General features: G+C 68.9%; 54 protein-coding genes and 1 tRNA gene (1 of these 55 only partly in view). 23 read left to right on the forward strand and 32 right to left on the reverse strand.

The genetic code is table 11. The features are described 5' to 3' along the window. Window positions 1-232: 232 nt before the first annotated feature. From CFN78_RS18690 to CFN78_RS18705, 4 genes are all read right to left on the reverse strand, one after another. Window positions 233-1,516 (reverse strand): ArsB/NhaD family transporter, encoded by a 1,284-nt coding sequence (locus tag CFN78_RS18690; RefSeq protein WP_094864142.1) that lies wholly within the window; start codon window positions 1,514-1,516, stop codon window positions 233-235. After that, window positions 1,513-1,896: a TrkA C-terminal domain-containing protein gene (locus CFN78_RS18695; protein WP_094864143.1), complete on the reverse strand. Its 384-nt coding sequence runs from the start codon at window positions 1,894-1,896 to the stop codon at window positions 1,513-1,515. The genes CFN78_RS18690 and CFN78_RS18695 overlap by 4 nt, the downstream gene beginning before the upstream one ends. Window positions 1,897-2,119: 223 nt before the next feature. Next, a complete protein-coding gene (locus CFN78_RS18700; RefSeq protein WP_133116382.1) occupies window positions 2,120-2,629 on the reverse strand; it encodes a hypothetical protein in 510 nt (169 codons plus the stop codon). 123 nt (window positions 2,630-2,752) lie between these two features. After that, window positions 2,753-3,667, reverse strand: coding sequence for a proteasome assembly chaperone family protein (locus tag CFN78_RS18705; protein WP_094864145.1), 915 nt, complete (start codon window positions 3,665-3,667; stop codon window positions 2,753-2,755). 116 nt (window positions 3,668-3,783) lie between these two features. Between CFN78_RS18705 and CFN78_RS18710 the strand changes: the two genes are divergently transcribed. The 5 genes from CFN78_RS18710 (at window position 3,784) to CFN78_RS18730 (ending at window position 8,259) form a co-directional block, all read left to right on the forward strand. Continuing rightward, window positions 3,784-5,028, forward strand: a complete 1,245-nt coding sequence (locus tag CFN78_RS18710) for an NAD(P)/FAD-dependent oxidoreductase (RefSeq protein ID WP_094864146.1) — start codon at window positions 3,784-3,786, stop codon at window positions 5,026-5,028. 55 nt (window positions 5,029-5,083) lie between these two features. After that, window positions 5,084-5,821: a class I SAM-dependent DNA methyltransferase gene (locus tag CFN78_RS18715; protein ID WP_094864147.1), complete on the forward strand. Its 738-nt coding sequence runs from the start codon at window positions 5,084-5,086 to the stop codon at window positions 5,819-5,821. Between the two features lie 55 nt (window positions 5,822-5,876). Continuing rightward, on the forward strand, window positions 5,877-6,101 hold the full coding sequence (locus CFN78_RS18720) for a class I SAM-dependent methyltransferase (RefSeq protein WP_094864148.1): 225 nt from the start codon (window positions 5,877-5,879) through the stop codon (window positions 6,099-6,101). A 499-nt stretch (window positions 6,102-6,600) separates the two neighbouring features. Beyond that, window positions 6,601-7,380, forward strand: coding sequence for a C40 family peptidase (locus tag CFN78_RS30220; RefSeq protein ID WP_338065540.1), 780 nt, complete (start codon window positions 6,601-6,603; stop codon window positions 7,378-7,380). 111 nt (window positions 7,381-7,491) lie between these two features. Further along, the gene (locus tag CFN78_RS18730; RefSeq protein ID WP_094864150.1) at window positions 7,492-8,259 is read left to right on the forward strand and encodes a hypothetical protein; all 768 of its coding nucleotides are present in this window, start codon (window positions 7,492-7,494) and stop codon (window positions 8,257-8,259) included. Between the two features lie 7 nt (window positions 8,260-8,266). On the opposite strand, the gene CFN78_RS18735 is transcribed toward CFN78_RS18730, so the two are convergent. Genes CFN78_RS18735 through CFN78_RS18745 form a run of 3 tightly spaced genes read right to left on the reverse strand, consistent with a single transcriptional unit; the run spans window position 8,267 to window position 9,901 of the window. Further along, window positions 8,267-9,076: an Fpg/Nei family DNA glycosylase gene (locus tag CFN78_RS18735; protein WP_094864151.1), complete on the reverse strand. Its 810-nt coding sequence runs from the start codon at window positions 9,074-9,076 to the stop codon at window positions 8,267-8,269. A gap of 4 nt (window positions 9,077-9,080) precedes the next feature. Further along, on the reverse strand, window positions 9,081-9,434 hold the full coding sequence (locus CFN78_RS18740; protein ID WP_094864152.1) for a hypothetical protein: 354 nt from the start codon (window positions 9,432-9,434) through the stop codon (window positions 9,081-9,083). Then, window positions 9,431-9,901 carry a ribose-5-phosphate isomerase gene (locus tag CFN78_RS18745; protein ID WP_205660576.1) on the reverse strand — a complete coding sequence of 157 codons (471 nt, stop codon included), beginning with the start codon at window positions 9,899-9,901 and terminating at the stop codon, window positions 9,431-9,433. Before CFN78_RS18745 ends, CFN78_RS18740 begins: the two co-directional genes overlap by 4 nt. Before the next feature lie 60 nt (window positions 9,902-9,961). Between CFN78_RS18745 and CFN78_RS18750 the strand changes: the two genes are divergently transcribed. Beyond that, complete coding sequence (locus CFN78_RS18750) at window positions 9,962-10,747, forward strand: 2-phosphosulfolactate phosphatase (RefSeq protein ID WP_240519538.1); 786 nt, start codon at window positions 9,962-9,964, stop codon at window positions 10,745-10,747. A gap of 55 nt (window positions 10,748-10,802) precedes the next feature. Continuing rightward, the gene (locus CFN78_RS18755; protein WP_094864154.1) at window positions 10,803-11,627 is read left to right on the forward strand and encodes an MBL fold metallo-hydrolase; all 825 of its coding nucleotides are present in this window, start codon (window positions 10,803-10,805) and stop codon (window positions 11,625-11,627) included. Here the strand turns inward: CFN78_RS18755 and CFN78_RS18760 are convergent. Both CFN78_RS18760 and CFN78_RS18765 read right to left on the reverse strand, forming a co-directional pair. Beyond that, window positions 11,590-12,567: a CPBP family intramembrane glutamic endopeptidase gene (locus CFN78_RS18760; protein ID WP_094864155.1), complete on the reverse strand. Its 978-nt coding sequence runs from the start codon at window positions 12,565-12,567 to the stop codon at window positions 11,590-11,592. The two genes, CFN78_RS18755 and CFN78_RS18760, sit on opposite strands and share 38 nt — an antisense overlap. Window positions 12,568-12,660: 93 nt before the next feature. Then, window positions 12,661-13,272, reverse strand: a complete 612-nt coding sequence (locus CFN78_RS18765) for a mycothiol-dependent nitroreductase Rv2466c family protein (RefSeq protein ID WP_094864156.1) — start codon at window positions 13,270-13,272, stop codon at window positions 12,661-12,663. 200 nt (window positions 13,273-13,472) lie between these two features. On the opposite strand from CFN78_RS18765, the gene pepN reads away from it, so the two are divergent. Further along, complete coding sequence (pepN, locus tag CFN78_RS18770; RefSeq protein WP_094864157.1) at window positions 13,473-16,040, forward strand: aminopeptidase N; 2,568 nt, start codon at window positions 13,473-13,475, stop codon at window positions 16,038-16,040. A gap of 105 nt (window positions 16,041-16,145) precedes the next feature. Here pepN and CFN78_RS18775 read toward each other — a convergent pair whose 3' ends face one another. Beyond that, window positions 16,146-16,643 (reverse strand): DUF5130 family protein, encoded by a 498-nt coding sequence (locus CFN78_RS18775; RefSeq protein WP_094864158.1) that lies wholly within the window; start codon window positions 16,641-16,643, stop codon window positions 16,146-16,148. Then, window positions 16,630-16,878 carry an aa3-type cytochrome oxidase subunit CtaJ gene (ctaJ, locus tag CFN78_RS18780; protein ID WP_094864159.1) on the reverse strand — a complete coding sequence of 83 codons (249 nt, stop codon included), beginning with the start codon at window positions 16,876-16,878 and terminating at the stop codon, window positions 16,630-16,632. Before ctaJ ends, CFN78_RS18775 begins: the two co-directional genes overlap by 14 nt. Before the next feature lie 386 nt (window positions 16,879-17,264). On the opposite strand from ctaJ, the gene CFN78_RS18785 reads away from it, so the two are divergent. Continuing rightward, the gene (locus tag CFN78_RS18785; protein ID WP_094864160.1) at window positions 17,265-17,576 is read left to right on the forward strand and encodes a hypothetical protein; all 312 of its coding nucleotides are present in this window, start codon (window positions 17,265-17,267) and stop codon (window positions 17,574-17,576) included. Window positions 17,577-17,674: 98 nt separating this feature from the next. On the opposite strand, the gene CFN78_RS18790 is transcribed toward CFN78_RS18785, so the two are convergent. Next, the gene (locus CFN78_RS18790) at window positions 17,675-18,175 is read right to left on the reverse strand and encodes an HNH endonuclease (protein WP_094864283.1); all 501 of its coding nucleotides are present in this window, start codon (window positions 18,173-18,175) and stop codon (window positions 17,675-17,677) included. Between the two features lie 388 nt (window positions 18,176-18,563). Here CFN78_RS18790 and CFN78_RS18795 point away from each other — a divergent pair, with 388 nt between their 5' ends. From CFN78_RS18795 to CFN78_RS18805, 3 genes are all read left to right on the forward strand, one after another. After that, a complete protein-coding gene (locus tag CFN78_RS18795; RefSeq protein WP_094864161.1) occupies window positions 18,564-19,544 on the forward strand; it encodes a mechanosensitive ion channel family protein in 981 nt (326 codons plus the stop codon). A 75-nt stretch (window positions 19,545-19,619) separates the two neighbouring features. Then, window positions 19,620-20,024, forward strand: a complete 405-nt coding sequence (locus CFN78_RS18800) for a globin (protein WP_240519553.1) — start codon at window positions 19,620-19,622, stop codon at window positions 20,022-20,024. A 99-nt stretch (window positions 20,025-20,123) separates the two neighbouring features. Continuing rightward, window positions 20,124-21,710 (forward strand): alpha-amylase family glycosyl hydrolase, encoded by a 1,587-nt coding sequence (locus CFN78_RS18805; RefSeq protein WP_094864163.1) that lies wholly within the window; start codon window positions 20,124-20,126, stop codon window positions 21,708-21,710. A gap of 132 nt (window positions 21,711-21,842) precedes the next feature. On the opposite strand, the gene CFN78_RS18810 is transcribed toward CFN78_RS18805, so the two are convergent. Then, a complete protein-coding gene (locus CFN78_RS18810; RefSeq protein ID WP_094864164.1) occupies window positions 21,843-23,291 on the reverse strand; it encodes an LVIVD repeat-containing protein in 1,449 nt (482 codons plus the stop codon). Between the two features lie 176 nt (window positions 23,292-23,467). Between CFN78_RS18810 and CFN78_RS18815 the strand changes: the two genes are divergently transcribed. The 3 genes from CFN78_RS18815 (at window position 23,468) to CFN78_RS18825 (ending at window position 25,972) form a co-directional block, all read left to right on the forward strand. After that, on the forward strand, window positions 23,468-24,121 hold the full coding sequence (locus CFN78_RS18815; RefSeq protein ID WP_240519554.1) for a DUF305 domain-containing protein: 654 nt from the start codon (window positions 23,468-23,470) through the stop codon (window positions 24,119-24,121). Window positions 24,122-24,240: 119 nt separating this feature from the next. Further along, on the forward strand, window positions 24,241-25,446 hold the full coding sequence (locus CFN78_RS18820; RefSeq protein ID WP_240519541.1) for a S1 family peptidase: 1,206 nt from the start codon (window positions 24,241-24,243) through the stop codon (window positions 25,444-25,446). A gap of 73 nt (window positions 25,447-25,519) precedes the next feature. After that, a complete protein-coding gene (locus tag CFN78_RS18825; protein WP_094864165.1) occupies window positions 25,520-25,972 on the forward strand; it encodes a hypothetical protein in 453 nt (150 codons plus the stop codon). On the opposite strand, the gene CFN78_RS18830 is transcribed toward CFN78_RS18825, so the two are convergent. The 9 genes from CFN78_RS18830 to CFN78_RS18870 all read right to left on the reverse strand — a co-directional run bounded on the left by CFN78_RS18830 (window position 25,959) and on the right by CFN78_RS18870 (window position 40,566). Next, entirely contained in the window at window positions 25,959-26,927 is a 969-nt protein-coding gene (locus CFN78_RS18830) for a helix-turn-helix domain-containing protein (RefSeq protein WP_094864166.1), read from the reverse strand. The genes CFN78_RS18825 and CFN78_RS18830 overlap by 14 nt on opposite strands. Before the next feature lie 142 nt (window positions 26,928-27,069). Next, on the reverse strand, window positions 27,070-27,411 hold the full coding sequence (locus CFN78_RS18835) for a hypothetical protein (RefSeq protein WP_338065541.1): 342 nt from the start codon (window positions 27,409-27,411) through the stop codon (window positions 27,070-27,072). 71 nt (window positions 27,412-27,482) lie between these two features. Then, on the reverse strand, window positions 27,483-28,118 hold the full coding sequence (locus tag CFN78_RS18840) for a DUF8185 domain-containing protein (RefSeq protein WP_094864167.1): 636 nt from the start codon (window positions 28,116-28,118) through the stop codon (window positions 27,483-27,485). After that, on the reverse strand, window positions 28,111-28,551 hold the full coding sequence (locus CFN78_RS18845; protein WP_420807903.1) for an acyl-CoA thioesterase: 441 nt from the start codon (window positions 28,549-28,551) through the stop codon (window positions 28,111-28,113). Before CFN78_RS18845 ends, CFN78_RS18840 begins: the two co-directional genes overlap by 8 nt. A gap of 4 nt (window positions 28,552-28,555) precedes the next feature. After that, entirely contained in the window at window positions 28,556-33,529 is a 4,974-nt protein-coding gene (locus CFN78_RS18850; RefSeq protein WP_094864168.1) for an NAD-glutamate dehydrogenase, read from the reverse strand. Window positions 33,530-33,833: 304 nt separating this feature from the next. After that, complete coding sequence (locus tag CFN78_RS18855; RefSeq protein ID WP_094864169.1) at window positions 33,834-36,014, reverse strand: ATP-binding protein; 2,181 nt, start codon at window positions 36,012-36,014, stop codon at window positions 33,834-33,836. Window positions 36,015-36,132: 118 nt separating this feature from the next. Further along, window positions 36,133-37,809 carry an energy-dependent translational throttle protein EttA gene (gene ettA, locus CFN78_RS18860; protein ID WP_094864170.1) on the reverse strand — a complete coding sequence of 559 codons (1,677 nt, stop codon included), beginning with the start codon at window positions 37,807-37,809 and terminating at the stop codon, window positions 36,133-36,135. 116 nt (window positions 37,810-37,925) lie between these two features. Continuing rightward, complete coding sequence (locus CFN78_RS18865; RefSeq protein WP_094864171.1) at window positions 37,926-38,366, reverse strand: single-stranded DNA-binding protein; 441 nt, start codon at window positions 38,364-38,366, stop codon at window positions 37,926-37,928. Window positions 38,367-38,547: 181 nt separating this feature from the next. Next, window positions 38,548-40,566, reverse strand: coding sequence for a bifunctional copper resistance protein CopD/cytochrome c oxidase assembly protein (locus CFN78_RS18870; protein ID WP_094864172.1), 2,019 nt, complete (start codon window positions 40,564-40,566; stop codon window positions 38,548-38,550). A gap of 51 nt (window positions 40,567-40,617) precedes the next feature. On the opposite strand from CFN78_RS18870, the gene CFN78_RS18875 reads away from it, so the two are divergent. Continuing rightward, window positions 40,618-41,247 carry a histidine phosphatase family protein gene (locus tag CFN78_RS18875; RefSeq protein WP_094864173.1) on the forward strand — a complete coding sequence of 210 codons (630 nt, stop codon included), beginning with the start codon at window positions 40,618-40,620 and terminating at the stop codon, window positions 41,245-41,247. Here CFN78_RS18875 and CFN78_RS18880 read toward each other — a convergent pair. Next, window positions 41,221-42,420: an MFS transporter gene (locus tag CFN78_RS18880; protein WP_094864288.1), complete on the reverse strand. Its 1,200-nt coding sequence runs from the start codon at window positions 42,418-42,420 to the stop codon at window positions 41,221-41,223. The genes CFN78_RS18875 and CFN78_RS18880 overlap by 27 nt on opposite strands. Window positions 42,421-42,785: 365 nt before the next feature. Between CFN78_RS18880 and CFN78_RS18885 the strand changes: the two genes are divergently transcribed. The 3 genes from CFN78_RS18885 to CFN78_RS18895 all read left to right on the forward strand — a co-directional run bounded on the left by CFN78_RS18885 (window position 42,786) and on the right by CFN78_RS18895 (window position 45,375). After that, window positions 42,786-43,190 (forward strand): peptidase inhibitor family I36 protein, encoded by a 405-nt coding sequence (locus tag CFN78_RS18885; protein WP_094864174.1) that lies wholly within the window; start codon window positions 42,786-42,788, stop codon window positions 43,188-43,190. 251 nt (window positions 43,191-43,441) lie between these two features. Beyond that, window positions 43,442-43,515 (forward strand) — tRNA-Arg (locus CFN78_RS18890). 93 nt (window positions 43,516-43,608) lie between these two features. Beyond that, window positions 43,609-45,375 carry a tyrosine-type recombinase/integrase gene (locus CFN78_RS18895; protein WP_094864175.1) on the forward strand — a complete coding sequence of 589 codons (1,767 nt, stop codon included), beginning with the start codon at window positions 43,609-43,611 and terminating at the stop codon, window positions 45,373-45,375. Window positions 45,376-45,461: 86 nt separating this feature from the next. Here CFN78_RS18895 and CFN78_RS18900 read toward each other — a convergent pair whose 3' ends face one another. Then, a complete protein-coding gene (locus CFN78_RS18900) occupies window positions 45,462-46,562 on the reverse strand; it encodes an AlbA family DNA-binding domain-containing protein (protein WP_240519555.1) in 1,101 nt (366 codons plus the stop codon). A 187-nt stretch (window positions 46,563-46,749) separates the two neighbouring features. After that, complete coding sequence (locus tag CFN78_RS18905) at window positions 46,750-47,868, reverse strand: NsdA family TPR-like regulatory protein (RefSeq protein WP_240519542.1); 1,119 nt, start codon at window positions 47,866-47,868, stop codon at window positions 46,750-46,752. Window positions 47,869-48,692: 824 nt separating this feature from the next. Between CFN78_RS18905 and CFN78_RS18915 the strand changes: the two genes are divergently transcribed. Continuing rightward, window positions 48,693-49,115, forward strand: coding sequence for a hypothetical protein (locus CFN78_RS18915; RefSeq protein WP_094864178.1), 423 nt, complete (start codon window positions 48,693-48,695; stop codon window positions 49,113-49,115). 105 nt (window positions 49,116-49,220) lie between these two features. Further along, window positions 49,221-49,433: a hypothetical protein gene (locus CFN78_RS18920; RefSeq protein WP_133116383.1), complete on the forward strand. Its 213-nt coding sequence runs from the start codon at window positions 49,221-49,223 to the stop codon at window positions 49,431-49,433. 57 nt (window positions 49,434-49,490) lie between these two features. On the opposite strand, the gene CFN78_RS18925 is transcribed toward CFN78_RS18920, so the two are convergent. From CFN78_RS18925 to CFN78_RS30120, 5 genes are all read right to left on the reverse strand, one after another. Further along, window positions 49,491-51,611 carry an FtsK/SpoIIIE domain-containing protein gene (locus CFN78_RS18925; protein ID WP_094864290.1) on the reverse strand — a complete coding sequence of 707 codons (2,121 nt, stop codon included), beginning with the start codon at window positions 51,609-51,611 and terminating at the stop codon, window positions 49,491-49,493. 44 nt (window positions 51,612-51,655) lie between these two features. Beyond that, window positions 51,656-52,390 carry a hypothetical protein gene (locus tag CFN78_RS18930; RefSeq protein ID WP_205660578.1) on the reverse strand — a complete coding sequence of 245 codons (735 nt, stop codon included), beginning with the start codon at window positions 52,388-52,390 and terminating at the stop codon, window positions 51,656-51,658. A 68-nt stretch (window positions 52,391-52,458) separates the two neighbouring features. Continuing rightward, a complete protein-coding gene (locus CFN78_RS18935) occupies window positions 52,459-52,785 on the reverse strand; it encodes a hypothetical protein (RefSeq protein ID WP_094864181.1) in 327 nt (108 codons plus the stop codon). Further along, window positions 52,782-53,135, reverse strand: a complete 354-nt coding sequence (locus CFN78_RS18940; protein ID WP_420807904.1) for a WhiB family transcriptional regulator — start codon at window positions 53,133-53,135, stop codon at window positions 52,782-52,784. The genes CFN78_RS18935 and CFN78_RS18940 overlap by 4 nt, the downstream gene beginning before the upstream one ends. Then, window positions 53,129-53,410 carry a helix-turn-helix domain-containing protein gene (locus CFN78_RS30120; protein WP_338065542.1) on the reverse strand — a complete coding sequence of 94 codons (282 nt, stop codon included), beginning with the start codon at window positions 53,408-53,410 and terminating at the stop codon, window positions 53,129-53,131. Before CFN78_RS30120 ends, CFN78_RS18940 begins: the two co-directional genes overlap by 7 nt. A gap of 147 nt (window positions 53,411-53,557) precedes the next feature. Between CFN78_RS30120 and CFN78_RS18950 the strand changes: the two genes are divergently transcribed. Continuing rightward, window positions 53,558-53,947: a transcriptional regulator gene (locus CFN78_RS18950; protein ID WP_094864183.1), complete on the forward strand. Its 390-nt coding sequence runs from the start codon at window positions 53,558-53,560 to the stop codon at window positions 53,945-53,947. Window positions 53,948-54,103: 156 nt separating this feature from the next. Continuing rightward, a complete protein-coding gene (locus tag CFN78_RS18955; RefSeq protein WP_094864184.1) occupies window positions 54,104-55,237 on the forward strand; it encodes an NsdA family TPR-like regulatory protein in 1,134 nt (377 codons plus the stop codon). Here the strand turns inward: CFN78_RS18955 and CFN78_RS18960 are convergent. Beyond that, window positions 55,223-55,771: an NUDIX domain-containing protein gene (locus tag CFN78_RS18960; protein WP_094864292.1), complete on the reverse strand. Its 549-nt coding sequence runs from the start codon at window positions 55,769-55,771 to the stop codon at window positions 55,223-55,225. The two genes, CFN78_RS18955 and CFN78_RS18960, sit on opposite strands and share 15 nt — an antisense overlap. Window positions 55,772-55,840: 69 nt before the next feature. Beyond that, a protein-coding gene (locus tag CFN78_RS28765) for a hypothetical protein (RefSeq protein ID WP_133116384.1) crosses the window boundary here: on the reverse strand, window positions 55,841-57,228 show its 3' portion. The gene runs 1,015 nt beyond the window's last position; only the last 1,388 of its 2,403 coding nucleotides appear in the window; the start codon falls outside the window, past its right edge; it ends in the stop codon at window positions 55,841-55,843.

A 57,228-nucleotide genomic window follows, 5' to 3' on the forward strand; every position in this document is an offset into this window, starting at 1 on the left:
GGTGATAACCAGACGAGCCTTCGACATGCCCGAGCATCCAGCCCACCCAGCCAGTCGCCGATGACCCGCGACTCGTGTCGCCTATGACCTGAGACACCTGTCGCCTATCTCCTGAGCCAGGACACTGTCATCCCGACCGACGGCGGCGGTTCCCCTCGGGGAGCCGCCGCCGTTCTCGTCCGCTGGTACCGGCTCTCCTGCGCGGGCGGTCGCTCCGGTCAGGCGTGCCGGGTCAGGAGAAGTAGCGCAGCCAGACGTAGGGCACGCAGGACGCGATCATCACGGCCGTCACCAGGCTGCCGTACTTGGTGAACTCCCAGAAGCTGATCCGCACGCCCCGGCGGGCGGCGAACCCGATCGCCACGACGTTCGCGCTGGCGGCGATCGCGGTGGTGTTGCCGCCGAGGTCCGCGCCGAGCGCGAGCGACCACCACAGCGCCTCGCCGGTCGCCGGATCGGGCACCGAGGCGACGAGTTCCTCGACGATCGGCAGTACGGTCGCCACGTACGGGATCGTGTCGATCATCCCGCCGACGATGGCGGAGCCGACCAGCAGCACCACGGCGGCCAGGAAGTAGTTGTCGCCGACGAGGTCGATGGCCCAGCGGCCGACATCGTCGATGACGCCGACGCTGACCAGGCCGCCGACCATCACGAACAGGCCCATGAAGAACACCAGCGTGGACCAGTCGACCTCGGCCAGGTACTCCTTCGCCTGCGTTCCGGAGACGAGCACCATCATCCCGGCGCCGAGCAGCCCGACGAAGGCCGGATCGATGCCGAGCGGTCCGTGCAGGATGAACGCGACCATCACACCGCCGGTCACCACCAGGCAGCGCACCAGCAGCTTGCGGTCGTGGATGGTGCCGTTCTCGTCCAGCGCCATCACCTCGGCCATGTGCTCGCGGGCGTCGATGAACGCGCGGCGGAACAGCACCCGGCACAGGCCGATGAAGATCACCAGCAGCACCACGGTGATGGGTGCGAGGTTGATCAGGAAGTCGCCGAAGCTCAGGCCCGCGCGGCTGCCGATCATGATGTTCGGCGGGTCGCCGACGAGCGTGGCCGTGCCGCCGATGTTCGCCGCCATCACCTCGGCGATCAGGAAGGGCACGACCGGCAGCCGCAGGCGGCCGCAGACGGCGAAGGTGACCGGGGCGACGAGCAGCATGACGGTCACGCTGTCCAGGAAGGCACCGACGAAGGCGGTGACCAGTACCAGGATGACCATCAGCCGGAACGGCCTGCCGCGGCTCTTCTTCGCCGCCCAGATGGCCATGTACTCGAAGATCCCGGTGTGCTTGAGCACGCTGACGGTGATCATCATGCCGAGCAGCAGGAAGATCACGTTCCAGTCGACCCCGGTCTCCTCGGCGAAGAACGCGGAGTGCGAGTCGACGATCCCGAGCACCACCAGGACGGCCACACCACCCAGCGCGGCCGCGACCCGGTGGACCCGTTCGGTGGCTATCAGGACGAAGGCGACGACGAAGACGGTGATGGCGGCGGCGGTCATGGCGGTGGGTCTCCTCCTGCGGCGATCGAGGCGAGCAGGACCGCCTCCTGCCTGCCGCCGGGACCGGCGAGCACGAGGAGCAGGTCCCCCGGCGCGATCGGGGTGTCCGGTGCTGGAACGAAGCTGCGGCCGGAACGACGGACCAGGGCGACCGAGACGGCGGGATGCGACACCACCTCCCCGATGGACCTGTCCACCAGCGGCGAACCCTCCGGCACGGCGATCCGGAACAGTTCGACGCCGGCGTCGGCGAGCAGCGGGAGTTCCGTGCGGGCACGCCGCAGCGCCGCGCGCGGGCGCGGTGCGTGCAACACGAACGCGGTCGCCACGAGGAGCGCCAGCAGGGCCGACGCGACGACCAGCACGAGACCACTGGTCATGACGGGGCTTTCGGTGGTGCCGCGACCGGACTCGGCCGCGGACGTCGTGAAACCGGCTGTACCAGGCCGTGTCCGGCGTTGCCGCTCGATCGGATTCGTGATCGGGGCGGTTGCCCGGAGCGGCGGCGGGAAGTCCTCGTACCGGTGTCGTACCGGGCCTTCCGCCGACGTAGCCGGACACCGCCTCCGCGAACACCGCGACCGCGGAACCGCCGGGCAGGACCTAGCCGTTGTGCGGCGGTCCTCGCTGTGGGGAGATCCGCGCGGGCTCTCCCGCGGGGACGCGTACGGCGGCCGAGGAGGGTGGCTGCGCCGCGGGTCCTCGCGGGCAGGGCGCTGCGGCGAAGACGGGCAGCGCGGCGTGCTGCTGGGCGCTGAAGGAGCCGGCGACGCCGTGGTGGATGGCGGTGCCGAGGTACAGCGGTGAGGAACCACGGTGGACGGGGGCGTGCCCGGCTTCACCTGCCCGCCTGGCCGGCGCGGTGTCGGTGCCGGACTCGGCTCCGGTCCAGCGGCCGGCCCGGAAACCTGAGCCGGAGTCGTCGAGGGTGTCCGCGGGGGCCGATTCGAGTGCCTGGCGCTGTGGGGAGGCGATCGAAGGGCCGGCGTCGTAGGCAGGCCAGTAGGCCGCGGAGATTCCGGTGAGGGCGACGACCAGGGTGACCAGCGTCAGCAGGACCCTGCTGTAGCGCACGCGGCCCATGGCCGGTGCTGCGGCTGGCCCGGCACGCATCGGTGCCCCCCTCGTCGCGTTACCAAAGCCAGACGCTAGCGCGATATGGGTGAATTGTCACGAACGCGCGATTCGCCGGGTGTCACCGGAGGGGCAAGGGGACGTCGCCCTCGGGACCACTCCTCAGCGGTCACCCTGCCCCGGGTACTCGGCCAGGAACTGCTCCAGTTCGGAGGCGAGTTCGTCACCGGAGGGAATGCGCTCGCCGACCTCGGCGAGCAGGCTGCCGCGCTCCTCGGCGGACTTGAAGGCGTCGTACTGGCGTTCCAGCGCGTGCACCACCTCGGCGACCTCGTCGGACTCGGCGACCTGACGGGCGATCTCGGCGTCGGCCGTACGCGCGGAATCCCGCAACGCCTCGTCCGGGACGACCAGGCCCGCCGTGCGCGCGACCGATTCCAGCAGGGTCAGTGCCGCCGAGGGGTAGCTCGACTTGCCCAGGTAGTGCGGGACCTGCGCGGCGAAACCCGCCGCGTCCGCACCCGCCTCACCGAGCCGGTACTCCAGCAGCGAGGACGCACTGCCCGGCACCTGGATCCTGCTGTGCATCGGCTCGTGGCCGTCGATCAGTCCGGACCGGGTGGCGTGCGCGGAGACCAGCAGCGGACGGGTGTGCGGGACGCCCATCGGGATGCCATGGAAACCGATGCTCATCCGCACCTCCCAGCGCTCCATCAGCGAGCGCACGGCGGCCACGAACCGCTCCCACTGGGAGTCCGGCTCCGGGCCGGTGAGCAGCAGGAACGGCGTGTGCTCGGCGTCGTGCAGGAGGTACACCACCAGTTCCGGCACCTCGTAGCTCACCCAGCGGTCCGTCTCGAAGCCCATCGCGGGCCTGCGTGCGCGGTAGTCGACGAGCTGGTCGGTGTCGAAGCGCGCGACCACGCGGTGCTCGAAGGTCGCGAGCAGGTGCTCGGTCAGCAGCGAGCCGGCGGCACCGGCGTCCACGAAACCGCTCAGGTGCTCGAGGAGCACCGCACCCGTCACATCGGGAACATCGGAATCCACTTCGTACAGACCCGTCGGATCCTGCACCACACTTACCTCCTGTCGGCAAACGCCGTCCTGCTCGGGTCCAACGTTTCACAGGCCCCTTTCGATTCCCACCCCGCGGTGTTCGGCGGCCCGGGACGCATCGGCCTAGCGTCTCCGGTATGGGAAACGCCTATTCTCCCGACGCCGACGTGGTGATCGCCGGGGCCGGGCTCGCCGGCCTCGCGGCCGCGGTGACCCTGCACGAAGCGGGCCTGCGCGTGCTGGTGCTGGAGGCGGGGCCGGAGCCCGGCGGCCGGGTGCGCACCGACGTGGTGGCCGGCTTCCGCCTCGACCACGGCTTCCAGGTGCTCAATCCGGCCTACCCGGCGGTGCGGGACCTGGTGGACGTCGACGCGCTGCGGCCCGGCCGGTTCTGGCGGGCGCTGCGGATCGTCGACGGGGACCGCTCCCGGCTGCTGGGCAACCCACTGGACAGTGCCCGAGCCCTGCGCGACCTCTGGCCACCCGGCGCGATCCGGGCACGCGACCTGCCCGCGCTCGCGGCTCTGTCCGCGCGGGATCTCGCGGTCGCGGGCGGCACCCTGACCGGGGCCACCGACCGGCCCACGCACGCGGAGCTGCGCCGCCGCGGCCTGTCCGAGGAGATCGTCGACGGGGTGCTGCGGCCCTTCCTCGCGGGCGTGTTCCTGGAGGCCGAGCTGGAGACCTCCGCCCGCTTCTTCCATCTGGTGTGGCGCACCTTCCTGCGCGGCACCCCGGTGCTGCCCGCGGCCGGCATGGGAGCGCTGCCCGCTCAGCTCGCGTCCCGGCTGCCCGCCGGGTCCGTCCGGTGCGACACCCCGGTCCGCGAGGTCACCGCCGGCGCGACGCCGCGCGTGCGCACCGACGACGGGCCGGTGCGTGCCGGGGCCGTCGTGGTGGCCACCGACGGGACGGTCGCGGCACGACTGCTCCCCGGGATCGCCGAACCGGCGTGGAAGCAGGTGACCACCCGGTACTTCGGTACGGGCCAGGCGCCGCTGGACGAGCCGGTGATCGTGGTCGATGCCCGCGGCGGTCCGGTGGTGAACACCTCCGTGCTCAGTGCGGTGGCGCCCTCGTACGCGCCCGCGGACGCGGCCCTGGTCTCGGCGTCGACGCTGGATCCGGACGCGGACGAACGGTCGATCCGCGAGCACCTCGCCGCGCTGTACCGCACCTCGGCCCGGGACTGGGAGCTGCTCGGCACCTATCGCGTACCGCGGGCGCTGCCCGCGATGCCGGCGCCGCACCCGGTACGCAAACCGGTGCGGCACTCCCCCGGCGTCTACGTATGCGGGGACCATCGCGACACCTCGTCGATCCAGGGCGCGCTGGTCTCCGGCCGCCGCGCCGCGAGCGCCGCCATCGCGGGCCTGCACTGAACCGTCCGCGCCGAAATCGTTTGGGGCGCGGGCAAATCCGGGCCATACTCGGCCCATGCGGTTCGACGACTTCGACACCCGCGGCTACCGGACCCTCGACGTGCGAACCGGATACGGGCAGTGGGCGGACACCTACGAGGACACCGTCCAGGACACCATGGACCTGGCCCTGCTCGACCGGCTGACCGAAGCGGACTGGGGTGCGGCGCGCCGTGCCGCCGACCTCGGCTGCGGCACCGGCCGCACCGGGGCCTGGCTGCGCGCGCACGGCGTCGGCGCGATCGACGGGGTGGACCTGACCCCGCAGATGCTCGACGTGGCAAGGAAACGGGGGGCGCACGACCGGCTGTTCGAGGCGGACGTGACGGCGACCGGGCTCGCGGAACGAACCTACGATCTGCTCGCCGCCTCGCTGATCGACGAGCACCTGGACGATCTCGGCGCGCTGTACCGCGAGGCGTGGCGGATCGCGGCCGGCACCGCGACCTTCGTGCTCGTCGCGTTCCACCCGCACTTCATCATGCACACCGGGATGCCGACACATTTCACCGCCGCGGACGGTGAGGACGTGGCGATAACGACGAACGTGCACCTGGTCAGCGAGCACGTGAGCGCGGCGCTGGCGGCCCGATGGCGGCTGGCCGAGCTGCGGGAGCGGGTCGTCGACGACGAGTGGGTGACGGTCAAGCCGAAGTGGGCCGGGTTCCGCGGGCATCCGGTGTCGGTGGCCTACGTGTGGCACAAGGAATCCCGACCGGCTCCGTCAGTCCACTGTGGAGGAACAGTGAGCTGACCACCCTGAGCGGAACCAGTTGTCCCCGCCGTCCCCCGGCGTGCGGGATCGTGGCATGGCGAGCATCGAGCGTTTCGGCGGCGCGGACTCCGGCGTGCCCGCACTGCGCGACCTGTTCGGCGAGGGAAGCCTCGGGCTGGTCACCATCGGCACGGCGCCGCACCGGGTGAGCCCGGAGGTGCTGCTGCCGGAGCCGGCACGTGTGCTCCGGCCCGGCGGGGGCGTGGCCGTGCTCGCCGACAGTCCGCCGGTCTGGCCGCACGACACGGCCTCCGGGTGAGGTGCTGCGGGATCTGGCCGCGTCCCGGTTCGGGGCCACCCCAGCTGCCCTCCCGCGGCACCAGCGAGGCCGATCGGGACCGGTACCGCGCGGGGCTCACCGCGGCCGGGTTCGGTTGCGTGGCCGGGCACCGCTTCGACCACGTCGACGTGCGGACTCTCGACGAGTTCGCCGGGCAGGTACCCGTCCGGTTGCTCTCGGCCCGCAGGCCGGGAACCGGCCTGTGCGCCACCTCACCCGGCACCGGTGACCTATGCCACCGGCAGGCAACCCCATCGGCGGTGGCAAGTTGGGGGTTCAGTCGTCCAGCGCTGGGAAACCCTTGCAGCGTAACGAGAATCCGTGTCGGGTGCGTCACCGCGACGCCGTCCGCGACGGTCGCGTCGACCCCCATTCGTGTGGTTACCGTTCCGTTATCGCCAGGCCGTCCGGCCCACGTGGCCTGCCGGAGGCGAGTCGGGGAACGACATCGACCACAGCAACGCATGGAGGTTCCATCGTGCCCACGTCCACGCGGACCGGCTCCCGCCGGCTGCGCCGCATCGGCTCCGCGACCCTGGTCGGCGCGGCCGGTGCCGGGGCGCTCCTCGGCTTCTCCGGGACGGCCTCCGCGACCGTGCCGACCGAGCAGACCATCGACGGTGCGCAGACACCCGTCACCGCGGGCACCCCGCTGACGTTCACCGGAAGGCTGACCGGCCTCGGCGACTCCCCCGTCGCCGAGCAACAGGTCGACCTCGAGTGGCGTGGCGGCCCGGACCAGCCCTGGGCGGTGTCCAACGCCGGCACCACCGACGCCGACGGGGTGGCTGCCATCCCGGCCACCGTCAGACAGAGCGCCGAGTGGCGGATCAGCTACCACGGCGACCGGGTCAACGATCCGAGTGCGTCACCGATCGTCGGCGTGCAGTCCGAGCAACCGGAACCACCGGCGGGACAGCGGATTGTCGACGCGGCGGCCTCGCAGGCGGGCAAGGCCTACTCCTACGGGGCCTCCGGACCGGACAGCTACGACTGTTCCGGGCTGACCCAGTTCGCGCACCGGGAGGCCGGTGTCGAGCTGCCGCGCACCTCGGGCGAGCAGCGCGCCGCGGTGCCGGAGATCGCCAGGGCCGAGATGGCACCGGGCGACCTGGTCTTCTTCCACGACGGCGGAAGCGTCTACCACACCGGCGTTTTCGCCGGGGACAACAAGATCTGGGCGGCACCGGAGTCCGGTGACGTCGTACGCCTCCAGGAGATCTGGACCGACTCGTACACGGTCGGCCGCGCCTGGTGACGTTTTCGCGGCCCGGTCCGGCAGTACTCCGGGCCGGGCCGCCCCCTCCCGGGAACTCCGTGAGCCGTGTCCTCGTTGTCCGGTTCACAACACCCACCCCAGGAGTGACCCATGGGAACCGCGATCACGCTGATCGTGCTCGTCCTGCTCGTGGTCGGCGGAGCCGTGTACTACGCGAAGGCGCGGGCCGCCGCCAACCAGCGACGGCTCGACGACGCGAAGGCCGACGCCCGCCGCTGGGTGGAGCGCCTCGGCGGCCAGGTACTCAACCTCAGTGGCAACGACACCCCCTCCCAGCAGGCCATGGCCGACGCCGCCGAGCGCTACAACGCGGCGGGCTCGCAGATGGAACAGGCACAAACCGAGGAACAGGCGAAACTGGTGACCGCCACGGCACTGGAGGGCCTCTACTACGTCCGCGCCGCCCGGACCGCGATGGGTATGGATCCCGGACCGGAACTGCCCGCGGACGCCGAGCGTGACCGGGCGGGCGCCGTCACCGAGCACCGCACCGTGGACGTCGAGGGCCGGACCTACGAGGCATCCCCCGAGCCCGGCTCGAACACGCCGCACTACTACCCCGGCGGCCGGGTCGCCGGACGCCCGGTCCCGCAGGGCTGGTACAGCGAGCCGTGGTGGAAGCCTGCCCTCGTGGCTGGCGCGTGGGGTCTCGGCTCCATGTTCCTGTTCGGCGCCATGTTCTCCGGCATGGCGGGTATCCCGGACGCCCAGGCCTGGGAATCCGGCTACGACGCCGGGCAGCAGGACGCCGTCGAGGGCGGCGGCGACGCCGGGGACGGCGGCGGCGACATGGGCGGTGACATGGGCGGCGGCGACATGGGAGACATGGGCGGCGGCATGGACTTCGGCGGCTTCTGACCGGCGGTCAGGACGGCTGGCAGACCGGGCACCAGTAGAGGTTGCGGCCCGCCAGTTCCCGGTGCAGGACGGCCGTGCCGCAACGCAGGCAGGGTTGCCCGGTGCGGCGGTAGACGTACACCTCGCCGCCGTGCCGGTCCTCGCGCGGCGCCCGCCCGGTGACCTCCGGCAGATCCGCGTGGTCGACGGTGTCGATCCGCCCGCTCCGCGCGCCGATCCGCATCAACGCCACCAGGTCGGCCCAGATCTCCTTCCACTGCAACGGATCCAGCCGCCGGCCGGGCAGATCGGGTGCGATTCCGTGCCGGAACAGGATCTCGGCGCGGTACACGTTTCCGACGCCCGCGAGCACCGACTGGTCCATCAGCAACGCGGCCAGGCTGGTCCGGGAACGGCTGATCCGCTCGAAGGCCGCCTCCGGTTTCGCGTCCCGGCGCAGCGGATCCGGGCCGAGCCGGGACCGGATGACGTCCACCTGCTCCGGGCCGAGCAGCTCACACCGGTTCGGCCCGCGCAGGTCCGTCCAATGTGTACTGCCCACCATCCGCATCCGCACCTGGCCGACCGGTTCGGCTGGCGGCAGCGCAGCCTCACCGAAGGTGCCGTAGAGGCCGAGGTGGACGTGCACGATCCCGTGTGGACCGTAGTCGTGGAAGAGATGCTTTCCGTGCGCCTCGGCCGATCGCAGCACCTGTCCGTCCACAGTGGACGCCTCGGCGGCGAAGCGGCCCTGCGGGCTGGAGACGGCGACGGGCCTGCCCGCGTACCGCCGGCGGTGCAGCCGGGCGAGGCGGTGGAGTGTGTGTCCCTCGGGCATCGGCTCAGACCAGCAGGAGTGCGGCGAGCAGGGTGGCCAGGACGTCGAGCACCAGGCAGGCGACGGCGATCAGCAGGCCGCGCAGGGTGGCCGTACCCGCACGCACCAGCGGGCGCGACCGCGCCCCGGCGACCAGGCTGACGAGAATGGACAGCAGGATCACCAACCCGGCGAGCACCACGGCCACCAGAGTGCAACCGAGGAAACCGGTGCCGGCGCAGGAACCGAGTCCGATGCCTGCCCGGCTCTGCAGGCCGACGACCGCGGCGGTACCGAGCGTGGTGAGCAGTACCGCGGTCAGCGGTGTCAGCAGCCACGCGTGGCCGGGCACCTGCCCGGCACCGCCGCCGTCGGTCATGCCGGCAGTGCGGGCGGGGTACCGGTGCGCTCGTAGTCGGTGAGCTGACGTACCCGCCTGCCGTGCCGCTCGTCCGGGGACACCGGGGTGGCCAGGAACGCCTCGACGATCGCGGTGGCCTCCTCCGCCGAGTGCATCCGCGCGCCGAGGCCGATGATCTGCGCGTGGTTGTGCTCGCGGGTCAGCGTCGCCGTCTCGACGCTCCAGGCGAGGCCGGCCCTGGCGCCCTCGACCTTGTTGGCGGCGATCTGCTCGCCGTTGCCGGAGCCGCCGACCACGATGCCGAGGCTGCCCTCGTCGGCGACCACGCGGCGCGCGGTCTCGATGCAGAAGGCGGGGTAGTCGTCGGCGGCGTCGTAGACGGCCGGGCCGATGTCGGTGACCTGGTGGCCCTGGTCGGTGAGGTGGGCGACGAGGAGGTTCTTCAGCTCGAAGCCGGCATGGTCGGATCCCAAGTAGACACGCACGGCGCCGAAGTCTGCCATCCCCTCGGCGCGCCACGGCACGCCGCCCGGCATGCTGGGAACATGCGACTGGACGCGATGGCCGGGATGGACGTGTTCGGCCAGGCAGGACACGACATCCGGATGGAATGGAGTATGGAGGGCATCTCCGCGCTCGCGGCGGACTGCGTGGTGCTGGTGGTGGTCGACGTGCTGGCGTTCTCCACCACCGTCGACCTGGCCCTGCACCGCGGCAGCCGGGTCAGGCCGGTGCGCTGGGACGATCCCGCCGACGTCGCCGCGGCCAAGGCCGAGGGCGCCACCGTCCCGGACGAGCGCGGCTGGAAGCTGCGGCCGAGCACGGTGCACACCACCGCACCCGGCACCTACCTGGCGCTGCCCTCCCCCAACGGGGCGGCCCTGAGCAAGGCCGCCGCCGACACCGGCAGGCATGTGCTGACCGGTTGCCTGCGCAACGCCAGGGCGGTGGCCCGGCTGGCTCGCACGCTCGCCGAGGACGCGCCGATCGGCGTCATCCCGGCGGGTGAGCGCTGGGGCGTCGACCTGGCGGGCACGCACACCGAGGGGCCGCTGCGGCCGTGCGCGGAGGACCACCTCGGGGCCGGTGCGATCGTCGACGCGCTGATCGCGCTCGGCGTGCAGTGGCCGTCGCCGGAAGCCTCCCTGGCGGCGCGGGCGTTCCGGGCCGCGGGCCCGGACGTCGGCGCCGTGGTGGCCGGTTCGTCCTCGGGACAGGAGCTGCGGGCGAAGGGGCTCGGTGCCGATGTGGACCTCGCCATCGCGGTCAACCGCTCCGAGGTGGCACCGTTCCTGGTCCGCGGCGACTTCGTCGACGTCGCGACCCACTGACCCGATACTGACCCGATACTGACCCGACCGAGCCGCCGTCCCGGGAGGAAGCACCGTGCGCGGACAACTCTGGCTGGAACCGGCCGACGGGGTTCTCGTCCGCCGCCACGAGGAACTCGACCTGAACATCGGCCTGGTGCTCGGCGACGGCGGTTGCCTGGTGATCGACACGCGCGGCGACGCCGAGCAGGGTGCCGACCTGGCCGCCGCGGTACGCGAGGTCACCGCGGACCCGTGGACGGTGGTGATCACGCACGCGCACTTCGACCACTGTTTCGGTACCGAGGCCTTCGGTGACTGCGAGGTGTGGGCGCAGCGGGGCGCTCACGCGGTGCTGGCCGCGGAGGGAGCGGCGATCCGTTCCGCCTGGGCGGCGCGTTACCGGCGGGAGGGGCGCACCGACCGCGCCGAGGCGATCCTGGCCAGTGAACCCGTTCTGCCCGGCAAGCTGGTGGACGACCGGGCCGGCCTCACCGTCGGCGGCCGCCGGATCGAACTCGGCTGGTTCGGTCCAGGGCACACCGGCCACGACCTGGTGGTGCACGTGCCCGACGCCGGGGTGGCCTTCGCGGGCGACCTGGTGGAGAACGGGCCCGGCGGCCGCTACACGACGGAGTCGTTCGGGCCGGACTGCTCACTGCGGGAATGGCCGGACGCGCTCACCGGGCTCCTGTCACTGGACGCGCGCGTGATCGTCCCCGGCCACGGTGACCTCGTGGACCCGCCGTTCGTTGCCGCCCAACGCGCATCGCTGACCGCGCTGGCCGGCCTCGACCGGCGGCTGGAGTCCGGTGAGCTCAGTCCCGCCGAGGTCCTCGCCGCCGCGCCGTTCGCCCACGACGTCACCCGATCGGCGATTCCCGCGAGCGGCGGCGCCTGAGCTGGCCGGTGGCGGCCAGCACGACCGCCATACCACCCAGCACGATCCAGCCCGTCCAGCCGAGCAGCCCGGCCTGGAGCGGATCGGGGGTGCGTTCCGCGTCGCCCATCGCCAGCATCAGCGGCGGCATGACGTGGCTGATCACCGTGTGCGCGGTGACCGTCGGCCAGACCGAACCGGTGCGCAGCCGGATCCAGCCGATGAAGACGCCGACGAGTACGCCACCGATCACGGCAGCGGGGACCGCGATCACCATGCCGTAGCCGGGGAACTGGCCGCCGAGCAACACCGTCGGCAGGTGCCACAGCGCCCACAGCACGCCCATCACCAGCAGCGCCCTCGGCGTGCCCAGCGGCAACAGCCGCGGCAGCAGGTAGCCCTGCCAGCCGATCTCCTCGCCGAGGAACAGCGGCAGGAACAGCACCGAGGTCAGCAGGTGCGCGGCGATCCAGCCGAGCGCGGGCAGCAGCGGCGGACCGGTACCCGGCCCCGCCCCGGTCTCCTCGCGCAGCCCGGAGAACCCGTGCAGATCGAACTCGAACACGCCGAACGCGCTCGCCAGCACCGCGGACAGCACGATCAGCGCCGTGGTCAGCACGAACGCCTTCGCGCAGGAGACCAGCGTCTGCCGCAACGTGCCGGGCAGGCGCAGGCCCAGTTCGCCGGGCAGGTCGCGAAGCCGGCGGCCCCCGCGCAGCAGCACCGCGGCCGCCGCCAGCGCGGGGGTCAGCATCATCGCCCAGAGGAACACCTGGACGTCCAGCCCGCCGGTGTCGGCGGCGTCGGTCCGGCGGAAACCGGACAGCCAGATCGGGGTCATCACGACCCAGGCGCCCACGTAGGCGAGGACGGCGAACAGCCGTATCTCGCTCCAGCGAACGGAGCGATACGGGTTGAGCATGACGGACTCCCAGCTACGGCCGATGGAACCAGCTTCCATCGTCGAGACTAGGAATCCGCGGCCTCGCGATCAGCAGCGCTGAACCCCGTTCCCGGGTGTAGTGAGCCCTACCGGGTCACTGCAGCTCGGTCCTCAATCGAACTTGAGGTCACCCGTGCGAGTGCGCTTCAACTCGAAGAAATCCGGATACTGCGCCATCATGCGCGCCCCGTCGAACACCCGGACGGCGTCCTCGCCGCGCGGGATCGAGCTGAGCACCGGGCCGAAGAAGGCGACACCGTCGACGTGCAGGGTCGGCGTGCCGACGTCCTCGCCCACCGGGTCCATGCCCTCGTGGTGGCTGACCCGCAGCGCCTCGTCGTACTCGGTGGAGTTCGCCGCACCGGCGAGTTCCGGTGCGCCGACGGCGTCCAGGGACTCCTTCAGCACCGCTTCGACGTCCTTGTTTCCCTCGTTGTGGTACTTGGTGCCGAACGCGGTGTAGTAGTCGCGGACCTTGTCCTGGCCGTACTTCTGCTCCAGCGCGATCGCGACCCGGACCGGCCCCCACGCCTTGGCCATCAGCTCGCGGTACTCCGGCGGCAGGTCCCGGCCGTCGTTGAGCACCGCCAGGCTCATCACCCGGAACCTCAGGTCGATGTCGCGCTGTTGCTCGACCTCGAGAATCCAGCGCGACGTGATCCACGCGAAGGGGCACGCGGGGTCGAAGTAGAAGTCGACGCGGGTCGGCGTGGCTGCGGTCATCGAGGTTTCTCCCTGAGTCGGACGGATGTGCCCTGTGTCCGGGATCAACAGCGTCGCCGGCCGACTTTGTTCCCCGGCACGCTCGTTCGGCGTCGTCACCCGAGCGGCACTCATGATTGGATGCCAAACGCACGACGCTACGGCGGCCGGGTACTACCGGCCGCCACCCACACGACCCGCTACCGACCACCGAGGTGCCTGTGCCCGCCCCAAACCTGACCCGTGAACAAGCGCAGCAGCGCGCCGAACTGCTGGACGTCGAGTCCTACGACATCGAGCTCGACCTCACCGACGGCAACGGCCGTCCCGGCGAGGCCACGTTCGACTCGCGGACGACGATCCGGTTCACGAGCGCCCGCGCGGACGAGAGTTCCTGGGTCGACGTGGTGGCGGCGAACGTCCGCTCCGCCACGCTGAACGGCACCGCGCTGAACCTCACCGGGTACGTCGAGGACGACGGCCTCCCGCTGCCCGCGCTCGCCGCGTCCAACGAGCTGGTGGTGCACGCCGACTGCCGGTACATGAACACCGGCGAGGGCGTGCACCGGTTCGTCGACCCGGTCGACGAGGGCGTGTACCTCTACACCCAGTTCGAGACCGCAGACGCCAAGCGCATGTTCGCCTGCTTCGACCAGCCTGACCTGAAGTCGGTGTACCGGCTGACGGTGACCGCGCCGAAGGACTGGAAGATCATCTCCAACGCGCTCGTCGAGTCCACCTCGGAGACCGCCGAGGGCGCCGTGCGCACGGTGTTCGCCGAGTCCGAGCGGATCTCCACCTATCTGGTCGCCCTGATCGCCGGGCCGTACGCCGAGTGGCGGGACGAATACGCCGACGAGCACAAGACGATCCCGCTGGGCATCTACTGCCGGGGCTCGCTCGCCGAGTACATGGACGCCGACCGGCTGTTCACCGAGACCAAACAGGGTTTCGGCTTCTACCATCGCAACTTCGGCACCCCGTACCCGTTCTCGAAGTACGACCAGCTCTTCGTGCCGGAGTTCAACGCCGGGGCGATGGAGAACGCCGGCGCGGTCACCTTCCTCGAGGACTACGTGTTCCGCAGCCGGGTGACCCGCTACTCCTACGAGCGGCGCGCCGAGACGCTGCTGCACGAGATGGCGCACATGTGGTTCGGCGACCTGGTCACCATGCGCTGGTGGGACGACCTGTGGCTGAACGAGTCGTTCGCGACCTTCGCCAGCGTGCTGGCCCAGGCCGAGGCGACCGAGTACGAGCACGCCTGGACCAGCTTCGCCAACATCGAGAAGTCCTGGGCGTACCGGCAGGACCAGCTTCCCTCCACGCACCCGATCGCCGCCGACATCGTCGATCTCCAGGCGGTCGAGGTGAACTTCGACGGCATCACCTACGCCAAGGGCGCCAGCGTGCTCAAGCAGCTCGTCGCCTACGTCGGACTGGAGAACTTCCTGTCCGGCCTGAAGCTGTACTTCGACGCGCACGCCTGGGGCAACGCCACGCTCGCCGACCTGCTCGCGGCACTGGAGAAGGCGTCCGGCCGGGACCTGTCCTGGTGGAGCGCGCAGTGGCTGGAGACCACCGGCCTGAACTCCCTGCGTCCGCGCTTCGAGACCGACGACTCCGGCACCATCACCGCGTTCGAGGTGGTGCAGAGCGGCGCCAAGCCCGGTGCCGGTGAGCTGCGCACGCACCGCATCGCGATCGGCTGCTACGAGGACGGCCCGGACGGCAGGCTGGTCCGCACCAACCGGATCGAGCTGGACGTCGACGGGGAACGGACGCCCGTGGCGGAGCTGGTCGGCACGAAGGCCGCCAAGCTCGTACTGGTCAACGAGGACGACCTGACCTACTGCACGATGCGGGTCGACCCGGCGTCGCTGGCGACCCTGATCGACCGGATCGCCGACATCGACGAGCCGCTGCCCCGCACGCTGTGCTGGTCGGCGGCGTGGGAGATGACCCGCGAGGCCGAGCTGAAGGCCCGCGACTTCGTCACGCTGGTGCTGCGCGGCATCCACGGCGAGACCGAGGTCGGCGTCGTGCAGCGGCTGTTGCTGCAGGCCCAGACCGCGCTGAACTCCTACGCCGAACCGGCGTGGGCGGCGCAGCACGGCTGGCCCGCGTTCACCGAGCGGATGCTGGAGCTGGCGACCTCCGCCGAGGCGGGCTCCGACCATCAGCTCTCCTGGGTCAACTCGCTGACCGGTTCGGTGCTGGACGAGCACACCGTCGCCGTCCTCGCGGGCTGGCTCGACGGCTCGGCCCCGCTGCCCGGGCTGACCGTGGACACCGACCTGCGCTGGCGGCTGCTGCACGCGCTGGTCGCGCACGGCAAGGCGGGCGAGGCGGAGATCGACGCCGAGCAGGCCAGGGACGACACGGCCACCGGTCGCAGGCACGCCGAGCGGGCGCGCGCGCTACGTCCGACCGAAGCGGCGAAGACCGACGCCTGGCAGCGCGCCATCCACGACGACGAACTGCCGAACGCCGTGAGCAACGCCCTGATCTCCGGTTTCTCCCACCCGGCGCAGAAGGGCATGCTCGGCGAGTACGTGGAGAAGTACTTCGCGATGGTGGACGAGGTGTGGCAGCGCCGGTCCAGCGAGAGGGCCCAGCCGACGGTGGTCGGCCTGTTCCCCTCGTGGGCGGTCGACAAGGTCGGCATCGACGCGGCGGACACCTGGCTCGCCGGTGGCCACCCCGCCTCGCTGCGCCGGCTGGTGTCCGAGGGCAGGGCCGGGCTGGTTCGCGCCCTCGCGGCACGGGAGTTCGACCAGCAGGCATGACCCGGGTGCGGGGCGGGCCGTTCCGGCGGCCGCCCCGCACACCACGGATACGGCAAAGGGCCCCGCGGCGATGCGCCGCGAGGCCCTTTGTCGCAGGTGGGTACCTCAGCTCGCGGGCTGCGGCCCGACCTGTTCGGTCATCATCCGCAGGCTGCTGACCAGGCCGCCGATCAGGTCGCCCTCCTTGAAGGAGGCCACCATGCTCATCACGGCGAACTTGGCGAGCCGGTCGGGCAGGCGCTGGAACGCGTCCTCGCCGGTGACGATCTCCACGACACGCTCACCGGGCGACACGGCGATGAGCACGGCGTGGCCGGACCGGGAGCCGATGGAGGTGTGCAGCTTCTCCGCACCCGCGCGACTGTCCTCGCCGAGTTCGCCGATGTAGACGGTGAAATCGAGGCCGGTCTCCCGGCTGGACAGCGTCAGCGCCTCGTCCAGGCGGGAGAGCTGCACCGCGTTGAATGGGCCGGATGGAGCAGCGGGCTCGTACATCTTGGCCGCCGAGACGCGCCCGCTCGCCGTAACGACGGCGCCGGTCTCCAGTCGGGACTGCTCGATCGCGGTCGCGCCGCTCTCGTGCGTCAGTTCACCAGCTCCCACGGGCACCTCCTCGGGCTGTCGGGCGGCCGGCCCCGGCCGCGTCCGGAGCGGCCGTGTCGCGGGCTCCGACGCCGTCCGGGTTCGCACTCCACCACAGCGGCGGGTGCTCCCACTCCTGCCCTGGCCGGTACCGCGGGGTACCGGCGAACTTCGACCGCAGTGTGCCCAGGCTGAACGCCCCGTAGATGGCGAGGGGGATCAGCGCGAAGACCAGGATCGTCTCGACGATGTTCACGCGCGCAGCGTATCGGATGGCACCCGGACCGGTCCCCCTCGGCCGGTGTCGCGCGAGACGGCCGTCCGCACGTTCCCGGGCACCTGCACGTGCACTCCGACCTGGACTCCCGGGCGTACCCGGAGTGGCACCGACAGTGTGCCGGGAGCGCGGCGGTGAAGCCCGTTCACCGCTTCGGACCTGCCGTCCGCCGAGTGCCACGCGCGGCATCCCACGTTGGGCCGAAGGGCGGTTCGCGAAAGGTCGCAACTCACCGTGCGTGCGGAGGCACCCAGCGAGTTTGCCTTGTCCGCGTTGACGATCCCTCGTACGTTTTTCACCTGTACGGGCCTTGCGCCGCGTTCTTCCCACCCGGTCGTAACCCACTGCTTTCAGGAGGACACGTCATGTTCGTCGCAACTACCCCCGCACAGGCGAGCCCGCGCATCGTGTCGTCACTCAACGAGATCGCAACCGAGCGTGGCACCCGCGTCACGGCGGGCACTCGTGTCACCCGCGGAACGCGCGTCACCCGCGGAACCCGGGTCACCTGCACCGCGCCAGGCACCCGGGTGACGATGGGCACACGGGTCACCCGGGGCACCAGGGTCACGGCGGGCACTCGAGTCACCATGGGCACCAGGGTCACCCGCGCCTGTGCCGGTACCCGCGTCACCATGGGCACCAGGGTCACCCGCGGAACCCGCGTCACCCCCTGATTCCCACCCCCTGATTCCCACCGGCCGATTCCCCACCCGACCCGGCCGATCACCACGCATCCGGCCGGACGCGGGCCGTGCTCGGACGCCCCGCCGTCTCAGGCGGCGGGGGCACCGAGGTAGGGCTGCCACAACGGGTCCGCCTCGGTGGAATGCGCCAGCAGCCGCCAGTGCGGGCCGTGCGGCGCGCGCGGCACCACACGCAGCCGCCAGCCGAGTTCCGAGAGCAGCCGGTCCGCCTTCCGGTGGTTGCACCGCGCACAGCAGGCGACACAGTTCTGCCAGGTGTGCGGGCCACCCCGGCTGCGCGGCAACACATGGTCGATCGTCTCCGCCCGGCCGCCGCAGTACGCGCAGCGATGCCGGTCCCGGTGCATCAGGCCGGCCCGGGTGAGGGGCACCTTCGCCCGGTAGGGCACCCGCACGTACGAACTGAGCCGGATCACCGACGGCACCGGGACGGACACGGTCGCCGCGTGCAGCGTCAGCCCCGCCGGGTCGCCGTGCACCACCTCCGCCTTGTCCGCCACCAGCAGCACGATCGCTCGCCGCAGCGGCAGCGCCGTGAGCGGTTCGAAGGTGGCGTTGAGCAGGAGCACCTTCCGCCGGCCCCAGGGCGGCGCCGGGCCGACACCGGAATCGCGGGCCTTACGCTGGTTGTGCGACCGTGTCACCCTGCCCCCACGGGAGGGCGGGCCGCTCGGCTGCGGCCCGTTAGAGTGAACCCCGCCCGGATGTGAACCCGGCGAGGACGACGCGCACAGCAGGACCTCCGGCGTCTGCCCAGCCGTTCGGCGGCTCGGGACGCCGAGGGGGATCGGTTGTCGGTCGGGCACTCGACCACCTCCACCGGTGCAGCCATAGTCGACCATAGACCCCACCCGAAACGCACGTGTGTTATGCGATGTGTCAGGTGACGGGCTCGCAACGACTTCGTGAAGCCCGCACGACCGGCGCGCCTGTGCCGGGGAAGGAGCACTCTCCGACGTGAACGCGTTCCTCACCGATCCGCCGGCCTGTGACCAGGGCTCGTCCTGGTGCCGGACGGTTCTCGACGTCACGCACAACGAGTGGCTGGCAGGGTCAGCGGACTGGCTCGTGAAGAAGCCGCTGACGATCCTGCTGATCATGCTGCTGGCCTTCACCGTGCGCCTGCTGCTGCGCAAAATGATCAACCGGGCCACCGCACCGCGGCCAGGCAAGGGCGGTGACAAACTGCCCGCCCTGTTGCGGCCCCTGCGCGACCGCTCCGCCGAGATGCTCGGCCCGGTCGTGATGGAGCGCCGCAGGCAACGGGCGAAGACGATCGGCTCGGTGCTCAGCTCGGTGACCACCTTCCTCGTCTACGGCCTGGCCTTCGTGCTCGTCCTCGGCGAGCTGGGGATCAACCTCGGGCCGATCATCGCGTCCGCGGGCGTGGTCGGGGTGGCGCTCGGTTTCGGTGCGCAGAACCTGGTCCGGGATTTTCTCTCCGGCATCTTCATGATGCTCGAGGACCAGTACGGCGTCGGCGACGTCGTCGACGTGGGCGAGGCCAGCGGCACCGTCGAGGCGGTCGGCCTGCGGATCACCACGCTGCGCGACATCAACGGGACGGTCTGGTACGTGCGCAACGGTGAAGTGCTGCGCGTCGGCAACTCCAGCCAGGGCTTCGCGGTCGCCGTGGTCGACGTGCCCGTGTCCTACACCACCGACGTCGGCAAGGCCACCTCCGTGCTGGGCACGGTGGCGACCGCAGCGGCACAGAGCGACGCGCTGCGCGCCGATGTGCTCGACCCGCCGGAGATCCTCGGTGTGGAGAGCGTGACCTCGGAGGCGATCCAGCTCCGGCTGACGGTGAAGGTGCGCCCTGGACGGCAGTGGGCCGTACAGCGGGCGATGCGCGCGAAGATCATGCCCGCCCTCGAGGAGGCCGGGATCGAGCCGCCGATGGGCCGGTTCCTGCCGTCTCCGCCGCCCGCGGGCTGAGCGGCCCCGCGCGTCACGGGCACCCGGCCGTCACCCCCGCGGCCGCCGATGAGTCAGGATGGACACGTGTCAGACGTGACGAACGACCAGACCGGCACGCAGCCGCGCAGCCTGTACGAGGCGGTCGGCGGCGAACCGACGTTCCGCAGGCTCGTCGGGCGGTTCTATGAGGAGGTGGCCGCCGACCGCGAGGTCCTGCGTCCGCTGTACCCCGAGGAGGATCTCGGTCCCGCGGAGGAACGCTTCCGGCTGTTCCTGATGCAGTACTGGGGTGGCCCGCACACCTACTCCGACGAACGCGGGCACCCGCGGCTGCGGATGCGGCACGCCCCGTTCAGCATCGGGCCGATCGAACGGGACGCCTGGCTGCGTGCGATGCGGATCGCACTCGACGAGACCGGGATCGAGGAGCCGTACCGCGCGCAGTTGTGGGCCTACCTGGAGATGGCGGCGCACAGCATGATGAACAGCTGGGGCTGACGGATCCCCGCCCCCGTTCGCCGGCGTCACCGTACGACCGGTCACAGCGGGAAACGGATCGGCGGAGACCGCCCCGCGCGCCCGGAGCGAGATGGCAGGATGCGGCCCGTGCGCAGAGCAGTCGAGGAGAAGCGCCCCGCCCCGGAAGCCCGGGACTGGTGGCGCGACGCGGTTTTCTACCAGGTCCACCTCCGGTCGTTCGCCGATTCCGACGGCGACGGGATCGGCGACCTGGAGGGACTCCGGTCCAGGCTCGGCTATCTGGAACTACTCGGCGTGGACGCCGTGTGGCTGACCCCGTTCTACCGCTCCCCCATGGCGGACAACGGTTACGACGTCACCGATCCTCGTTCGGTCGATCCGGTGTTCGGCGATCTGGATGCCTTCGACGCCGTACTCGCGGACGCGCAGGAGACCGGAATCCGGGTCATCGTCGACGTGGTGCCGAACCACAGCGGTGACCTGCACCCGTGGTTCGGCGAGGCGCTCGCCGAGGGCCGCGGCGGGGCGGCACGGGAACGGTACGTCTTCCGGGACGGCCGTGGACCGGACGGCGCGCGACCGCCGAACGACTGGCAGGGCGAGTTCGGCGGCCCCGCCTGGACCCGGGTGCCGGACGGCCAGTGGTACCTGCACCTGTTCTCCCCGCGGCAACCGGACCTGAACTGGGACAACGCGGAGGTGCAGGCCGACTTCGAGCTGACGCTGCGGTTCTGGCTGGACCGCGGGGTGGACGGGGTCCGGGTCGGCACCGCGCACGGCCTGGCGAAACCGGCCGGCCTGCCCGACGCCACGGACGGCACGGACCCCCGGTTCGACGAGGACGGTGTACACGAGATCCACCGGCGGATCCGCAAGGTGCTCGACGGCTACCCGCGAACGGTGGCCGTCGGCGAGATCCATGTTCCCGACGGCGCGCGCTTCGCCCGGTACCTGCGCCCCGACGAACTGCACCTGGGCGTCGATTCCGGCCTGATACGCACCGAGTTCGACGCCGACGCGCTGCAGGCGGCGGTGGACGAGTCACTCGCCACCGTGGCCGAGGTCGGCGCCCCGGCCACCTGGACGCTCGGCGACCACGACACCGGCAGACAGGTCTCCCGGCACGGCGGCGGTGACCGCGGACGGGCACGGGCCAGGGCGATGGCGCTGGTGGAGCTGGCGCTGCCGGGCGCGGTGTTCCTCTACAACGGCGAGGAACTCGGGCTGGACGACGTGGAACTGCCCACGGAATCGCTGACCGATCCGCGCGTCCGGCTTTCCGGCGGAACGGACCGGGGACGGGACGGCGTGCGCGTACCGATCCCCTGGGAGGGAACGGATCCACCGTTCTCGTTCTCCACGGGAGAGACATCCTGGCTGCCGATTCCGGGGCGCTGGGCGGCGCTGACCGTGGAGGCGCAACTGGAGGACACGGCGTCCACGCTGTCGTTGTACCGGCAGGCGCTGGAACTGCGGCAGAGTCATCCGGCGTTCACCGGCGATCACGTCGAGTGGTTCGGCGCTCCGGCGGGTTGCTTCGCGTTGCGCAGGCACTCCGGCGACGAGGACGAGGACGGTGCGCTCATCTGTGCGCTGAACACCTCCGCGGCACCGATCAGCCTGCCACCCGGCGAGGTGCTGCTGACGAGCGCGCCGATGGTGGACGGCCGACTGCCTCCGGACGCCGCCGCCTGGCTGGTCTGAACCGGGTCCGCCCGGGACCCGGCCACCGGTGCCACCCGGTGCCCGGCGGGTCCGGGCCGGACGGCGAACCCGGTTCACGGAACGGGGCGGTGACGGCGAGTTCGCCGTCACCGCCCCGTTCCGTGAACTACGTCAGGAGTGCTTCTTCTTGTAGACCGGCTGGGTCTGCGGGTTGAACTCGTCGAACTCGACCTTCTTGGCCGCGTCCGTGCGCGGGTCCTGCAGGTCGACGACGTCGAGTCCCTTCTGGATGTCGGACGAGTAGATGTGCCCGTTGTAGTAGTACGAGGACCAGGAGCCGCCGGTGATCTGCTCGGTGTCGGACACCGGGCCGCGCTCGAAGAACCCGATCTCGTGCGGGTTGGCCGAGTCGGTGAAGTCCCACACCGACATTCCGCCCTGGTACCAGGCCTGGACCATGATGTCCTTGCCCGGCACCGGGATCAGCGATCCGTTGTGCGCCACGCAGTTCTCCGTGTCGCTCTGGTGCCGCGAGATCTTGAAGTAGCTCTTGAACTCGAGCTTCGGCTCCTTCTTCTTGCCGACGATGTCGTAGATGCCGTCGGCGCCACGGTTCGCGCCCACCTTCTCGTTGCAGGTGGCCAGGCCGCCGCCACCGAGCTCGTCGGTGAAGATCACCTTCGTGCCCGCGTTGTTGAACGTGGCGGAGTGCCAGAACGCGAAGTTCTCGTTGTCCTGGACCCGTTCGACCACCTTCGGCTCCAGCGGCTTCTTGATGTCGATCAGCACGCCGTCACCCATGCAGGCACCGGCCATCAGATCCTTCTCCGGGAACGCCGTGAGGTCGTGGCAACCGGTGGTGGCCGAGCGGTTCGGCAGGTCGGGCACCGGGTTCGGCCCGCCCGCGTTGCCGCCGTCGGGGAAGAGCACCGGGGTGGCGACGAGCGCGGCCTTCTCCGGATTCTTCACCGGGACCTCGACGATGGAGACCTTGTCGTGCGGCGGCTGGCAGTTCGGCAGGTCCGCGGCAGGCGAGTACGAGGAGATGTACAGCAGCACCGACTTCTTGTTCTTGTTCGGCACCAGCGTGTGGGTGTGCGAACCGCAGTCGGTCTCGACCGCCGAGACGTAGCGCGGATTCGTCAGGTCGCTGATGTCGAAGACCTTGATGCCCTCCCAGGACGCCGGGTCGGACGCGGGCTGGGACACGCTGGAGCAGGAGTCGTCGCTGCGCGAGGAGTCGGTGGAGAGGAACAGCAGGTCGCCCGAGACGGACACGTCGTTCTGCGAACCCGGGCAGAGGACCTGGCTGACGATGGACGGCTTCGCCGGGTTGGCGATGTCGTAGATGACGAAGCCGTCGTAGTTGCCCACGATGGCGTGGTTGTCCTTGAACGCGATGTCGGTGCCGATCGCGTTCTCGGTGTTGAACGGCGCCTGCTTCGGCACGTTCGCCAGGTGCTTCATGTTGGGACTGGACACGACCTCGTCCACGCCGGGCACGCTGGACTGCGCACCCGCGACCGGCGCTCCCGCCACGCCGGTGAGCGCGAGCGCGGCGGAGGCGACGATCGCCCCGAGTACACGGGATCTGTGACGGCTACGTCGACTGCTCTTCACTGCCGGGCTCCTCTCGACACACGTTGTGACCGGAGATTATTCCTTAGTTTGGCTAACGTCCATACCGTCGAAGGTGGGTCTATCCATCTGTCCCGCCATGTGGTTACCGGTTGGCAACGCCATCACCCCGTCGTTTGACTTCGGCACTGACCAGGTTGTTCGCTGTGGGCATGCGGATGCGTGTGGTTGCTGTGCTCCTCGCGGCCGGTACGGCGGCGGCCGTTCTCGGCGGCTGCTCGGACGAGCCGACGGGAACGGAACAGAACGCCTCGGTGATCGTTCCGGGCAAACCGGGCGAGCAGGCCTCGGTCATACCGCCCGAGGACGCGGGCGACCACCAGCAGGAGCCCGCGCTCAACGACGCCGACGTCACGTACGTGACCCGGATGATCCCGCACCACCAGCAGGCCGTCGTGCTCACCGCGCTGGTCCCCGAACGGGCGGCGGACGCACGGGTCAAGGCGATCGCCGAACGCATCTCGGTCGCGCAGGACGCCGAGGTGACCATGATGAACGTCTGGCTCACCGATCGTGGCAAGGCACCCGTCGGGGCCTACGGGCAGCGCGGCGGGCACCCGCACGCCGGCGACCCGGCGCTGATGCCGGGAATGGCCACGCAGGAACGGATCGACGCGCTCACCGCCGCTCGCGGCGCGGATTTCGACCGGCAGTTCCTGGACGTGATGATCGCCCACCACGAGGGCGCGCTGGCGATGGCGGGCGAGGTGCTGGCCGACGGAGTCGACGTCCGTGCGCAGGAGATGGCCCAGGACGTGGTGACCGGGCAGACCGCCGAAATCGGTCGCATGCAGGATATCCGCGACGCCTGAACACCATTCTTGTGCGATTCTCGAGTTAACTGTTAAGCCCTCGATACCCATTCTCCGGAAACCACTCCCGCCATAACCTCGGTACACATTTTCCGTTCCAGGAAACAGGAGACCGAGCGATGACGAGACACAACCGGACACTGCGCGCCGTACTGCTCACCGCGATGCTTCCACTGACGCTCACCGGCATCCCGGACGCCACCGCCGAAACCGAGGTCTCGTCCGCCGCGGCGGCGCTGGCGACCGGCCTTGGGATCACCCCGGCACAGGCCCGCGACCGTCTCGCCGCCCAGGAGGCGGCCGCCGGGGTGTCCTCCGCCCTGCGGACGGACCCCACCGACGGATTCGCCGGGCAGTGGTTCGACCGCGCCTCGGGCAGGCTCGCCGTGGCGGTCACCACCTCCGCCGCCGCGGACCGGGCCCGCGCGGCCGGCGCGGTGCCCCACTCGGTGGCACGGGATCAGGCGGAACTGGACCGGCTCACGGCGGCCGTCGCCGGGCTCGCGGGCGGCGGCGTACCGGGCATCTCCGGCTGGGGCGTCGACCCGGTGGCCAACGAGGTCGTCGTCCGGCACGTACGTGGTGCTTCGACGGCGGGCACCCGCTCGTTCCTCGACGCGCTCGCCGAACTCGGCCCGGGAGTACAGGTCCGTGACACCGCGTCCGCACCGGCCCCGCAGGCGGGCGAGGTACGGCCGGGCGACCCGTGGTGGCCGGGCGGCGAGTCGAACTGCTCGGTGGGATTCGCGGCCACCGATTCGAACGGTGGCAAGCATTTCGTCACCGCCGGGCACTGCACCGACAACGCCGACCAGCCCGCCTACGGCGACAGCGGCGGGCAGGACCGCATCGGCACGTCCAACGTCGGCGGGACGCACAGCGTGAACGCCCGCGAAGGCGACATGGGTGCGGTCGCGGTGACCGGAACGGACTGGGAACTCTCGGCGGAGGTGAACACCTGGGGAGAGGAGCCGGTGACCGTGGCGGGCTCCGCCGAACCGATGGTCGGCCAGGCGGTGTGTCATTCCGGCAACACCTCGAAGTGGCAGTGCGGCGAGGTCACGGCGGTGGACCAGACCGTGGACTACGGCGGTGTGATCGTCGAGGGCCTGGCCACCACCACGGCGTGCTCGATGGGCGGCGACTCGGGCGGCGCCTGGCTGGCCGGCGATCTCGCCGTCGGCCTGCACTCCGGCGGCCAGGCGTCCTGCTCCCCCGGCGGCGCCGAGGACCAGTCGATCCTGCAGCCCGTCGAGGAGGCAGTACAGAAGTGGTCGCTGACCCTGTACACGGGTGACGATGGCCTGAGCGCGGCCGGGCGCTGAGTACCGCGACCGCTATGGCGCACCGTGCGGCGAACCGCCTCGCCGCACGGTGCGACCTCACCGGGAGGCGCTGATGATCGTCGACGAACGGCCCGCACCGGACCGGGACATCCACCGGGCGCTGGCCGGTTACCGGGCCGGTTTCGGCTGGCGGCCCCGGATCCGCGCGGGGGCACTGGAACTGCCGCTGGGCGGCGGGCTCGCCGCGCTGACCGTGCCCGCGGGCTGGGCGGGCGAGGTGGCGCACCGGCTGCGGATGCACGACTGCTCCGGCCCGGTGCTGGCGGCGGCGGGAACGCCCCGGCGCTGGGCCTTCCTCGCCGCCCTCGACGACCTCGCACCGGAGCACGTGCCCTACGGGGTCCGCGTGCTCGCCGCACCCCAGTCGCTGGTGCTGCCGCCCACGATGACCGGTGACGGGCCGGTGCGCTGGGTGGTGCCGCCGGATCCGGGACGCCGCGCGCTGCCCTCGTTCGCGGCCGTGCTGCACGCCATCCGGGCGGTCGTGCCGCTCAGCGGCTGGTGACCCCCGGCGCGGTAGCGCCGTCCCATTCCCAGCGGAATCCGTAGACGCCGGGGCCGAATCCGAGCGCGACGGAATGGACCGAACCATTCTCCGCGACCGGTACGTTCACGGTCTTCTCCGACTCCGAATCGCGGCGGGAATACGATTCGCAGTGAGCGGGAGGGCGAACTCCGTCGAATACCACCTCCAGTACGTATTCGCGCACCGGCAGGCGGAACTTGCGTTCGTATCCGGTGGCGAGCGGAAACGGAGCGATATTGGCGAGTTCGTGTTCGGTGATCACCGTGTCCCCCGCGCGCAGCGGCCGGGGGAAGAGGAGTTCGGCGACCAGCAGGCCGTCCTCCGGGCGGGCGACGACCCGGCCGAGACGGCAGTTGTGCAGCGCCCGGACGACCGGAACCGGTCGGTCGTGCTCATCGATGTGCATGATGACGACCCAGCGGTCCGGCCCGTCCGCCTCGGCCCGCAGCACCTGACGGGAGACGAAGGACCGCTCCGCGCGTCCGGCACCCACGATCACCCGATCGTGCTGGCTGAGCCGGGTGAGCCGTTCGTCCCAGCGGGTGTCGACGCCGCTGACCGCGTCCGCGACCCGGTCCGCTTGCGGCCAGTGCGCACACAACTCCACCGCCCCGGCCGGGCCCGAGGCCCAGCGCCCGCGCCGCCGCGGAGGAGGCAGCAGCGCGGCGAGCGCACCGGCGGGCACCCCGAGCAGCGTCTCCAGCCGGGCGAGCGTGGCCAGCGAGGATCGCCGTTCCGGTCTGCTGCGTCCGCTCTGCCAGTAGCTCAGGGTGGCGGGGCTGACCGCGGCCCCGTCCTTCGCCAGCCGTTCACGGATGCGGTCCAAGCCGAGGCCGCGTTCCCGAATGGCCACGCGCAGTGCCTCGGCGAAGGGTCCGGTCTCCAGCAGCCGGTTCAGTTCGGCGGCGCCGGTGTCCCGCTCGCACCCGTCCATCCGCACCTCCTGGCGGTGGAGGACCAGCCCACCGGATCCGGCGACGATATCCCGGGACCGGTGGCCGCGGAAGCGATCGGACAGCGAAGATCGGCGGGAGTTAACTGTGAACGCCCTCCGGCGGAACGCTCGGGCGGAGCGTTCAGGCGCTGCCGCCACCGCCCGCGTCGAGCCCGGCGTCGTATCCCTGGTCGTAGCCGTCCTCGTACTGCTCGTCCAGCGCGGCGGACGCCACCCAACCGGCGACCGCGGCGCCCTGTACGTACGGGGCGGCACGCCGCACCGCCCTGGCGAAGGAGTGCGGCCCGCGCCCGCCGGCGGGCCCGTCCGACTCGTCCGCTCCGGCGTCCGCGGGCCGGTCCCGCCGCCACGGTGTCTCCTCCGGTCGCACGTCGGCGAGGAAGTCCGCGGTCGGGTCGGACGCCTGCGCGCCCTCGTGTGCACGATCCGGCCGCTCACCGGTGGGACGTCCGTGTTCGCTCATGGGGCCAGCATGACACCGCGGCGGGCGGTGTTCCATCGTTCCGGCCGAGAACGGCGGCGGTGGCACACCGGCTACATCAGCAACGGCAACAGCGCGTGCCTGCGGCGCACGACGGCGCCGTAGCGCGCGTCCATCCGCATCCACGAGTCCGTCGCGGTCACCCGCACCACATCCCCGGTCATCGACGAGTCCAGGAAACCCATGCCGGACAGGGCGAACAGGCACCGCATGGGCACCTTCACCTCGATGTCCTCACCGGACACGGTGAGCACAGTCTGGTCCATCAGCGAGGCGGGTGGAGTGCCCTGGGGGCCCACGTTCTCCCTGGCGACGGTCACCCCGCGATCGGCGAGATCGGACACCACCCCCGCGGGCAGCGCCTCGACCGTGCGCCAGCGGGCCGCGGCGGGCAGCTCCGACTGCCACAGCAGGTCCCGGGCCGGGCCGGCATCCATCGTCTCGCCACCGGCGACGGTGATCGCCGCCAGCAGCTCGTTTCCGGACACAGTCGCGTCCCGGGGCGTCACCACACCGTGCACCGCGCGGGTGACGAGCACGTCGAACGGGGTGGTGCCCCATGCCTCGACGACCTCGTCCCCGCGCATCCGCAGGCGCACGGCGGCCATGCCGTCGAGGCGGACCACCCTGGCGACGAACGCGCCGAGGGTCTCCCGGTCCGCCACGTCGGGAATGTGCAGTTCAACCATCGACGGGCACCTTTCCCGCTGCGAGCCGTTCGACCAGGAAATCGCGTTCCGCCCCGGACAGCCTGCGCGGCCGCTGCCGGGCGACGTCGAAGGGCGCCAGCACCGTCTCCGCCGTCGCCGCGACCTCGTCCTCCGCCGACGGCCCCGCGTGCACCTCGTAGGCGAGGGTGAACGTCGCGTTGCGCACCTGCGGCAGGGACATCCGCACGCGCAGGTCCTGACCCGCCACCGTGATCTGACGCCGGTAGCGCACGTCGAGGCGCACCACCACGAGGCCCTTCGCGAAGTCGCCGAGGCCCGCGCCCGCCGACTCCTCGAACAGCAGCGGTACCCGCGCCTCCTCCAGCAGCGTGACCAGGTTGGCGTGGTTCACGTGCCCGAAGACGTCCATGTCGGACCAGCGGGGACGGACGTGCCTGACGTAGGAGTCCACCGGGCTATCGGACCGTGCTGCGGATCTGGCGGGCGGCGACGGACAGGGTCGCCAGGTCGAGCTTGCCGATCCGGCTGATCTCGTCCAGGGCCGCCCGTGCCCGCGCCAGGCGGGACGAGTTGGTGTGCTCCCAGAGCGCGATCTTGTCGTCCACTTCGTCGCCGGGGTCGCTGTGCCGCAGCGCGTCCAGGCTGATCGCCCGCAGCGAGGAGTAGATGTCGTCGCGCAGGGCGAGACGGGCCAGTGCGTGCCACCGGTTGCCGCGTTCCAGTCCGCTGATGGAGGTCAGCATCTGGTCGACGTTGAGGTGGTCGGACATCGCGAAGTACAGCTCGGCGGTCTCGATCGGACTGCGTTCCGCCGACAGTGCGGCGTCCTGCTCGGCCAGTTCCGCCACCTCGGTCACGTCGAGCAGACCGTAGGTGTGCAGCAACACCGAGATCTTGCCCGCCAGCGTCTCCGGCACGCCCTCGGAGACCAGTTCGGACACGTGTCGCTGCACCGACTCCGCCTCCCGGCCGCGCAGCACGTCGCCCATCACCGGGATGAGCTCGGCGACCGTCTCGCCGAAGCGGTTGATCTCCGCCCCGACCGCGAGCGGCTGCGGGCGGTTGGTGAGGAACCAGCGCGCCGCCCGGTCGAGCAGGCGGCGCGTCTCCAGCATCATCCGGTCGGCGATCTCGGTGGAGACGACGTTGTCCAGCGCGTCGATCTCGGCCCAGATCGAGGGCAGGTCGTACACCCCGGTGACGACCGCGTAGGCCCGTACTGCGTCCGTCGCGGTCGCGTTCATCTCCTCGGCGAGGCGGAAGGCGTAGGAGATGCCCGCACCGTCGACGACCTCGTTGACCACGAGTGTGGTGATGATCTGGCGGGCGAGCGGGTGTTCGCCGATCCGGTCGCCGAACCGCTCCTGCAGCGGCTTCGGGAAGTAGTCCGGCAACCTACGCGCGAACACCTCGGCATCGGGCAGCTCACTGGCCAGCAGCTCGTCCTTCAGGTCCAGCTTGACGTGCGCGAGCAGCGTGGCCAGTTCCGGCGAGGTGAGCCCGCGCTCGGCCTTGTCCATGGCCTTGAACTCACCGGAGGTGGGCAGTGCCTCGAGTTCACGGTCCAGCACGCCCGCCTTCTCCAGGGTGGCCACCTGACGCTGGTGCACCGAGACCATCGGGCCCGCGTGTGCCCGGCTGATGCCGAGCATCGCGTTCTGCCGGTAGTTGTCGCCCAGCACGAGGTCGCCCACCTCGTCGGTCATCTCGCCCAGCAGCTCGTTGCGCTGCTCCTGGTCGAGGTGGCCACCGGCGATCAGGTGGTCGAGCAGGATCTTGATGTTGACCTCGTGGTCCGAGCAGTCCACTCCGGCCGAGTTGTCCAGTGCGTCGGTGTTGATCTTGCCGCCGGTGCGGGCGAACTCGATCCGGCCGCGCTGGGTCAGTCCCAGGTTGCCGCCCTCACCGACGACCTTGACCCGCAGTTGCCCGCCGTCGACGCGCAGCGCGTCGTTGGCCTTGTCGCCCGCGTCGGCGTGGGTCTCCGACGCCGCCTTCACGTAGGTGCCGATGCCGCCGTTCCACAGCAGGTCGACCGGGGCGAGCAGGATCGCGCGCATCAGCTCGGTGGGCGCGAGCCGCTCCACCGTCTCGTCGAGGCCGAGGGCCACCCGGACCTGCGGGGTGATCGGGATCGTCTTCGCTGACCGCGAGTAGATGCCGCCGCCGGTGCTGATGATCGAACGGTCGTAGTCCTCCCAGGATGAGCGCGGCAGGTCGAACAGTCGCTGCCGCTCGCGGAACGAGGCGGCGACGTCCGGGTCCGGGTCGAGCACGATGTGCATGTGGTTGAACGCGGCCACCAGCCGGATGTGCTGGGAGAGCAGCATTCCGTTGCCGAACACGTCCCCCGCCATGTCACCGATGCCGACGACGGTGAACTCCTCGGTCTGGGTGTCGGTGCCCAGCTCGCGGAAGTGCCGCTTGACGCTCTCCCACGCGCCGCGCGCGGTGATGCCCATAGCCTTGTGGTCGTAGCCGACCGAGCCACCGGAGGCGAACGCGTCACCCAGCCAGAAGCCGTAGTCGGCGGAGACGGCGTTCGCGATGTCGGAGAACTTCGCGGTGCCCTTGTCGGCCGCGACCACCAGGTAGCTGTCGTCCTCGTCGTAGCGGACCACGTTCGGCGCCGGGACCGGCTTGCCGTCGGACCGGTTGTCGGTGAGGTCGAGCAGACCGGAGATGAACATCTTGTAGCAGGCGATGCCCTCGTTGAGCTGCGCGTCGCGGTCCAGCCCCGCGTCACCGGTGGCGGCGGGCGGGGACTTCACCACGAAACCGCCCTTCGCGCCCACGGGCACGATCACGGCGTTCTTCACGGCCTGTGCCTTGACCAGTCCGAGGATCTCGGTGCGGAAGTCCTCGCGGCGGTCGGACCAGCGCAGGCCGCCACGAGCGACGGCACCGAAGCGAAGGTGGACGCCCTCGATGCGCGGCGAGCAGACGAAGATCTCGAACTTCGGCCGCGGCTCGGGCAGATCGGGCACGCCCTGCGGGTCGAGCTTGACCGCCAGGTAGGGCCGGGGGTTCCCGTCGGCGTCGACGACGTGGTAGCTCGTCCGCAGCGTGGCGCCGATGACGGACATCAGCCTGCGCAGGATCCGGTCCTCGTCGAGGCTGGTCACCTCGTCGATCGCCGCGTTCAGCTCGGCGACCTGCACCTCGGCCTGTTCGATCCGCTGCTCGTCCGGGCGGGACACGTCGAAGCGGGTCTCGAACAGCCGCACCAGCGCGGTGGCGATGTCGGTGTGCGCGAGCACGGCGTTCTCGATGTACTCCTGCGAGTACGGGCTGCCCGCCTGGCGCAGGTATCGGGCGTAGGCCCGCAGCACCGAGGCCTGGCGCCAGGTCAGGCCCGCGCACAGGACCAGCGAGTTGAATCCGTCCACCTCGCAGTCACCCCGCCAGGCCGCCTCGAAGGCGTCCTGGAAACGCACCTGCAGGTCGGACTCGGCGTGCCCGTTCATCCGGTCCAGCACGCGCTGGTCGATCTTGAGCCCGAAGTCGTAGATCCACGAACGGGTGCCGTCCGCGCGGCGCATCTCGTAGGGCCGCTCGTCGACGACCTCGACGCCCATCCGCTGCAGCAGCGGGAGCACCGTCGAGAGGGTGACGCCACCGCCCAGCAGATACAACTTGAAGCGGCGCTCGCCCGGGGCGGCGTCGGCGGGCAGGTAGAAGCGCATGGCAAGGTCGGACTCGTCCCGCAGCGTCTCCAGCCTGCGCAGGTCGGCGAGTGCCTCACCGGCCGGGAAGTCCTCCTTGTAGGCCTCGGGGAACACCCCGGCGAACCGCTGGCCCTGCTCGCTCGCGGACTCGTCGCCCATCGAACCGCTGCCATTGCCCGCGCCCGGGCCGCGCTCCCTGCGCTCGGCCAGGATCGCCTCGACCATCAGGTCGTCCCAGCCCCGGACGGCCTCGTTGAGGCGTTCCTGGATGCGCAGCGTGTCCGGCTCGATCAGGCTGGCCGGGTCGGTGTGCACGGTGAAATGGACCTGCGCGAGGACCGTCTCGCCGAGGCGGGTGCCGAATTCCAGGTGCGTGCCCTCCAGCTCGGCGAGCAGCACGTCCTGCATCGCCAGCCGCGAACGGGTGGTGTACCGGTCGCGCGGCAGGAACACGAGGCAGGAGAAGAAACGACGGTAGGGGTCCCGGCGCAGGAACAGGCGCAGCCGGCGGGCGTCGGCGAGGGTGATCGCGCCGGTGGCCGTGGAGTAGAGCGAGTCGGTGTCGGCGGAGAACAGGTCGGCGCGCGGCCAGTTCTGCAGCACCTCCAGCATCCGCTGCCCGGAGTAGGAGGCCATCGGGAAGCCCGCGCGGTGGATGACCTCGCGCACCCGGTGCGACACCACCGGAATGTCGAGCACGTTCTCGTGCAGCGCGGTCGTGGTGAACATGCCGAGGAACCGGTGCTCGCCGGTCACCCTGCCCTCGGTGTCGAAGGTCTTCACACCCACGTAGTACGGATAGACCGGCCGGTGCACCGTGGACGGCGCGCTGGCCTGGGTGAGCACGAGCAGGGTCGGCGCGAGCGCGGTGGCCGCGGTGTCCGGGCCGGCGGTCAGGCCGCGGGCGGCGAGGCTGTCCTGCCGCAGCACACCCAGCCCGGAGGCCAGGACGGCCCGCAGAGCAGGCTCGTCGCTACCGGAGTCCGGGTGGTCGACGAGTTCGTAGTGCCGGTAACCGAGGAACGTGAAGTGGCCCGAGGCGAGCCAGCGAAGCAGTTCCGCCCCGGAGGAAACCTCCTCCTCCGGCAGCGGCGGCGGTGCGGACTCGAGACCCTCGGCCAGCGCGCGGGCGGCCTCCTCCATCTTGCCGGTGTCCTCGACGACCTCACGGACGTCACCGAGGACGGAGGTGAGCCGGTTGTCGAGTTCCCTGGCCCGCGAAGGGTCTGTGATCAGATCTACCTCGAGGTACATCCAGGATTCGATGGCCGCGCCCTCGGGCGGGCTGGCGACGTCGGCGTTGGGGTGGATCTCGAGCAGTTCGCCGGTCACGTCGCGGGAGACGACGACGATGGGGTGCACGATGCGCTGGACCTGGGCACCGGTGCGGGAGAATTCGGCGGCGACGGAGTCCACCAGGTACGGCATGTCGTCGGTGACGATCTGCAGGACCGTCGCGTCCCGGGACCAGCCGTCCTCCGCGGTGGTCGGGTTGACCAGGCGGACGGCGGGCCGCCCCGGCACGCGGGCCTGCGCGAGCTGCAGGTGCGACCGCACCGCTCCGACGAGGTCGGCCGGGTCGTCGTCGAGGATCTCTTCGGCGGGGATGTGCCGGTAGTAGAGCCGGATCAGGTCGCCGATCTCCGGCGCGTAGGCCGCGGCGGCGTCCACGAGTTCGTCGCGGATCTGCTCGGGGCTGGCGGGACGTCGGGTGTTTCCGCTCTCGGCGCCCTGCGCGGGCGAGACTCCCGTCGAGCTCATGTCAGGCAACTCTCCACTCGATGCTCGTTCACGACTCGCGAATGCGGCCACCGGCCGGGGCCTCGCGTGCTCCGTCTGTTTCTCGGCGCGCGCGGATCACTGGGCAGGCTGACGCCCACCCGCGAACGACACCGCGACGTGCTCGATTCGAGCACCACCCTATGCGTGCACCGCAAGCGGAAACCACTCGCCTTCGCCTACGTGCGACGGGCCTGTCACGGCCGGTGCGGGCACGCGCACGCTCGCCGGGATTCCCGCTGTACGAAGGCTTGCGCGCTCCCGGCGGCCGTGATCGGCATGGACCTCAGCCGCCCTCGTCGCGGTGGCGTCCGCTGGCGGAACCGTCACCGGTGTGGCTGCGCCCGTTGCGGTGCGACCCTTCGTCGAGCACCCCCGGCTGTCTGCTGAGGTCCTTCACCAGAGCGGCCGCACTCGAGACTCCCGCACGGTGTTCGGCGAGAGCGCGGGCGAGCAGATCGGCGAGCCCGGCGTCCGCGGGCAGTTCGTCGGTCGGGAACGAGTCGAACGCGGGCCCGACGGAGTCCGCGTCGGTCCGCTCCTCGGGCCGTTCGGCGGTGAGTTCCTCCAGTGACGGCAGTGGTGGGGGCAGGCGCAGCCGGATCGGTGGCCCGAAGGGATCGGGGTCGTCGTTCTCGGCGGGGGCCTCCGTGGCGGACGCGACGTGCTCTCCCGGCACGTCGGCGGGCGAGATGCCCGTCTCCTCGGGCTCCGGGCCCGGTTCGAGCCGCTCGGTCAGCGAGAACTGGCGCTCGCCCCATGTCTCCGGCGAGCTGGACCTCGGTGCGCTGACGGCGATCTGCGCAGGCAGCGCGATGTCGATCGCCGGCGGGTCGGGCTGCTTCTCGGCGGGGTGCTCGTGCCGGAAGGCAGCGGCGTCCTGTTCGTCGGGGGCCCGTCGCCTGCCGCCCGCCCGTTCGCCCGAGCCCGCGATGCCGAGCCGGTCCAGTACGGACCGGGCGGTGACGGACCCGTGCTCGCTGTCGTGGCGCCTGTTCCGGCCCGGGGGCCGGCGCGCCTCGTCCCGCCCCGGTGCCGGCATTTCCGGTTCGGCTGGGGCCGCCTGCGGTTCCTGGGCGGCGGGGGGTTCCGCGGCTGCTTGCGGTTCCACGACTGGTTGCGGTTCCACGACTGGTTGCGGTTCCACGACTGGTTGTGGTTCGGCGGCACGGCGGGACCTCGGCACCCGGTCCGCGAGGTCCTCCGCCACGCTTTCCGGTCGATCGGTTCCCTGCGCGGGCGGGACCGGGTCGCGGCGTGCTCCGGGGGGCGCGTCCCGCTCCACCTCGGCGGCACGTGCCGCGGGCACGCGTTCGGTTCGGGCGTTCCCGGTCAGCACCTCGGCGAGTTCCACGGGCGCCTGCTCGCCGGTGCCGAACTCGGCCACGAGCACGGCGCAACTCTGCCGGCGTGCCTGGATGTGCGCACGTTCCGCGGCCCGGGAACGGTGCAAACAGGTCAGGGCTTCGGCCGGGCCGCGCAGCATCTCCTCGACGTGCGCCAGTTCCTGCCACGCCTGGGCGGCGAGCGAGTGCAGGCCGTGCCGCTCGGCGTCGTGTGCCGCATCGCGCAGCAGCTTGCTCGCCGCGTCGGCCGCGCCGGCGGGCAGGTGGACGCGGGTGGCGATGGCGAGCCGCAGCCACCCGGCGGGCGCGATCTCGGCTGCGCGAGCGGGCAGGGCCAGCACCGGACGGGCGATCTCCAGTGCGTCCTCGACCTGGCCCTGGTCGAGCAGGGAGCACACCAGGTCCAGTACGAGCCGGATCCGGGCGATCCCGCCGTCCGCGGCACCGTCGGTGAGCTGGGCGAGCAGGCCGAGGCCCGCCCTGGCCGAATCGGCCGCCTTGGCGAGCCCGCCGTGCCTGCGGTGGTGTGCCGCCTGCGCGGCGTGCAGGAGTCCGCGCAGTACGAGTGTGCTGTCCTCGTCGACCGTCTCGTCCGAGGCGCACAACCGGTCGGCCTCGGCGAACAGCCGATCGAGTTCGGCGGGCCTGCCGAGGTGTGCCATGCAGCCGACGAGGTGTGCCAGTGCCGCCGCCCGGATCGCCGGCGGGAGGCCGGCATCGGCCAGTACGGGCCGGAGCACCGCCAGAGCCGTGAGCGGGACGCCGACGCTGCGCGCGCAGACGGCCAGGTCGACCCGCAACGCGGCGGCGTGGCGGGGCAGCCCCGCGGCTTCGGCGGCCCGCAACGCTACGACCGCGCGACCCGCCATGTCCGGCCGGCGGCCCAGGCGTACCGCGGCGTGCACGGCGAGCGCCTCGGCCTCGATCCACTGCCGCTCGGTCCCCGCGTGCTCGGCGAGCGTGGCGGCACGCTCGCCGAGCACGGCGGTGAGCTCGGGCGCCCGCAGACGCAGCGCGGACGCACGGTCGAGCAGCAAGTCGACCGCTTCCGGTTCGGCGCCGGCGGCGCCATCCGTTCCCGGCGAGCGAGCCGGCTGGTCGTTGCGCTTGCTGCCTACCACGGGTGACTCCGCTCAGTGTCGTCGCTGGCGTGCTCGCTCGGCGGTTATCAGCAGTACTTCGGTGATTCCTCGGAACTTCGGGGATCTCAGTACTTCGGGGTCTCTGTGCTTCCGGGTCTCAGTCGCGGGTGAGCTTGCGGTGGGTGACCCGGTGGGGCCTGGCCGCTTCGGCACCGAGACGTTCGATCTTGTTGCTCTCGTAGCCCTCGAAGTTCCCCTCGAACCAGAACCACTGCGCCGGGTCCTCGTCGGTGCCCTCCCACGCGAGGATGTGGGTGGCCACCCTGTCCAGGAACCACCTGTCGTGCGAGATGACCACGGCGCATCCTGGGAACTGTTCCAGCGCGTTCTCCAGCGAGCCCAGCGTTTCCACGTCCAGGTCGTTCGTCGGCTCGTCCAGCAGGATCAGGTTTCCACCCTGCTTCAGGGTCATCGCCAGGTTCAGCCGGTTGCGCTCGCCACCGGAGAGCACGCCTGCCGGCTTCTGCTGGTCGGGGCCCTTGAAACCGAACGCGCTGACGTAGGCCCTCGAGGGCATCTCCGTCTGTCCGACGTGGATGTAGTCGAGCTTGTCGGACACGACCTCCCAGACCGTTTTCGCCGGGTCGATCCCGGACCGGTTCTGGTCGACGTAGGACAGCTTGACCGTCTCGCCGATCTTGACGGCGCCCTCGTCCGCGTCCTCGAGCCCGACGATCGTCTTGAACAACGTCGTCTTGCCGACGCCGTTCGGGCCGATCACGCCGACGATGCCGTTGCGGGGCAGGTCGAACGACAGTCCGTCGATCAGTACCCGGCCGTCGAAACCCTTGCGGAGCTTGTCGACCTCGACCACGACGCTGCCCAGCCGCGGGCCCGCCGGGATCTGGATCTCCTCGAAGTCGAGCTTGCGGGTCTTCTCGGCCTCGGTCGCCATCTCCTCGTAGCGGTCCAGACGCGAACGGGACTTCGTCTGGCGTGCCTTGGCGTTCGATCGGACCCACTCGAGCTCGGTCTTCAGGCGCTTGGCCAGCTTCGCATCCTTCTTGCCCTGGACGGCGAGCCGTTCCTGCTTCTTCTCCAGGTAGGTGGAGTAGTTGCCCTCGTAACCCACGACCCGGCCGCGGTCCAGCTCCATGATCCACTGCGCGACGTTGTCCAGGAAGTACCTGTCGTGTGTCACCGCGAGAACGGCACCGGGGTAGCTCGCGAGGAACTGTTCCAGCCACAGGACACTCTCGGCGTCCAGATGGTTGGTCGGCTCGTCGAGCAGGAGCAGGTCCGGGCTGGACAGCAGCAGCTTGCACAGCGCGACCCGGCGCTTCTCGCCGCCGGAGAGGTGGGTGACGGGCTCGTCCGGCGGCGGGCAGCGCAGGGCGTCCATGGCCTGCTCGAGCTGGGAATCGAGTTCCCAGGCGTCGGCGTGGTCAAGGTCCTCCTGAAGCTTGCCCATCTCCTCCATCAGCTCGTCGCTGTAGTCGGTGGCCATGAGCTCCGCGATCTCGTTGAAGCGGTCGAGCTTGACCTTCGTCTCGCCCAACCCCTCCTCGACGTTGCCGCGGACCGTCTTCTCCTCGTTGAGCTCCGGCTCCTGCAGGAGGATGCCGACGGACGCACCGGGCTGGAGGAACGACTCTCCGTTGCTCGCCTGCTCGAGCCCAGCCATGATCTTGAGGACGGTGGACTTGCCGGCCCCGTTCGGCCCGACGACGCCGATCTTGGCGCCCGGGTAGAAGGCGGTGCTGACGTCGTCGAGGATTACCTTGTCCCCGACGGTCTTGCGCACCTTTTTCATGGTGTAGATGAACTCGGCCATGCTGGCGATCGTAGAGCCGTGCCGTGGACGACCTGACGGCGGTCACCCCCTCCCCCATGCCCGGGCACGCCCCGTGAACGCCTCCGTTCGCCCGATGCGGGGCACAGCTGCGGGGGTCAGGCGGCGGGCGCCTGCTGTTTGCTACCCACGGTCACGTCCGCGGCGGACCATGGCTCCGCGGCGGCGGCCTTGCGTCCGTTGCGCCGGACGGTCGCCGTGCTCCACTGCAGATTCGGGCCGAGCGCGACGGCCTCCAACTCCGGCATGGACCGCACCTGGCCGCCCGCGTCGTACTCGCTGGTGTGCAGGCGGCCGTTGACGATCACCGGGTCGCCCTTCGACAGCGAGGCGAACGCCCCGGCCGCGAGTGTGCGCCAGCAGGTGACCCGTACGGCGAAATGCCTGCCGTCGCCCCACGTTCCGGCGTCCTTGTCGAAGCGCCGTTCGTTGCTGCGCAGCCAGAAGCTCACCACTTCGACGCCCTCGCCGACCGCGCGCCTGGTGAGGTCGCTGCAGACGTTGCCGACCATGGTGAGCGTGGTTTCCCCTACTGCCATTGCCCTGTTCCCTCCCACACGGTGTGCCCCGCGAACCGGGGCCTGGGACCAGAGTGGGGCGCGGACGCGACCGATGGGGCGCCGGCGGGGAATCTGTGGACAGCTCGGCACGCGGGGGACAACCCGGGCCGATCCGGCGCGGTCCGGCCGAACGTGTCGGTGGGCCGTGCTAAAGGGGCCGTCACTCGCGGCGGTTGCCCGGTTCCGCGAGCTTCTTCAGCATCTCGTTGTACGCGTTCAGGTCGGCCTCACCGTTCGCGTCCGAGGCCCGATCGGTGCGCCTCGCCTCGCGCTCGTCGGCCCGCGCCCACTGCACGAGCAGCGCGACGAGCACCAGCAGCACCGGGATCTCTCCCGCGGCCCAGGCGATACCGCCGCCGAGCCGCTGATCGATGAGCAGATCACCGACCCATGGCAGCTTGAGCGACTGGTAGAACGGCTCGCCCATCACCGTCTGCCGGTTCATCAGCACCACGCCGAAGAAGGCGTGGAACGGCATGGACGCGAACATCATGCCCAGCCTGCCCAGCGGGGGCAGCCGCCGCGGCGCCGGATCGACGCCGATCACCGGCCAGTAGAAGACGTATCCGGACAGCAGGAAGTGGGCGTTCATCGCCAGGTGCGCCCAGTGGTAGTTCAGCGCGCTCTCGAACAGGCCGGAGAAGTACAGGATGTAGAACGAGCCGACGAACAGCACCAGTGCCACCACCGGGTGGGTGAGCACGCGGGACACGGGCGACTGGACGAAGGCCAGCAGCCACTCCCTCGGTCCCGGCGGGGCGTTCTTGCCCGCCGCGGGCAGCGCGCGCAGGGCCAGCGTCACCGGTCCGCCCAGCACGAACAGCACCGGCACCACCATCGACAGCAGCATGTGGCTGCCCATGTGGACGCTGAACATCGCCGGCGCGTAGCGGCCGATGCCGGAGGACGTGGCGACGAGCAGTACCGCGCAGCCGGCGAGCCACGCAGTGGTGCGACCGGGCTGCCAGGTATCGCCGCGCTGCTTGAGCCGCCGGACGCCCAGCAGGTAGAGCACGGCCAGGACGACGGCGAGCGTGCCGAAGACGAGGTCGAATCGCCAGTCCAGCAGCAGCGACGAGACGGTCGGCGGGCCGTCGAGGTCGTAGCCGATCAGCAGTTCGGTGGTGGACGGCTGGGCGGACACCTCCTGTGGCGGCGGGGTGCGGGCGAGCGCTGTGGCCAGACCGATCGTGACGAACATGATCAGCACCTCGACGGCGGCCAGGCGAAGGAGCTGCCCTCCGCCGGCGCCGTCGACGAGGTCGCGTACGCCGCGCCGCCGCTGCTGGTGACCGAAGACGCCGAGCAGCACCAGTGCCACCGTCTTGGCTATCACGAGCAGTCCGTAGTCGGTGGTGAACAGGTCCGCGGGGGTGACCCGGACCAGCGAGTTGATCACCCCGGACAGCGCCATCACGATCCAGCAGACCAGTGCCAGCCGGGAAAATCGTTGCGCGGCAAGGGAGAGTCCGCTGCCGCGTCGCCAGCCCAGTGCCAGCAGTGCCACCAGTCCGCCGACCCAGAGCGCCGCGCCGACGAGGTGGTACAGGAGGCTGTTGGTGGCGAGGTCGTGCGCGCCGCCGCTGGCGGAGTGACCGGTGACCGCGACCGGGACGAGCCCGCCGACCGAGAGGAAGAACAGGGCTGCGGTCCAGCCCCAGGTCAGCGCGAGCCGGCAGCCGAGTGCCAGCAGCAACGCGATCAGCGCGGTGACCAACCACGCCTTGGGCTGCTCGATGGCGTCGACGAAGTCGAGCAGGGTTCCCGGGTCGAGCATCTCGGTCACCGGCTTGCCCGCCCCGTCGGCGGCGGTGAACAGGACCGAGGCGATCGCCGCGAGGAACCAGATCCACGCGGTGATTCCCGCTGTCCGCAGCGCCGCGTACCCGTCCGGGGCCAGCACGCCCGAGCTCTGCGGGGGTACCAGGAACGTCGCCAGCAACAGGGATCCGATGCACAGCACGGACGCCGCTTCGGCGATGACCCGGACGACGGTGATGCCGTAGCGGGTGAACGCGCCGGGGTCGGGCAGCCCGGCGATCACGTATCCCGCGCCACCGGTCACCGCGACGAGCGCGACGGCCACGACGGCGCCGAGCACGACGCTCACCGACAGCAGGGGCAGCACGCTCACCCGGCGGCGTGCGGGCTCGTCGGTCACAGACGTTTCGGCAGGCACCTGTCGAGGGTATGCGGCCGCGAGGCGTTGCGAACCGGCAGGATGTCGGGTGTGCGGATCATCCTGCTGCGGCACGCCGAGTCACTGGGCAACGTCGACGAACTCGCCTACACCCGCATCCCCGACCACGCGCTGCCGCTGACCGACACCGGGCGGGCGCAGGCCGCCGCGGCGGGCCCCGCGGTGCGAGCGGCGCTGGCCGGGCGGACGGCGACCGCGTACGTCAGTCCCTACCTGCGCACCAGGGAGACGTTCCGTCTGCTCGACCTCGGCGACGCCTGCCCGAGGGTGATACACGAACCGAGGCTGCGCGAGCAGGACTGGGGCAACCTGCAGGACCCGGACGAGCAGGAGGTGCAGAAGCGGCGCAGACACGAGTTCGGCCACTTCTTCTACCGGCTGCCGTTCGGTGAGTCCGGTGCCGACGTCGACGACCGGGTCGCCGCCTTCCTCGGGGAACTCGAGGGACGGGGCCCGCACACCGCGCTCGTGGTCTCGCACGGCCTGACGATCCGGTTGCTCTGCCGCCGTCTGTTCGGCTGGAGTATCGAGCTCTTCGAATCGCTGTCCAATCCGGCGACCTGTGAACTCCGGGTGGTGGAGGACACGGGCCGGGGCCCGCGGCTCGATCCGGTGTTCCAGCAATGGCGCGAGTCACCGGACGGCTGCGTCCAGTTCTGATCGCCGCGCCTGCTCCCGCACCCGCGCGTACCGGGCCCCGAGGGCGGCCGCCGCGATGACCGCCGCCACCGCGGCGACCACGACGAACGCGATCGGCAGCGAGGTCAGTCTGGCGATGCCGCCGATCGCGGGCGGGCCGGCGAGGAATCCGCTGTAGGCGATCGTGGTGACGAAACCGATCTCACGCTCGCCGCCACTGCCGTCGGCGTTCTGGCCCGCTTCCCCCGCCAGGCTCAGTGCGACCGGGAACGAGGCGGCCAGCCCTGCTCCGGCGAGTGCGAACCCCAGGTAGCCCGCGGCCGGCAGCGGCACGAGCGCGGCGGCGAGCAGCCCGGCGGCCGCGGCGGCGGCGCTGCCGATGAGCAGTCTGGTCGGCCCGAACCGTCGCTGCCCCCAGGCCCCCGCAAGCCGGGTGATCGCCATGGCCAGCGCGAAACCGGAGTAGGCGAGCGCGGCGGCTCCCTCGCCGGTGGCGTGCGAGGTCACCATCAGCAGTGCCGACCAGTCCGCGCTCGCTCCCTCCGCGATGGCCGAGCACAGCGCGACGGCGGCGAGCAGCCAGAGCACCGGTCTGCGGGCGAGGGGCCGCGCCTGCAGCGCAGGACGTCCGCCGTCCCCGGCCGCGGTCCCGGAGTGCACGGGCAATGGGCGGACCAGCACGGTGAGCACGATGGCGGCGGCGCCGCCCGCGAGGGCAAGATGCGCGGCCGGGGACCAGCCCGCCGCGGCGGCACCACCGGCCGCTGCGGAGCCGATCAGCGCGCCGAACGCGAAGCCCGCGTGGAAGACGGGCATGATCGACCGGCCCGCCCTGCGCTCCGCGACGACTCCGGCGACGTTCATCCCCACGTCCAGCGCGCCGACCGCGGCACCCAGCCCGAGCAGTGCGATCCCGAGCAAGGCGACGGAGCCCGCCGAGCCGACCGCGGGCAGCAGCGCACAGCCCGCGAACCCCGACCAGGCGGTCACCGCGCGCGCCCCGAAACGCTGTACGAGCCGACCGGAGACCGACGCCGCGAGCACCATGCCGACACTCGCGCCCAGCAGGGCGAGCCCGAAGGTGCCGGTGTGCGCATCGACCTGCTCGGTCAGCGCGGGCACCCGCGGTGCCCACGACCCGAGGGCGGCACCGTTCACCGCGAAGACTCCGAACACGGCCGCGCGTTGCGACACCACGGGCACTCCCCCTTTCTCGCGCGAACCTGCCCCCGCCGGCGTCGAGCGGCGGTGGCGTAACTGTTGCGCCAGAATGACTTAAGCGCTTCAGAATATCCAGCGACCAATACGTCCCGAAGCCCGGTACACGTGAAGATCGCACCCCGGGAACCGGGTTCGCCGGTAGCACCGTCACGACATCCGCCGCAAGCGCTGTTGCGCAACTGTGGACAACCGCCACCCATTCGGGCGGAGATCAACTACTTATCCACAGAAGTAAAAACACGGGCTGACAAAACACATTTTTCCCGACAGGCTTGGCACATCGCTTCCACTCGCCGAAAAATTCGGCGGTCACGATTCCTGATGGGGAGATCCACGACATGTCCACGCACCTGCGTTCGCTGCGTTCACGACTGCCCAAGGTCATCGCATTGACCGCGTTGAGCCTCCTCTGCAGCTCCGGAATGGCTTATGCGACAACAACTCCGACCCAAACACCGCCGCCCGAGTTCAACTGCACGCAGGGGGAGTTCTGTGGCTGGTCCGGCGAGTTCTACGGCGGCGGAATCCAGCGACTGGATCTACGCACCGCGAATCCCGATGAATGCATCCCGCTCGCCGAAGGATTCGAGGCGATGTCGTTCGCCAATCGCACGGACCGCTACGTGACCATTTACCAAGGCGCCGACTGTTCGACCGAGGGTGACTTCAGCACCTATCCGGGCAACGGCACCTTCGTCCCGCAGGGGCCTTACGTCGTCCGGGCGATCCAGCTCTGGGACTGACCCCATGACAGGTCGTGTGCCGCCCGCTCCTGGGGAGAGAGCCGCAAGGAGGCACACGGCCCGGGGCCGAACCCCGAGCTCGGCCCCGCTCGCGGGCGCGCCGGTCCGGCTGATCCGGCGCGCCCGCGAGGCTCCTACCAGGACTTTCCCAACCGCAAGGCCAGGGTGAAACGATTTGACGGTCTCGGACGATCAAGGGATGTAGCGGCTATTAAGCTGCTGACGTGCGCGCGGCCGCGGTCACCGCACAGGCCCTCGTAGCTCAGCTGGATAGAGCAAGAGCCTTCTAATCTCTAGGTCGCAGGTTCGAGTCCTGCCGGGGGCGCACCGTTTGACCAGCAGGTATGCACGGCGAGCCAGCTCCACCGCAGTCGTCGTGACAGGACATGTGACATGAACCGGCGTACTATCGCCTGTCATGGCGGCTCCCACGAAGCGCACCAAGCGTCAGCGCGGCAGCATCGACAAGCTGAGCAGCGGCACGCTCCGCGTGCGCGTCTACGCAGGACACGACCCGGTCAGCAAGCGTGAGCACTACCTGACCGAGACGATCCCCGCTGGCCCCAACGCCGAACGCCAAGCCGAGAAGGCACGCACTCGCCTGCTCAACCAGGTAGACGAGCAACGCAACCCGCGGACCAACGCCACCCTTGCCCAGCTCATCGAGAAGCACCTGAGCGTCGCCGAGTTGGACCCCGGCACATTGCGCGGCTACCGACGCAACTACGAGAACCACGTCAAGCCGCTCATCGGCGCGACGAAGGTCGGCGCGATCGACGCACACGTACTCGACTCCTTCTACGCCGAGCTACGCAGATGCCGCGCACACTGCGACGGCCGCACCAGAATCGACCACCGCACGCACCATCCGCACGCCTGCGATGAGCGATGCGGCAAACACGTCTGCCAGCCGCTCGCGACCTCAACCGTGCGCCGCGTCCACTTCCTACTCAGCGGAGCATTCAAGCGCGCTGTCCGATGGGGCTGGATCGCACACAACCCCGCAGCGAAGGCTGAGCCGCCACCAGAACCCAAACCCGACCCGCAACCCCCAACGGCAGCGGAAGCCGCCCGAATCGTCAATGCGGCGTGGGAGGACCCCGACTGGGGTGCGTTCGTCTGGCTAGCAATGAACACCGGCGGCAGGCGAGCCGAACTCTGCGCACTCCGCTGGCGTCACGTCGACCTGACCAACGGCACCCTCGACGTCCGCAAGAGCATCGACCAATCAGGCGGGGAAACAACCGAGAAGGACACCAAAACCCACCAGCACCGCCGAATCGCCATCGACCCGGAAACCGTCATCGTCCTGACCGATCAACGATCGCGCTGCATGGAACGAGCGCAGGCACTCGGAATCGAACTCAGCGACGACGCCTTCGTCTTTTCGCTCGCACCCGACGGAAACTCACCGATGAAGCCGGACACCGTCACGCAACGGTACGGACGACTCGCCAAGCGCCTTAAGATCGCCACCACGTTCCACAAGCTACGTCACTTCTCCGCGACAGAACTGATCGCGGCAGGCGTCGACCCCCGCACAGTAAGCGGCCGCCTCGGCCACACAGGCGGCGGAAGCACCACATTGCGCGTGTACTCGGCATGGGTGTCTGAATCCGACCAACGGGCCGCATCATCCCTCTCCTCTCGAATGCCCGCCCGACCCACGGATGTAGCGACACCTACCGAACGCGCCAAGACAGACCCTCGCTCACCTTACGAGAAGGTTGCCGCTCAGATTCGTAACCAAATTCTGTCGGGTAATCTGAAAGTTGGCGCCCCCGCGCCTACACAGAAAGAGATCACAAAAACTCATTGCGTATCCGCCGGGACGGCGAACCGAGCAATTGAGTTACTAAAATCGTGGAACCTCGTCGACGCGACCCGTGGTCGTCGTGCCGTCGTTCTTGAACCCCCGGAAGATGCGTCGCCGGAATCTACTCCCCGAAACAATATTGAATCGCACCCACCTAACCAGAAACTGATTGAAGCCCGACTCATCTATCTCGGCGAATTGGTGCGCACCTTTAAGACGGAAGCAGACGTGTCAGACGGGAGCACGCTTCGCCAACTGCTAGCAAACGCCGTACGTCGTCATCAGGGCAGGACCACCACAGAGATTGGAGACTACGAACTAGAGATTAGACAGGAAGGAAAGGATCCAATCGTGTTCGCGGAACTCTGAGGTCCACACAATCCTCAGTTGCCAACGAAAACACTTTGGAATAAGAAACACCGACCCTCTTGAGTCACCTTGCGCTAACTGAAAGTTTACTGTTCAGAACGTAGCTTTTGATACCCCGCCGAAAGCAGTGCGTGCATATCAGCTGTAGATAATTGAACAGTACGGTCACCTCTTCGTTGATATACCGACTGAACCTTGGTTTTCGTAGAACCAGCACCATTCGACGTAGTAACCACGAAAAGCTTTTCATGCTCTGGTTGCGCAGGAATCATAACGACAACTACAACACCGTCATCGACGGGGACTGCGTCGATTTTCATTCCACGAATGGCCGGACTAACGTAATCGTCAATTATCTTCTGATATCGGTCAACAGTGTGAACTCTCGACGATACCGGCGTTACCTCTGCAACAGTGTCAGATCCGTTCAAGGGTCTAGTTCTGACCCCGACAACGAGCAATGAGGACCGGAACCCATTCGCGAATCCGCACACAGACTTTACTAGCATCTCATTACCTTCTCGCGAACCCAAAGAAAGTGTGGACTTGCATTCCAGCCAGTCGCATTCTTTTGCACCCAGAAGGTTACTAAATTCTCCGTTTAATATAGACTGCCTTGTTTCCACAAATCGATCAGGGCCCAACTCGCCGCGAAATGTACATAAAGCCGACCGAGTAGCCTTCATAGCTTCACCTACCGCACCAACTAAAACGGAGAAGTCGCTAACAGCAAGCGTCACCGACCAGTAATCCTCGTCGACTTCTTCATCCGCTTCCATGTGTTCCAGTGATTCAACTGTCGCCCCTGCGGATATAAAAACCTGTTCAACATGGGATCGAGCATACTCAAGCGAGCGAAAATTTCCACCAGAGAGGTTGAAGTTCAACGTTATATCGCCGCTTCGATAGAAAAGTGCGCCGAAATTCTCGTAAATCTTTCCATTATAGAAATGGAACCCGAAGACTACGCACTCCCGTTCCGGAAGCGCGAACTCCCCTTGGACGAACGAATGCAGATCAACAAACGATAAATTCGCAAAATCTTCAAGTCGAACGTCAACCCCTCGCACTAATCCGAAATCGTTAGAATCCCACGAGCCAGGATTTCCTTCGCCGAGGTTGTAGAGCTTAACCCGAGCTCGAAGATTCGAGAAATTGATCAGTCTACGCAATGCGTCGTCGGTCATCACCATTATAGTTTAGCGGATGGAACCTCCAAGGGTCTTGGAGGTTCCAACGTCAGCTGAGGGCCCAGTTTTCACTAGATCACACAGATTAACCTTGCGCCAATACCACGTCTAGGTAATTTTGGTTCATGCTCACCCGACGAGTATGACTGAATTGGAGCCGTGCACAGGTTCCGAATGGTTGCGGTCAGTGGTTGAGGAGAACCAAGCGTCGTCGCTGTCGGGTTGAACCAATTGCCATAGCAAGGTTACGAGCTTGCTCCGCGTAGCGTTGAGAAGGTTCCAACTCGCCACGATTCATGAAAGCTGCGGCAAGGTCGACCTTCAAGGCCGTTTCGGCGCGCGTAAAGGTGGAGTCTAGCTTATTCAACGCGGAAGTCAGCACATCGATCGCTTCGAGTTCACCTATGCGCGCCAATGCGTGGCCACGCCAGCGGGCCAGGTGAACAGCATCCAGTACGACGTACGGGCGTTCACGACTCGGTGCCGTGTCCGGCAGTAGCTGGGCGGCCCGATCGAATACTCGCAGACTGGCTGACCGGCATCCCGCCGCCGCAAGTGCTTCGCCGTGCGCCGCGGCTAACCACGAACTCAGCAGCCTGGGAATTGACTTCCGCCGACGGAGCTGCAGTAGTAGTTCGGTCGCTCGCGCTACCTCTCCTATGTCCAGCAGGACAAATGCCTGTTCAGCGGCCGCATGTGACTCGAACGATGGGTCGCCAGACTCGCGGGCTGCGAACTTGCCGCGTTCGTAGTAGTGCCATGCGGCGGAAACGTTGCCTGCGTCCAGCGCTTGCCAACCCGCCAGCGTGCATACCTCGGAGAGCAGAGCTGCCAGCCGCTCGCGACGTGCGGGCATAAGGCTGTGTTGTAGCAAGGCGGTCACCTGATCCGCCTTGGCAGTGGTTTCGCCGTGGGCGACAGGTGCGCCGAGTTGGCGGTCAAGTCTGCGAATACTCGAAAGCTGGCCCTCCAACAGGTCGATGACCTGGTTGTCAACGCGCGCTGACGAAGTGAGCCGCGCACGTAGCTCGGCATCGGAGCGGTCCAGTTCGGCTTCCCCGTCCGCGGGGGCAGTCAGCAACTCGGCGATGTCAATGCCAAATATGCGTTCGAGCAGTCGGGCAGTCGCCGGGCGGGGAGGGCCGACCGGCTTGCCGCTAGCTCCTTTGCCCGCGACGAGACGTTCGAGGTGCCGCAGGCTCAGTGTTCCTGGTTCGCCGTGTTCGCGAGCGAAGCGTTCGGCGTACGCGACGAACTCGCGCAACGTCTCGCGGCGTACTTCGCGTATCTGCTGTTCAAGCACCGTTCGCGTCCGCCGGCCGCGCGGCTGCGCCGGTCCGTTGTCTGTGGTCCCCATATGTCGGCCTCGTGTCGGGTCTCTGTCGTTCCTATGTCGGTTGAGCTGACGACAAGCTGAATTCAGTTTGTCACACGCCGTCAGTGCTGGTCAGTACTGACGCACCGACGTCAGGGGATGAGCTGTGGGCACCGACAGCGAGGGGCTGTACGTCGTGTGGCATCGATGTGCGGTCGATGGTCTTGAGCACGCCGTCACAGATGAGGAGTTCGCGGGTGGCGCTCGCCGTCACCTGGGCTTGTACGTGGCGGTGTGCGGGCACGTGACCCGGCCGGGGTCGATGCTTGCGCCGTCCCGGCCACCGTGCGTTCGCTGCGTAGCTCGGGTGCGGGCTGCAGCGCTTCCCGACCCCGTGCCCGCGCAGTCAGGCCGTGGCGGAGTTGTGCGCCGGTTGTTCGCCTGGTTTCGGTCTCCGGTCGTCCCGTCGCCCGTAGTGGTGTCCCCCGGACGGGACGGCCGGTCTGCGCTGCCGGTGGACGCGAGCAGCGGGCCAGCCGCGCTCGCGTCCACCGGTCGCCACAAGATGAGGCGATCCGCGTGAGCCGCCCGGTGATGTTAGGGCGACCGGTGCCGGGCGTGGTGGGCGAAGCCTCGCGGGTTTGTCACTTGTTCGCCGTGCCTGCCGACGTCGAGCCTGCCTCGCAATTGGCGGCGTTGTGTGGCGCGCAGTTCGGACCTGGGCAACTTGAGTTGCTGTCGGAGCCTGCCGGGATGCCGTGCGTGCCGTGTCTGCGGGCGGTGCCGCTGCCAGGCGCGATCGAGGGTAACTCGTGATCGGTCGGCAGACGATCACCGATGAGTGGCGTTCGCAGCGGGTGCATTGGCACGCCTACGTGATCCCGCGCACCGATTCGGCCGATCGACGGTGGCGACTCCGGGTGGTCCGGCTGGACTCCGAACCGGACGCAGTGTTGTCGAGTCCGGTGGCGGTCGCGGACTGGATCGAGCGCCTGACCCGTGAGCACATCGAGCCACGGCAGACGTGGGCGGCTGCCGAACAGTCGTGGGTCGAGTTCGGCGACGCCGACGACCTTGCGCGCAGCCGTCGCCTTCACCTTGTCGTCGCCTCGCATGGCGACTCGCTTTACGTCGATATCCCCACTTCGTCCGTACCCCTTGACCTGTTTGTGGAGGCAGTCACCCATGCCGAGTGCGACCAGCACAACCCCGAAGGCGATCCCGCTGCCGCCTGAAACCCCAGGGCTCGGCGGCTGCCCGGCCGGGGGCGATCACGCCCCGATCCCGGTTCAGGGTGAGTCGTACAGCTTGTGCGCGAAGTGCGGGGCGCGGTGTTGACCATGTCCGACGACGTTGACGCCCGGCTGGCCGCGATCGAACGCCGCGCAGCCGAGCTGGATCGCAAGTTGGACGAGCTGATCGAGCTGACCGCGAGCCTGCGTGACGGCATCCCACACGACATCGCGCGGCCGGTCTCGCGGCCCCGAATGGGCCGTGGTGACGGCCTTTTGCGCGGTTGTCTCAGCCGTCACGGGCGGCGTTTCCGCAGGTGATACCCCTTAGCGTGCCGTCACACCACGAGTGACGGCACGCCAGCGGGTGTGACGGCATCACAACTCGTCCCGCAGCCTCTCGGCGGCTGCGCGAACGTCCGCCACGACGTAGCCGCGCACCTGGCGAGTACCGCCATCCGGACCGGGCACACGGTCACGGCGGGACGAGCAACCGAGGTCGCCCATCTGTCGACCGAACGAGTTCGGCTCGACGTCGAGTGCGTCGACCAGTTCGGCCGTAGGTACGAACTCCCGGTCGTCGGCGTTGCGGTCGAGGTAGTCGAGCACCGACGCCAGCGGTTCCGGCAGTGCGGCCGGTTCCCTTGCAGGTGCGCCCGATCCGATGGCCTTCGCCACGGCCGCGTGGTCGAGCCACGGGGTGGTGTCGTGGCCTACCGCGTGCCCGGTGAGCGTCCCTAACGCTTCGCGGAGTGCCCGGCCCCGTCGGCAGACGGTCTGCCAGTCCTCACCGGGCATGTAGTAGGTACGAACAGTCATGGCCAGAGTGTCGGCCCCTGCTTGCGTCTCGCCGTCCGGGCGCAGAATGCCGACGCCCTTGTGCGATGGGAGCAGGCGGCTGCTGTCAAAGCCGCGCGTGTTCATCTGCTCCCCGAGCACGATGTTGCTGTCCCGCCAGTCCATCACCCGCAGCGCGAACCGCGAGCCGAGCACGGCGCGCAGCCCGGACGGGATGGTCTTGGAGTCCGGCCGTTGGGTCGCCAGGACGAGCACGATCCCGGCCGCTGGCGCCTTCTTCGCCAGCCACGTCAGCAGCTCCCCGATGTACTCGCCCGCGGTGAGCTTCTTTCCTTGTACGTCAACGGGTGTGCGGTCTTCCAGTGGTACCTGGACCTCATCGATGAACAAGGCCGTGACAGGCATGTCCAAGGTGGTGTCGCGGGACATGGCGGGCGTGATCTTCGATTCTGGGCACGTTTCGTCGTCCAGTTCCCGCATCCGCCGGTACCGACCCTGAACCTCCCCGACCAACTCCACTAGCCAGTCCTTGAGCGCGAGTACGTGTTCTGGATCGTCGCCGGACAGAAACCGGTGCGCGACCTGCTCGGCGGCCACCCAATCCTTGCCCGCCTTGAAATCCGCCACATACAGCCGGGTGTGCGGATCGAGGATCAGGCCAGCAGCCGCGAGCCGTGTTGCGAACGTCTTGCCCTGCCTCGGAATCGCACCCACGAGCAGCGACGTCCACACCAGCGGCAGGTCGATCCGACGATCCCGCGCGTCCCGGCCGAACGGCACCGGCCGCCACGCATCCCACCGCGAGACGCCCAGCAACGGAGTCCGCAACGGTGGCGCGGAATACGGGTCTTCGTCCGCGACCCACAACGCGACGCGGCCCGCGTGTCCGCCGTTTCCGCGCACTCGCTCCGCGATCAACTGAATCTCGTCGACCGCCAGCGCCGACGCCAAGGCTTCCCGGTGCTTGATGACGTCCGCGGCCTTGCGCGTCGCGGGCAGGTCGACGGTGACCGCCCACCCGTCACCCACGCGAGTCGCCCGCTCCACCAGACGCAGCATCTCGTCCTTGCCGATCAGCTTCGCGTCACGGAAGGCGTCGACCAGGACTTGCGGATCCATCGTCCAGGTCAACGCCCGCGGCCCGGCCAACGATGGCTTGCGTCCGGGGCTGCCGTCCTTGCGTCGGCCGAGCACCGCCAGCGCCACGGACGCGACGCCACCCGCGATCCACAATGGACGTTCGCCGTAAACCCATGCCACCACAACGGAAACTACAGCGACAGTCGCGACGATGGCGGCTGTGACCTTCCACCGGAACAACGTCAGTTCCCGGATATCACCGAACTTGTCCGCCAGCTTCTGCGATTCCTCGACTGCCTCCCGGTAGTCCCGCACGGTGACCCACTTCCGCCACCACCGCAGCCCGGCCACCACACCGCGCACGACCGCACGCAGGTAGCGCCACGGTGACCGCAGCACCGCCACCGCCGCATCCTTGGCCGCTTGCGCGGCGAGCGCACGGCTCTTGAGTTCGGCCGGCACTCGCGGCGAGGACCGCCACCACCGCACGAACCGCACCCAGCGCGACAGCGCAACCGGCGAAGGCGGTGCGTCGTCGACCAGTTCGCCGTAAAGAACCGGCCCGCTGTGCTCAACCTCCACGGCCTCGGCACGGGCCAGCGATGAACCCTCGCCGTTCACGGCCTGGTCGCCTGCGGTGTTCAACGCTTCGTCGTCGGAGGCGTTCACGGGCGCTCACCCCCGTCCAATTCAGCGGCAAGGGTCTCGGCCAGGCGGGAGGACAGGCCACGCGAGCAGTCGGTCACCTGTCGCACCCATGCCGGAGTAATCACCACGTCCGGGGTCCATGCCTGCCGTGCCTCGTCCAGGTAGTCCGCGAACAACTTGCGGCCCTTGCGTCCCCGAGTGCGACGCCGTCCAGTCGTGCTGGCTGGTTCACGTTCCGGGGCGGCCTCGGTGAACGCGGCGTTCACGGCCTCGGTCAGCTTGTCCCGCAGATCGGTGACCGCCTCGGCCGCGGTGAACACCAGCAGCGGCGGAACCGAGTGCAGCACGATCCCGGACAGTGACCCGGCCGCGTACGACTGCCACGTGTTCATCACGTAGGTGGCGGCCAGGGTGAACCACTTCGCCCGCCGCACCCACGGACCGGTCGACACCTGGTAGCGAGCGGTGACCTGCTCGGCCCGCAGGATCGCCAGCAGCACCAGCGACACCGTGGGATCGAGCAGCCACGCCGCAAGCCAGGGCAACGACCACACAGGCGACCCGTCCGCCGCAAACGACTGAACGTTGGTCATCGTGAACGCCAGCCCGAGCACGATCCCGGCCCAGCACAACCGATCGACCTGTGCCCGGACCCGCTCCACTCGCAGCGCGATCACGTCCGGATGGGTTCGGTAGGCGCGCAGTTCGGCGGCCTCGGCCGCGTCCTGGGCGAGCCGTTGTCCAGCGGTCAACGGGACGTGCTGTGCGTCGGCCGGGCCGGGTGGCCGCCCGGAGGCGGCCACCCGTTCAGCGTGTCCGGTCATCGACGCTCACCCCGCCGAGTCGTGTCCAGCGACGTCACGGTGAGGGTGCGAGTCAGCACGTAGGCCGCCAGCAGATCCGGCAGCGCCAGCACCACCAGCAGCAACGTCACATTGCCGGGATTGGCGATAACCAGCCATTGCACGCCAACGAATGCGGCTGCCATCACTAGGACACGGCCCGCCAGCGACACCGCCCGCACACCGGCCCGCGCTCTGTCGACTGCCTGCCGTGCCCGGCGTGACCCGATCCGCCACACCACGACCAGAGCCAGCAGCACACCGGCACCGGCCAACACCTGTTCCGGCGTCAGATTGACCGTCATGGCTGCTCACCCGCCCATACGCCGCGGTTGATGTGCCGCCACTTCCACACCTGGTAGACCTCGCGCCGATCCGTATCGGGCAGGCCGCCCCACACGCCGACCGTGAGCGGCCCGGCGACCCGTAGTTCCAGTTCGAGACACTCGTCAGTGACCGGGCAGCCCGCGCACATCTCGGCCGCCAACTCCCGGTCCGGGGCATCCTCGCCGGGTAGTTCCGGCAGTTCGTCCCGGTCGAAGGCCCAGACGCACAAGCCGTCGCGGGTGACGACCTTGCACAGCACGTCGTCCGGCACGTCCACGAACCGGTCGAGGCTCGCGGCGATCTCGTCGTAGTCGTCCTGGTTCACCACGCCGCACCTCCGGTCACTCGGGCGACCTCTCGGGCGGTGCGCTGTTCCGCCACCATCCGGGCGGGATCGATGCAGGTACCCGATTCGGTGGCCTGGTCGATGAGTCGGTCCAGCGCGACTGCCGGAACGACGTAGCGGGTGCGAATCCGCACGGCGGGGAAGACACCTTCCCGTATCGCCCGGTAAAGCGTTGAGGAATCCACGCGAAGGACTCGCGCGGCTTCACGGACTGTGTAGAACGCCGGTTTTCCGGCATTAGGCATAGCGGTACCCATTGATGAATTCCTTAGAAGTTGTTTCAGCTTGAATATGAGCTGATATCAGCTTGTGTCGAGACAGAATTGCCCCAAAAGCGCGAGGCACATTCGCCGAGGCGTGATCGAGCGCTAATCTCGGCTCTCAGGCGGACCACGGAGGAATGGGTGACGGAGGACTGGGCGGCGGTCGCGAGGGCGATCAACGAGCGCACGCATGAGCTCGGCCTTCGCCAGCGCGAGCTGGCAGAACGCTCGCACGTCTCGCAGGCGATCGTCCGCGAACTTCAACACCAGACCGTCGAACGCCGTCGCAGTGCCCGGACGCTCGAAGCCTTGTCGCTGGCCCTGGACTGGCATCCGGGCCACCTCGCCGCGGTCCTTGCTGGACGAAAACCCTTGCGCCCAGGGGAAACCGGCGACGACACCACGGACAAGATCCTTGCCCGCCTCACCGCCATCGAAGGCCGACTGGACGACATGAGCAAGCGGCTCGACACCATCGGCGACGACGTGGCCGCGCTGTCCGAGCCGGCTCACCGCCGAGGCTCCCGGTAGGCGGCTGATGCACTCGCCGCGCTGGTTCCTGTTCTCGCTCATGCACTCAGGAAACGGCAGCGGAAGCCTTATTCGCAGGTGGCAGCGGTTAACCCAGAACCTATTAACCGCAATTAACCTCGCAGGTCACAGCGGTTATCGGTGGTGCATATTCTGATGGCCGCAACCAAGCTCCAAGCCGTCCGAAAGCAGCTCGACTACAAGGCCGCGGAAGTCATCGCGCTGCTAATTCGACGTGCCGACGTACTCGGCGTCCCGGTGATGGAGGCGGCGAGCCTCAAGACGAAGCTGTCCCGCTGGGAGAACGGCCACGAGCAGGTCAGCGAGCCGTACCAGCGGCTGTTCCGCGACGTGTACGGCCGAACCAACGACGAACTCGGCTTCCCCACCGACGACGAAGACGACGAGGTAGCGGAGCTTCGCTCACGGCTCGCCGTGGCGCGCTCAGTCGATGCGGCAGCCGTGGACGCCTTCCGCCGCCAAGTCGACAACGCCCGCCACGTCGACCGACAGTTCGGCGGGATCGCGCTGCTGGACCAGCTCCGCAGCCTCATCGCGCAGCTTGAAGGGTATCTGTCCCACAGCACGGCGCGCGGTCAGCGCGAAGCGCTGGCCGGGGTCCTCGTGGAGGCGTCAACGCTCGCAGGGTGGGTATCGCTCGACCGCAACGCGATCAGCCAGGCATGGAACCACTACGAGCGGGCGAAGACAGCGGCCCGTGAGTTCGGCTCGACAACCGCGCTCGCACACGCCCTCGCGGAACAGGCGTTCGTACTGATCGACATAGACGCGGCCGACCAGGCGGCCGAGCAGCTCGAACACGCGCGATCCCTTGGCGACCACACCGTTCCGCCGCTGCTGCAAGCGTGGCTGACGGCCGCCAGGGGCGAAGGGCTCGCCGCGTCCGGCCAGCGAACCGAGGCACTGCGAGCGTTCGACACGGCAGACGCGCTGCTACCCAGCGAACCGAACGACCCTGCGCTGCCCTACCTGTTCCTCGGCGGCTCACACCTGGACCGCTGGCGCGGCAGCGCCCTCGCCAAACTAGGCGAACCGGACGCCGTCGAGCACCTGACGAACACACTCCCCCGCCTGCCAGCAGCGTTCGTCCGTGCCCGCGTCGGCATGATGGTGGACCTCGCGTTCGCCCACGCAGCCGCCGGGAATCGCGACGAGGCACGGCAGTACGCCCGCCAGGCACGCCAACTCGGCCTGCAGATCAGGTCAGACCGCCACCTACGCAGGCTCAGCGGCCTGATCCTGCCTACCGGCCAATCACGCTTTGTGTGAGTTCAGGTAGTAGAGCAACGCCACCAACGTGCCCGACCCCAGCAACTCCTGGCGCTGGGCCAGCTCGTTCACACGCGACAACGGCACCCACTCGACCCGGCCGACTTCCTCCGTGTCGGTCGGGTCGCCGATGTGCTCGGCACCTCGCCAGAGGTAGACGTCCATGGGGGCTGTGACCTGGCCTGGCAAGGGTTCGAAGCTGACCAAGTGCTTGCCTTCGCCGGTCGGCTGCCATCCGCTCTCTTCGGCAGCTTCACGAGCAGCTGTCGCAGCTGAATCCTCTCCGTCATCGACCAGCCCGCCTAACAGCTCGTATCCCCACTGCTTCGTCGCAAACCGATACCTCCAAAGCATGAGGGCCTCGTCGCGGTCATTAACAACCAAGGCGATCGCAATCCGCGCCAAGTGCACCACATGATATTCCCAACGATTTCCATTGGGCGCCTGAACATCTACTAGCGCGAGCTGAACCCACCGGTTGTCATACACCAAACGTTCACCGTAGGTACGCCATGCTCCGACCTCATCGACCATGTCAGCAATCATACCCCCACGGCCAACTGCATGATTCACGTCCGGTTCAACTAGTAGCGATTACCCGAGTTAACGTCTTGCACGGCTTGCACGGCTCGCCTTAGTCGAAGTGCGTTCCATGTCACGAGCTAGCTTAGCGCTTACGTCAGGCCAGGAAAACGTAGTCGCAGCTTCGTCAAATTTCCATTGAGAATCTAGGTAACGACGAAATATATCTGCTCGATCCAGCCTGTCATTGATCGACTGTACGTCCCCTACATCTCGGCGAACTGCCGGATCAACTATTGGAGTATCAACGATCATCCCGTCAATATACGCAAAAAACGTGAGCATCCTTTGGTGCATATACCCACCAGCTGCCGTCACGCGCACCGACCGCATGCCTGGATCATCCCGACTAACGTCAAGCAGCTTCCAGTCGACGCCTCGTTGGATTTGCGCCTCGATCTGCCCAACGGCATATCCAAGACCCTGCAAGTGCTCATAAACGTTTCGCTCGTCCACATAACCATTTTGAGACGACTCTCCACGTGCCTGGCAAGCAGCAAGAATTATTGGCAACGTAAAGTGCTCGCGACCGTCGCTGCTGGTTATATCCAGTATGTTACATACCGCAGAAGATCGCGGATCATAGTGCGAATACTCACCATACAAGATTGATCGAATGAATTCATGGATGGGGAGCGTATAGAGACCTCCACGGTCGTGCACTTCCAGGATCCGCGCAGTCGATACGTAGCCGCTTCCTACAAAGCGAGACACAAAATCCAACGCCTGGCGAACATTTCCGGAACTCAGATTGTCAACCAGTTCCTTTAGCTGGTTGTTGTTTTTGAATGCTTCAACTAGGACATTCAAGTACACGAGTAGGTTATCTGAGTCGATCGTAAGACCGGTCGGGAAAGAGTCGAGACGTCCAGTTCGGTGCAATTGGGTTCGCGCGAAATCTAGCCTCTTTAAGATTACAAGATCAGTTCTCGGCGGCTCAACCGTGAAGACCCTAGGTTGATAAGCAGTAAGGGATCCCCGCTTCTTGGACGTGTAGAAGGTGTCCGGCCTCAACGACATAAATACCGCGAGAGGCCACGTCTCAGAAAGGGACTGACCAATCACAAAGAGGCGCTCTTGAAACTCTAACTCGTGATGGTCAATGTTATCCAGAACGAGAACGAACTCAGTTCCCCGACTTCCACGAAGATGCTCGAGACTTCTCCGTAGATGCCCCAGGCCATCTGCCTGCAACTTCGACAACATATCTAGCTCAAACCTGGCGTACTCCGACGGATTTGTCTCCCGAAGACCACCGTACAAGCTCTTCTTGAACTGATTCACCTCCTTGTTGTAAACCGCCCTTACAAAAGGGCCCTCAAATATGTCAACCTCTGCCTGCGCCTCCAAAGAGCTAATCATTGAGTCGACGAGATACTGACGTACATCATCAAGAAGGGATGACTGAC

Origin of the sequence: Amycolatopsis antarctica (genome assembly GCF_002262875.1) — a bacterium.
Lineage (GTDB): Bacteria > Actinomycetota > Actinomycetes > Mycobacteriales > Pseudonocardiaceae > Amycolatopsis > Amycolatopsis antarctica.

Bases quoted from the DNA above. Each gene is read 5' to 3' on its own strand.
- CFN78_RS18960 (WP_094864292.1), bottom strand. From the start codon at position 55,771: ATGGTCGATGAGGTCGGAGCATGGCGTACCTACGGTGAACGTTTGGTG.
- CFN78_RS18785 (WP_094864160.1), top strand. From the start codon at position 17,265: ATGTTCGTCGCAACTACCCCCGCACAGGCGAGCCCGCGCATCGTGTCG.
- CFN78_RS18760 (WP_094864155.1), bottom strand. From the start codon at position 12,567: ATGGAAGCTGGTTCCATCGGCCGTAGCTGGGAGTCCGTCATGCTCAAC.
- ettA (WP_094864170.1), bottom strand. From the start codon at position 37,809: ATGGCCGAGTTCATCTACACCATGAAAAAGGTGCGCAAGACCGTCGGG.
- CFN78_RS18850 (WP_094864168.1), bottom strand. From the start codon at position 33,529: ATGAGCTCGACGGGAGTCTCGCCCGCGCAGGGCGCCGAGAGCGGAAAC.
- CFN78_RS18730 (WP_094864150.1), top strand. From the start codon at position 7,492: ATGGGAACCGCGATCACGCTGATCGTGCTCGTCCTGCTCGTGGTCGGC.
- CFN78_RS18895 (WP_094864175.1), top strand. From the start codon at position 43,609: ATGGCGGCTCCCACGAAGCGCACCAAGCGTCAGCGCGGCAGCATCGAC.
- CFN78_RS18710 (WP_094864146.1), top strand. From the start codon at position 3,784: ATGGGAAACGCCTATTCTCCCGACGCCGACGTGGTGATCGCCGGGGCC.
- CFN78_RS18920 (WP_133116383.1), top strand. From the start codon at position 49,221: ATGTCCGACGACGTTGACGCCCGGCTGGCCGCGATCGAACGCCGCGCA.
- CFN78_RS18840 (WP_094864167.1), bottom strand. From the start codon at position 28,118: ATGGTTGAACTGCACATTCCCGACGTGGCGGACCGGGAGACCCTCGGC.
- CFN78_RS18835 (WP_338065541.1), bottom strand. From the start codon at position 27,411: ATGAGCGAACACGGACGTCCCACCGGTGAGCGGCCGGATCGTGCACAC.
- CFN78_RS18805 (WP_094864163.1), top strand. From the start codon at position 20,124: ATGCGGCCCGTGCGCAGAGCAGTCGAGGAGAAGCGCCCCGCCCCGGAA.
- CFN78_RS18885 (WP_094864174.1), top strand. From the start codon at position 42,786: ATGTCCACGCACCTGCGTTCGCTGCGTTCACGACTGCCCAAGGTCATC.
- CFN78_RS18690 (WP_094864142.1), bottom strand. From the start codon at position 1,516: ATGACCGCCGCCGCCATCACCGTCTTCGTCGTCGCCTTCGTCCTGATA.
- CFN78_RS18825 (WP_094864165.1), top strand. From the start codon at position 25,520: ATGATCGTCGACGAACGGCCCGCACCGGACCGGGACATCCACCGGGCG.
- CFN78_RS18715 (WP_094864147.1), top strand. From the start codon at position 5,084: ATGCGGTTCGACGACTTCGACACCCGCGGCTACCGGACCCTCGACGTG.
- CFN78_RS18735 (WP_094864151.1), bottom strand. From the start codon at position 9,076: ATGCCCGAGGGACACACACTCCACCGCCTCGCCCGGCTGCACCGCCGG.
- CFN78_RS18955 (WP_094864184.1), top strand. From the start codon at position 54,104: ATGGCCGCAACCAAGCTCCAAGCCGTCCGAAAGCAGCTCGACTACAAG.
- CFN78_RS18765 (WP_094864156.1), bottom strand. From the start codon at position 13,272: ATGACCGCAGCCACGCCGACCCGCGTCGACTTCTACTTCGACCCCGCG.
- CFN78_RS18820 (WP_240519541.1), top strand. From the start codon at position 24,241: ATGACGAGACACAACCGGACACTGCGCGCCGTACTGCTCACCGCGATG.
- CFN78_RS18865 (WP_094864171.1), bottom strand. From the start codon at position 38,366: ATGGCAGTAGGGGAAACCACGCTCACCATGGTCGGCAACGTCTGCAGC.
- CFN78_RS18720 (WP_094864148.1), top strand. From the start codon at position 5,877: ATGGCGAGCATCGAGCGTTTCGGCGGCGCGGACTCCGGCGTGCCCGCA.
- CFN78_RS18700 (WP_133116382.1), bottom strand. From the start codon at position 2,629: ATGCGTGCCGGGCCAGCCGCAGCACCGGCCATGGGCCGCGTGCGCTAC.
- CFN78_RS18935 (WP_094864181.1), bottom strand. From the start codon at position 52,785: ATGACGGTCAATCTGACGCCGGAACAGGTGTTGGCCGGTGCCGGTGTG.
- CFN78_RS30120 (WP_338065542.1), bottom strand. From the start codon at position 53,410: ATGGGTACCGCTATGCCTAATGCCGGAAAACCGGCGTTCTACACAGTC.
- CFN78_RS18815 (WP_240519554.1), top strand. From the start codon at position 23,468: ATGCGTGTGGTTGCTGTGCTCCTCGCGGCCGGTACGGCGGCGGCCGTT.
- CFN78_RS18830 (WP_094864166.1), bottom strand. From the start codon at position 26,927: ATGGACGGGTGCGAGCGGGACACCGGCGCCGCCGAACTGAACCGGCTG.
- CFN78_RS18695 (WP_094864143.1), bottom strand. From the start codon at position 1,896: ATGACCAGTGGTCTCGTGCTGGTCGTCGCGTCGGCCCTGCTGGCGCTC.
- CFN78_RS18740 (WP_094864152.1), bottom strand. From the start codon at position 9,434: ATGACCGACGGCGGCGGTGCCGGGCAGGTGCCCGGCCACGCGTGGCTG.
- CFN78_RS18900 (WP_240519555.1), bottom strand. From the start codon at position 46,562: ATGACCGACGACGCATTGCGTAGACTGATCAATTTCTCGAATCTTCGA.
- CFN78_RS18750 (WP_240519538.1), top strand. From the start codon at position 9,962: ATGCGACTGGACGCGATGGCCGGGATGGACGTGTTCGGCCAGGCAGGA.